This window comes from Clostridium sp. AF32-7AC (genome assembly GCF_003477925.1).
Taxonomy (GTDB): domain Bacteria; phylum Bacillota; class Clostridia; order Lachnospirales; family Lachnospiraceae; genus Otoolea; species Otoolea fessa.
Genome location: NZ_QUEG01000003.1, coordinates 1 through 57,671, shown reverse-complemented (window position 1 = coordinate 57,671; position 57,671 = coordinate 1). Strand labels below are relative to the sequence as shown.

The 57,671-nt window shown below is 44.7% G+C and carries 45 protein-coding genes, 1 pseudogene and 1 riboswitch (1 of these 47 running past the window's edge); of the genes and pseudogenes, 13 read left to right on the top strand and 33 right to left on the bottom strand.

Annotated features, from left to right (window positions below):
• Positions 1-600 carry the final stretch of a DUF6273 domain-containing protein gene (locus tag DWZ45_RS05895; protein ID WP_147353102.1) on the top strand. The gene continues 630 nt to the left of window position 1, outside the view, so only the last 600 of its 1,230 coding nucleotides appear in the window; the start codon falls outside the window, past its left edge; the stop codon is at positions 598-600.
• A 297-nt stretch (positions 601-897) separates the two neighbouring features.
• Here the strand turns inward: DWZ45_RS05895 and DWZ45_RS05890 are convergent, their stop codons facing one another.
• The 4 genes from DWZ45_RS05890 to DWZ45_RS05870 all read right to left on the bottom strand — a co-directional run bounded on the left by DWZ45_RS05890 (position 898) and on the right by DWZ45_RS05870 (position 3,420).
• Positions 898-2,088, bottom strand: coding sequence for a site-specific integrase (locus DWZ45_RS05890; RefSeq protein ID WP_003062094.1), 1,191 nt, complete (start codon positions 2,086-2,088; stop codon positions 898-900).
• A gap of 77 nt (positions 2,089-2,165) precedes the next feature.
• Positions 2,166-2,369, bottom strand: coding sequence for an excisionase (locus tag DWZ45_RS05885; protein ID WP_002322728.1), 204 nt, complete (start codon positions 2,367-2,369; stop codon positions 2,166-2,168).
• Between the two features lie 373 nt (positions 2,370-2,742).
• Positions 2,743-2,997 (bottom strand): helix-turn-helix domain-containing protein, encoded by a 255-nt coding sequence (locus DWZ45_RS05875; RefSeq protein ID WP_002322727.1) that lies wholly within the window; start codon positions 2,995-2,997, stop codon positions 2,743-2,745.
• 3 nt (positions 2,998-3,000) lie between these two features.
• A complete protein-coding gene (locus DWZ45_RS05870) occupies positions 3,001-3,420 on the bottom strand; it encodes a sigma-70 family RNA polymerase sigma factor (protein ID WP_003061815.1) in 420 nt (139 codons plus the stop codon).
• 360 nt (positions 3,421-3,780) lie between these two features.
• On the opposite strand from DWZ45_RS05870, the gene DWZ45_RS05865 reads away from it, so the two are divergent.
• A complete protein-coding gene (locus DWZ45_RS05865; RefSeq protein WP_118468120.1) occupies positions 3,781-5,358 on the top strand; it encodes an IS1182 family transposase in 1,578 nt (525 codons plus the stop codon).
• A 127-nt stretch (positions 5,359-5,485) separates the two neighbouring features.
• Here the strand turns inward: DWZ45_RS05865 and DWZ45_RS05860 are convergent.
• From DWZ45_RS05860 to DWZ45_RS05715, 27 genes and pseudogenes are all read right to left on the bottom strand, one after another.
• Positions 5,486-5,746: pseudogene (locus DWZ45_RS05860) on the bottom strand (topoisomerase DNA-binding C4 zinc finger domain-containing protein); the annotation flags it as partial.
• A 169-nt stretch (positions 5,747-5,915) separates the two neighbouring features.
• A complete protein-coding gene (erm(B), locus tag DWZ45_RS05850) occupies positions 5,916-6,653 on the bottom strand; it encodes a 23S rRNA (adenine(2058)-N(6))-methyltransferase Erm(B) (protein WP_001038796.1) in 738 nt (245 codons plus the stop codon).
• Positions 6,654-6,777: 124 nt separating this feature from the next.
• The gene (locus DWZ45_RS05845) at positions 6,778-6,861 is read right to left on the bottom strand and encodes a 23S rRNA methyltransferase attenuation leader peptide (protein WP_001814874.1); all 84 of its coding nucleotides are present in this window, start codon (positions 6,859-6,861) and stop codon (positions 6,778-6,780) included.
• Between the two features lie 20 nt (positions 6,862-6,881).
• A complete protein-coding gene (locus tag DWZ45_RS05840) occupies positions 6,882-7,724 on the bottom strand; it encodes an ABC transporter permease (RefSeq protein ID WP_003060411.1) in 843 nt (280 codons plus the stop codon).
• The gene (locus DWZ45_RS05835) at positions 7,714-8,484 is read right to left on the bottom strand and encodes an ABC transporter ATP-binding protein (protein WP_003061398.1); all 771 of its coding nucleotides are present in this window, start codon (positions 8,482-8,484) and stop codon (positions 7,714-7,716) included. The genes DWZ45_RS05840 and DWZ45_RS05835 overlap by 11 nt, the downstream gene beginning before the upstream one ends.
• Positions 8,485-8,650: 166 nt before the next feature.
• Positions 8,651-8,881, bottom strand: a complete 231-nt coding sequence (locus DWZ45_RS05825; protein WP_003060191.1) for a hypothetical protein — start codon at positions 8,879-8,881, stop codon at positions 8,651-8,653.
• Positions 8,882-8,896: 15 nt separating this feature from the next.
• A complete protein-coding gene (locus DWZ45_RS05820; RefSeq protein WP_003061243.1) occupies positions 8,897-9,226 on the bottom strand; it encodes a DUF3784 domain-containing protein in 330 nt (109 codons plus the stop codon).
• Between the two features lie 14 nt (positions 9,227-9,240).
• Complete coding sequence (locus DWZ45_RS05815; RefSeq protein WP_007286202.1) at positions 9,241-9,450, bottom strand: helix-turn-helix transcriptional regulator; 210 nt, start codon at positions 9,448-9,450, stop codon at positions 9,241-9,243.
• 1 nt (position 9,451) lies between these two features.
• The gene (locus DWZ45_RS05810) at positions 9,452-9,766 is read right to left on the bottom strand and encodes a DUF6442 family protein (RefSeq protein ID WP_003061887.1); all 315 of its coding nucleotides are present in this window, start codon (positions 9,764-9,766) and stop codon (positions 9,452-9,454) included.
• A gap of 144 nt (positions 9,767-9,910) precedes the next feature.
• Positions 9,911-10,822 (bottom strand): conjugal transfer protein, encoded by a 912-nt coding sequence (locus DWZ45_RS05805; RefSeq protein WP_003062215.1) that lies wholly within the window; start codon positions 10,820-10,822, stop codon positions 9,911-9,913.
• Between the two features lie 16 nt (positions 10,823-10,838).
• Positions 10,839-11,846 carry a bifunctional lysozyme/C40 family peptidase gene (locus DWZ45_RS05800; protein ID WP_003059774.1) on the bottom strand — a complete coding sequence of 336 codons (1,008 nt, stop codon included), beginning with the start codon at positions 11,844-11,846 and terminating at the stop codon, positions 10,839-10,841.
• Entirely contained in the window at positions 11,843-14,053 is a 2,211-nt protein-coding gene (locus DWZ45_RS05795; RefSeq protein ID WP_003060083.1) for an MFS transporter, read from the bottom strand. Before DWZ45_RS05795 ends, DWZ45_RS05800 begins: the two co-directional genes overlap by 4 nt.
• Positions 14,053-16,503, bottom strand: coding sequence for an ATP-binding protein (locus DWZ45_RS05790; RefSeq protein WP_003060327.1), 2,451 nt, complete (start codon positions 16,501-16,503; stop codon positions 14,053-14,055). The genes DWZ45_RS05795 and DWZ45_RS05790 overlap by 1 nt, the downstream gene beginning before the upstream one ends.
• Positions 16,481-16,879: a conjugal transfer protein gene (locus tag DWZ45_RS05785; protein ID WP_003061368.1), complete on the bottom strand. Its 399-nt coding sequence runs from the start codon at positions 16,877-16,879 to the stop codon at positions 16,481-16,483. Before DWZ45_RS05785 ends, DWZ45_RS05790 begins: the two co-directional genes overlap by 23 nt.
• 107 nt (positions 16,880-16,986) lie before the next feature.
• Positions 16,987-17,490: an antirestriction protein ArdA gene (locus tag DWZ45_RS05780; protein ID WP_002323345.1), complete on the bottom strand. Its 504-nt coding sequence runs from the start codon at positions 17,488-17,490 to the stop codon at positions 16,987-16,989.
• A 17-nt stretch (positions 17,491-17,507) separates the two neighbouring features.
• Complete coding sequence (locus DWZ45_RS05775; protein WP_003062492.1) at positions 17,508-18,011, bottom strand: antirestriction protein ArdA; 504 nt, start codon at positions 18,009-18,011, stop codon at positions 17,508-17,510.
• Entirely contained in the window at positions 17,930-18,226 is a 297-nt protein-coding gene (locus tag DWZ45_RS05770; RefSeq protein ID WP_117482803.1) for a conjugal transfer protein, read from the bottom strand. The genes DWZ45_RS05775 and DWZ45_RS05770 overlap by 82 nt, the downstream gene beginning before the upstream one ends.
• An 88-nt stretch (positions 18,227-18,314) precedes the next feature.
• Complete coding sequence (locus DWZ45_RS05765) at positions 18,315-18,941, bottom strand: alpha/beta hydrolase (RefSeq protein ID WP_022620533.1); 627 nt, start codon at positions 18,939-18,941, stop codon at positions 18,315-18,317.
• Positions 18,942-19,011: 70 nt separating this feature from the next.
• Entirely contained in the window at positions 19,012-19,233 is a 222-nt protein-coding gene (locus DWZ45_RS05760) for a hypothetical protein (RefSeq protein ID WP_002323342.1), read from the bottom strand.
• Positions 19,234-19,368: a DUF3789 domain-containing protein gene (locus tag DWZ45_RS14440; protein ID WP_005340705.1), complete on the bottom strand. Its 135-nt coding sequence runs from the start codon at positions 19,366-19,368 to the stop codon at positions 19,234-19,236.
• 12 nt (positions 19,369-19,380) lie between these two features.
• Positions 19,381-20,577: a MobT family relaxase gene (gene mobT, locus DWZ45_RS05750; protein WP_025489600.1), complete on the bottom strand. Its 1,197-nt coding sequence runs from the start codon at positions 20,575-20,577 to the stop codon at positions 19,381-19,383.
• A gap of 149 nt (positions 20,578-20,726) precedes the next feature.
• Positions 20,727-21,218 (bottom strand): hypothetical protein, encoded by a 492-nt coding sequence (locus tag DWZ45_RS05745; protein WP_009905022.1) that lies wholly within the window; start codon positions 21,216-21,218, stop codon positions 20,727-20,729.
• Positions 21,211-22,602, bottom strand: a complete 1,392-nt coding sequence (locus tag DWZ45_RS05740) for an FtsK/SpoIIIE domain-containing protein (protein WP_004843351.1) — start codon at positions 22,600-22,602, stop codon at positions 21,211-21,213. Before DWZ45_RS05740 ends, DWZ45_RS05745 begins: the two co-directional genes overlap by 8 nt.
• Before the next feature lie 91 nt (positions 22,603-22,693).
• Positions 22,694-23,179, bottom strand: coding sequence for a DUF6560 family protein (locus tag DWZ45_RS05735; protein WP_004843350.1), 486 nt, complete (start codon positions 23,177-23,179; stop codon positions 22,694-22,696).
• An 86-nt stretch (positions 23,180-23,265) separates the two neighbouring features.
• Positions 23,266-23,649, bottom strand: a complete 384-nt coding sequence (locus tag DWZ45_RS05730) for a YdcP family protein (protein WP_004843349.1) — start codon at positions 23,647-23,649, stop codon at positions 23,266-23,268.
• 15 nt (positions 23,650-23,664) lie between these two features.
• On the bottom strand, positions 23,665-23,991 hold the full coding sequence (locus DWZ45_RS05725; protein WP_004843348.1) for a YdcP family protein: 327 nt from the start codon (positions 23,989-23,991) through the stop codon (positions 23,665-23,667).
• Between the two features lie 234 nt (positions 23,992-24,225).
• Entirely contained in the window at positions 24,226-27,270 is a 3,045-nt protein-coding gene (locus DWZ45_RS05715) for an SrtB-anchored collagen-binding adhesin (RefSeq protein ID WP_118468118.1), read from the bottom strand.
• A 299-nt stretch (positions 27,271-27,569) separates the two neighbouring features.
• Between DWZ45_RS05715 and DWZ45_RS05710 the strand changes: the two genes are divergently transcribed.
• From DWZ45_RS05710 to DWZ45_RS05690, 5 genes are all read left to right on the top strand, one after another.
• Positions 27,570-31,457, top strand: coding sequence for a peptidase A26 (locus tag DWZ45_RS05710; RefSeq protein WP_118468116.1), 3,888 nt, complete (start codon positions 27,570-27,572; stop codon positions 31,455-31,457).
• Between the two features lie 82 nt (positions 31,458-31,539).
• A complete protein-coding gene (locus DWZ45_RS05705) occupies positions 31,540-32,484 on the top strand; it encodes a hypothetical protein (RefSeq protein ID WP_118673144.1) in 945 nt (314 codons plus the stop codon).
• Between the two features lie 60 nt (positions 32,485-32,544).
• Positions 32,545-46,023: a SpaA isopeptide-forming pilin-related protein gene (locus tag DWZ45_RS05700; RefSeq protein ID WP_118468113.1), complete on the top strand. Its 13,479-nt coding sequence runs from the start codon at positions 32,545-32,547 to the stop codon at positions 46,021-46,023.
• Between the two features lie 142 nt (positions 46,024-46,165).
• Positions 46,166-47,149 carry a hypothetical protein gene (locus tag DWZ45_RS05695; RefSeq protein WP_118468111.1) on the top strand — a complete coding sequence of 328 codons (984 nt, stop codon included), beginning with the start codon at positions 46,166-46,168 and terminating at the stop codon, positions 47,147-47,149.
• Between the two features lie 120 nt (positions 47,150-47,269).
• Positions 47,270-47,374, top strand: a riboswitch (glycine riboswitch).
• A 149-nt stretch (positions 47,375-47,523) separates the two neighbouring features.
• Positions 47,524-48,927 carry a sodium:alanine symporter family protein gene (locus tag DWZ45_RS05690; RefSeq protein ID WP_022359445.1) on the top strand — a complete coding sequence of 468 codons (1,404 nt, stop codon included), beginning with the start codon at positions 47,524-47,526 and terminating at the stop codon, positions 48,925-48,927.
• Positions 48,928-49,071: 144 nt separating this feature from the next.
• On the opposite strand, the gene DWZ45_RS05685 is transcribed toward DWZ45_RS05690, so the two are convergent.
• Positions 49,072-50,010, bottom strand: a complete 939-nt coding sequence (locus DWZ45_RS05685; protein ID WP_118468109.1) for a DUF4392 domain-containing protein — start codon at positions 50,008-50,010, stop codon at positions 49,072-49,074.
• Between the two features lie 533 nt (positions 50,011-50,543).
• Here DWZ45_RS05685 and DWZ45_RS05680 point away from each other — a divergent pair.
• Positions 50,544-51,062, top strand: a complete 519-nt coding sequence (locus DWZ45_RS05680; RefSeq protein ID WP_207663373.1) for a MazG nucleotide pyrophosphohydrolase domain-containing protein — start codon at positions 50,544-50,546, stop codon at positions 51,060-51,062.
• A gap of 93 nt (positions 51,063-51,155) precedes the next feature.
• Here DWZ45_RS05680 and DWZ45_RS05675 read toward each other — a convergent pair whose 3' ends face one another.
• Positions 51,156-51,584, bottom strand: a complete 429-nt coding sequence (locus DWZ45_RS05675; protein WP_022359441.1) for an Rrf2 family transcriptional regulator — start codon at positions 51,582-51,584, stop codon at positions 51,156-51,158.
• A 547-nt stretch (positions 51,585-52,131) separates the two neighbouring features.
• Here DWZ45_RS05675 and DWZ45_RS05670 point away from each other — a divergent pair.
• The 5 genes from DWZ45_RS05670 (at position 52,132) to sdaAA (ending at position 57,220) form a co-directional block, all read left to right on the top strand.
• A complete protein-coding gene (locus DWZ45_RS05670) occupies positions 52,132-53,415 on the top strand; it encodes an O-acetylhomoserine aminocarboxypropyltransferase/cysteine synthase family protein (protein ID WP_118468107.1) in 1,284 nt (427 codons plus the stop codon).
• A 348-nt stretch (positions 53,416-53,763) separates the two neighbouring features.
• Complete coding sequence (locus tag DWZ45_RS05665; protein WP_022359439.1) at positions 53,764-54,636, top strand: phosphoribosylaminoimidazolesuccinocarboxamide synthase; 873 nt, start codon at positions 53,764-53,766, stop codon at positions 54,634-54,636.
• Positions 54,637-54,847: 211 nt separating this feature from the next.
• Complete coding sequence (locus DWZ45_RS05660; RefSeq protein WP_333491434.1) at positions 54,848-55,612, top strand: SDR family oxidoreductase; 765 nt, start codon at positions 54,848-54,850, stop codon at positions 55,610-55,612.
• A 21-nt stretch (positions 55,613-55,633) separates the two neighbouring features.
• Complete coding sequence (gene sdaAB, locus DWZ45_RS05655; RefSeq protein ID WP_107000463.1) at positions 55,634-56,293, top strand: L-serine ammonia-lyase, iron-sulfur-dependent subunit beta; 660 nt, start codon at positions 55,634-55,636, stop codon at positions 56,291-56,293.
• 42 nt (positions 56,294-56,335) lie between these two features.
• Entirely contained in the window at positions 56,336-57,220 is an 885-nt protein-coding gene (gene sdaAA, locus DWZ45_RS05650) for an L-serine ammonia-lyase, iron-sulfur-dependent, subunit alpha (RefSeq protein WP_118468104.1), read from the top strand.
• Positions 57,221-57,671: the final 451 nt, after the last annotated feature.

The following is a 57,671-nucleotide window of genomic DNA, read 5'->3' as shown; positions in this document are numbered from 1 at the left end:
ACCTGTATCGACGACGATTACCATGACTGGCAGAATGAACACCGGAAAGCAGCGCTGTTTCTCTGTGACCGCGTGATCCGGGCGGATGTGGACACGGCACCGGGAAAAAAGATGAAGATTTTCTCGTTTGGCAAAGACAATAATTATAAAACTTCGCAGGTGCGCGCATGGCTGCAGAAAAACAGTCAGAACAGCAGCTTCTGTCTGGAACCGATCCATACGGGAATCCAGACCGCGTACATGGGAAGCACGGCGGCTGGTGCATTTTCGCAAACGTCCGGGCGGGAACTGGCGCGTCATGATATTGGTTTTCAGCTTATGAACGACCAGCTTTTCTGCCTGTCATTGGAAGAGGCACTTGCGTACCGGGAATATCTATGGCGGTTTGATTCCGGGGATGATAACCCACAAAGTCAGGTCAGTGCCTATTCACAGGGATATTATCTGCGGACGCCTTTTTATTTGCAGGATGAAAACGGGAAATTCATTTATAATCAGCAGATTTATGGCGTTGATCTGGTAAATGGCTGTCTGCGTCCGGTGAGGACGGACAGTGAGACATATGGAGTACGTCCGGCATTTGCACTGTCACAGATGTAAAAAAGAATACTTGTTGAGCTTGGAAAGCGGGAGTGAAGCTGTTTGGCAGTTTGATTAGGAGAAAAGATTGGACAAGGGGAAATCAATCTAATGTTTGGGGAAAGAGGGGAACGTGTATGGGGAAAAACTTACTAAATTTCTGATTATCTTTTCATAAGTTGGTAAATGCCGATATATCCCGTATTTTAGGGCTTTATCGGTATTTTCTTTTTGGAAGATACCTTGCATAAGCTGGCATTTACCAGCATGAAAATGCAACCAAAAGTAGTAAATGAGTAGTAAATATAAGCTCCGATATTAACAAGCCAGTCTTTCCAGTTCTGCTTTTGCAGATTGAAATGTACCGTGTGCATAATAGCCAAGTGTCATGGTTATGTTAGCGTGTCCCATAAGATATTGCAGGGTGTTTGGGTTCATTCCTCTGTTTGCCATATTCGTACAGTAAGTATGTCGGAATGAATGTGGTGTGATGTTCGGTAACTTGTCCGTGTGATACTTGTTATACTTCTTAATTAGTCCTCGCACCATGCCCTCATAGTTTCCTGCAACTTTAGGTAAGCCCTCACGGTTCAAGAATAGGAAATTGCTATAACCACCTACAATCAACGGTTGTGCCTTTCCTCTGTTCTTTAGTATTCTTTGGATTGCTTGATAAGCCCGTTCTGTCAATGGAAGTTCTCGTTTTCCGTTTTTGGTCTTTGGCGTTTCAATATAGTAGCCGATTTCGCTGTCTTTCAATAACTGGTGGTCTATATTGAGTATTCTGTTCTGCATATCAATATGCGTCGTTAGTCCGCAAAATTCAGAAATACGAAGTCCCGTTTCCAGCAGAAGCACAACCTCATCATAATACTTGCTGTAAATCTTATCCTTTTCCATAAAGGCAAGCAGGCGTTCTTCCTGCTCTGGTGTAAGGATAACTTTCTGCTCCGTATCATCTTCCAGAACATCACTTAGCTTAAATTCAAACGGGTTCTTTCTGATACAGTCGTCTTGTATCGCCATGTAAAATGACGCTTTCAAGGAACGCTTGTAGTTATCAATCGTTTTATAGGCGTATCCTTTTTCGCTCATTCTGATAGCCCATTCTTTAGCGTCCGACTGCTTAACAGTATCAATCGCCCTCATACCCAATGGGTCATTTTTCAGAGCGTTCATAAGATACTGTCGTCCTTTTTCAGTAGCCCTCTTGATGTTCTTTCTTTGGCTGTTCTTCTTGTCGTAGAGCTGGCAGACTGTCATTTTACCGCCTGCTGTATCGATACCGTCGTTAAGGTCTTTTTTAATCTGTGTTTCTTTTTCCCTCAACGATATATCATCACGCTTTCCAGCAGGTGTCTTGTCTGTCGGTACAAGTTTCCAAGAATAGATAAATTGTGGCTTTCCGTATATATCGGTATATTTATAAACGTATCTTCCGTCTTTTCGCTGGCTCTCTCCATTACGCAAATTGCGATTTTTACTGTCTTTTCGTTTTACATTAGACATAGTGTAAAGCTCCTTTCCGTCATGGAACGAGCCGTGATACGCTATATTTATTATACCATATCTACGGCTCAATGACATTAGATTTCGTCCAATGTATCTATGATTTTTTCAAATTGTTTTCGCTTAATCTGAATACGGTTGCCGTTCACGATAACCCAGCCAGCGTCAAGATTTTCTTCGGCTAATTTACGCAATTTCTTTTCGCCAATGCGGAAGTATTTGGACGCTTCTTCAACCGTCAGCGTATATTTTTCCCAAATAGGCACATCAGTATTGTTCATAATCTATGCACCCCCCTTTACTGTGTGTCGTTTTTTACAAGCAGGCAGACGGCTTTGGAAAGCTCCATTAGTATCTCAACTATTCCCATTCTTGTGGGCAGAACCGCACCATGCGGACGTATCATTATTCTGTGAGGATAGGTCGTGGCAAAACAACTTTTCCAACAGTCGCTCTCGGATCACTGCGTGGGTCGCTCGCTTTCTTTTGAAAAGGTCGTGGCGTACAGTCCCCGTGGCTCGCCATCTCACAAACGTATCTGTCTGCTTTATTCAGTTGTCAAAGAGCTGTGGTGAAAGCGTGTTGCTTTCATATAAAAGCAGGTGGCAGAGCAGGAAAGAGGGGGATATTAAATCATGCTCCGCTAAAAACTGCTTATTCTTCTGGTTCTAAGTCCATATCTTCAATATCAAAACCTAAAATCATTTTGATAAGTGCTTCTCTGATACGTCCTTTTAATTCCATATCTACAACGATATAAACATTGCCGTATTCATCATAAAGTGAACGCAAACAGCACTTTGATATGTAAGGGTCATAAAATGCCAGTAATTTTTCAATCGCTTTTTCGTTTCCGTCCATAGCTGATGAAATCAAGTAATAAGACGGTTTCTTAAATAACTGTTTCATTTTCTAATGTTCCTCCTTGAGTATTTTTTTCATAGTTTCCAAAGCGTGATGTCGGTTTCTAAATACACCGCTTTGCGTGATTTTCTGCAAGTTGGCAATTTCACTTTCTGTCATTTCCAAGAAGTAATACATCAACAGAGTATTGCGTTTTCTTTCTGGAAGTTTCTTCAAGGCTTCTGCCAATTCATCATCAAGGACACGAATATCAATGCCACATACTGAAAAGATTGTATAATCTGTTTCGTAGTCGTCCCAAACAGCCATTTTATCAACAAGGACATCTGGCAATTCGCTGAAAGATATTTCTTTATTCTTACGACGGTTTAATTCCTTGTAATAATCTTTCACGACACTACGGACAACTTTCTTTAAACAACTTTCAAAACGACATTGAACTGTTTTCTGGAAGTCAGACGGTTTCATCAATCTCACCTCCTTTCCTTTATGATTTGAAAAGTGTTTATCCCTCTTTCCGCACCATATAAGGACAGCTAGGTGTGATTTAATGACCTCTTTTGAAAAATTTTTTAAATTTTTTCGGGTATGAAAAAAGCCCGCACAAAACATATAGTCTGTACGAGCCTTTAAAGCTAAAACATAGTAATATTGTATCATTAAGAATCACAAATCACAAGTGATTTGTGATTAATCACTTGTGATTTGTGATAAGTGATTTGTGATTAATATATAAAAGGGGCTGTGAAAAAAGAATAGTCCCGAAAAAAAAGAAAGACCAAGAGTTTATATTGAACTCAAGGTCTTTCTTTCTGTTATAATTAATTTGTGACAAAAAATAATAACATAATCTATTCTAACCCAAAACAGGCAATTTTGCCAATGCTAATTCAAGATTATCTGGACATCTGTGATCCAGTGCTGACTTTTGACAGATTTATGGGAGGAATCGAACTGGAGAAATATCTGAAAAATATTCCGCAACATTATACAGGAAGACTCAGATATGACCCGGTCAGCATGCTGAAGACAGTTTTCTTTGGATTTATGGAGAATGGCTATATATCATTACGTGAACTGGAGGATCAGTGTAAAGTCAATCTCCGCTTCATGTATCTCATGGATCATCAAACACCTTCTTATCGTACCTTCGGTTACTTCATTAACGAGGTACTTGCTGATTCCATTGAAGAGATATTTCAAGACATAAACAAAAAAATTTTCGAGACAGAACATGTGGATCTCCAACACCTATACATCGATGGATCCAAGTTTGAAGCAAATGCGAATAAATATTCCTGGGTATGGAAAAAATCAACCGAAAAATCCAGATACCGTGTCTTCGATAAAATTACTACACTTTTTGCGGAAATCAATGAAGAACTGACATGTACAGGGATAAAGCTTTGTATCAATAGTGAGTATGCGCCAGAGTATCTGAAAGAAGCTGCCGAACAGTATGCAGAAGCCTGGCAGATTGATGAAACTGCGTTTGTTCATGGCAGGGGACATCGCAAAACTACACAGCAACGGCATTATGAGAAACTCAGGGAGTATGCTGCTAAGTTAGAAGAATACGTGGAAAAAATCAAAATCTGTGGGGAGGATCGCAACAGCTACTCGAAAACAGATCATTCGGCTACTTTTATGCGAATCAAGACAGATTACATGGGAAATGACCAGCTGCTTCCGGCTTATAATGTACAGGTTGGTGTTGCAGATGAATACATTGCTGTTGTTGATGTAAATCAGTATCGCTCAGATATGGATTGTTTTGTTCCGTTGATGAACAAGTTTTATACTACATATGGCTTTTATCCGAAGTATCCAGTGGCAGATGCCGGATATGGTTCTTACAACAATTATATTTTTTGTGAGCAGCATGGAATAGAAAAGTATATGAAATTCACCATGTTCAAGAAAGAGACTACTGACATGAAGTATCATAAAGATCCATTCCGAGCAGTAAATTTTCCAATCGGGGAAGACGGAATCATGCGTTGCCCAAACGGGAAAAACTTTTATCTTCAGTATCGAAAAAACGTAAAAGGGAACAAGTATGGGCGTCAGGAAGAAGTGTATCAGTGTGAAGACTGCTCCGGCTGTCCATACGCAGAACAATGTAAAAAGACAGACAAAAACCGTACTGTTCGGATCAACCGCGAACTTACAGCGATGCATCAGGAAGTGATAGAAAATCTCGAAAGTATCCAGGGAGCGCTTCTAAGGATGAACAGATCCATTCAGGCAGAAGGTACCTTTGGTATCATGAAAAACGACCGGTGGTACAAAAGAATTGTCCGAAGAGGAATAAAATCTGTATTGCTTGAAGTATTTCTCGTTTCTATCGGACACAATCTTTATAAATATCACAACAAGCAGAAAAAAGTTGCAACTGCCGCATAGGATTCATAATGGCATTCTCATGGGGGAAGGGGGATTATACGCTTTTTTGTGAAATATAATTACTGTTGTATTTATAAGAAAAAGGACGCATGAAAAAACTTTCGTTTTTTCACACGCCCTTTTATGTTTATTTTGAAAAAGAGATAAAATCAATATATCCCTTTTCCCCAATTTTTACAACGGCATTGTAGGGCTTTTTCTCTTTGTTTTTGATTCCTTTTACCAGGGTTTCTTTTCCCTCCAGTAATTCTTTTACATTCGTTTTGGTTAGTTTTTTCTTTCTAAAATGTTCAGCTAAAGTAAACTTACATTCAGGATAATTTGAACAACCATAAAACGATTTTTTTAATACAATATTGTTGCCACACTTAGGACATTTTCCTACAAGGGGTCCCGAGCGCTTAGTGGGAATTTGTACCCCTTATCGATACAAATTCCCCGTAGGCGCTAGGGACCTCTTTAGCTTCTTGGAAGCTGTCAGTAGTATATCTAATAATTTATCTCCATTCCCTTTAGTAACGTGTAACTTTCCAAATTTAAAAAAGCGACTCATAGAATTATTTCCTCCCGTTAAATAATAGATAACTATTAAAAATAGACAATACTTGCTCATAAGTAACGGTACTTAAATTGTTTACTTTGGCGTGTTTCATTGCTTGATGAAACTGATTTTTAGTAAACAGTTGACGATATTCTCGATTGACCCATTTTGAAACAAAGTACGTATATAGCTTCCAATATTTATCTGGAACATCTGTGGTATGGCGGGTAAGTTTTATTAAGACACTGTTTACTTTTGGTTTAGGATGAAAGCATTCCGCTGGCAGCTTAAGCAATTGCTGAATCGAGACTTGAGTGTGCAAGAGCAACCCTAGTGTTCGGTGAATATCCAAGGTACGCTTGTAGAATCCTTCTTCAACAATCAGATAGATGTCAGACGCACGGCTTTCAAAAACCACTTTTTTAATAATTTGTGTGCTTAAATGGTAAGGAATATTCCCAACAATTTTATACCTCTGTTTGTTAGGGAATTGAAACTGTAGAATATCTTGGTGAATTAAAGTGACACGAGTATTCAGTTTTAATTTTTCTGACGATAAGTTGAATAGATGACTGTCTAATTCAATAGACGTTACCTGTTTACTTATTTTAGCCAGTTTCGTCGTTAAATGCCCTTTACCTGTTCCAATTTCGTAAACGGTATCGGTTTCTTTTAAATTCAATTGTTTTATTATTTGGTTGAGTACTTTTTCACTCGTTAAAAAGTTTTGAGAATATTTTATATTTTTGTTCATGTAATCACTCCTGAAGTGATTACATCTGTAAATAAATACAGAAGTTAAACGATTTGTTTGTAATTTTAGTTATCTGTTTAAAAAGTCATAAGATTAGTCACTGGTAGGAATTAATCTAACGTATTTATTTATCTGCGTAATCACTGTTTTTAGTCTGTTTCAAAACAGTAGATGTTTTATCTACATTACGCATTTGGAATACCAACATGACGAATCCCTCCTTCTTAATTACAAATTTTTAGCATCTAATTTAACTTCAATTCCTATTATACAAAATTTTAAGATAACAGTCAAGAACATATCTGCACAAGTTGTAGATATACCATAAATGCTGATAATCAACATGATTACGCTTACCATCAAATAAGTAAGTGTTTCTTGCTTATTAAAATTATCCATAGTACAACGTGAATTCCAGAGAAAAAGAGAAATCGCACCAAGAATAATACTTAAAACAAAAATGACATTTCTTTTTTTACTGTCACGGAACATTTTCTTTTCATTTTGTTTGTCAAAATAAAGAAAATCACGTATCGTCATTTTACTTATTCTTCTTAATAGATTAAGCAAAACCAAAACATAAATAGTTAAAAAATAAATTATCAATAGTCCAATAGAAACGAAATTCAAAGAAATAAAGAGAGTTTTTGGAATACCCAGTAAGTTTACAATTACTAACGACACAAACTGGCTGAATAAAAAGCCAATAGGAATAGCTAATACAAATGCTAAAATTCCCAACAGTATATTTTCAATTACAACTAAGTGGGCAATTTCTTTTTTCTTAATGCCAAGAAGCATATATGTTCCTAATTCTTTACTTCTTTTTTCAAACATAAATTTCGTTGTATAGTTGATCAAAAAGCATATCACAAAAATAATAAGAATATTTACAGCGAACAATGAATTCTTAAATGCATCCATACTGGAACATAACTTTACAATTTCATCAGAATTTGCCACCAAATTAAAAGCAAATATAAGAGAAAAGGATGCAGTAACGGTTATCAGATAAATCAAATAATCTTTAATATTTCTTTTTGTATTTCTATACGCTAACTTACCTAACATTTCCCACTTCACCTCCGAGCAAGGTTAATATATCCAGTATTTCATTGAAGAAATCTTTTCTGCTTTTTTCCCCTCTGAAAATTTCATTGAATATTTTACCGTCTTTCAAGAACAAAATACGTTCACAGAAAGACGCACTAAACGGGTCATGTGTTACCATTAAAATAGTAGCCTGCATTTTCTTGTTGATTTCAGACATTGTTTCCAGTAATAATCTGGAAGCTTTTGAGTCCAAAGCTCCCGTCGGTTCATCAGCTAAAATCAGTTTCGGTTCATTGATTAAGGCTCTAGCACAAGCACAACGCTGTTTTTGTCCGCCAGAAACTTCATAAGGAAATTTCGATAAAATATCACGAATACCCAATTTATCGGCGATAGCATGAACTCTTTTCTCAATATCAGTAGGGTTCTGTTTGTTGATAACCAATGATAAAGAAATGTTTTCTCCAATCGTTAAAGTATCTAAAAGGTTGAAATCTTGAAAAATGAACCCTAAATTTTCACGTCTGAAATCAGCAAAATCTTTATCCTTGATTTTGGTAATATCTTGATTATTGACTGTAATGTGTCCGCTGGTTACAGTATCAATCGTAGAGATACAGTTTAATAGGGTAGTCTTTCCAGAACCACTAGCTCCCATGATTGCGACAAATTCGCCCTTATCTACATACATAGAAATACCGTCTACTGCCTTTGTGATATTTCCAGAGTTACCCCCGTAGTATTTTTTTACTTGCTCTAAATTTAAAATGTGTTCCATTAAAAATCGCTCCTTTCTTCCTGCCACATTTATTTGTTTTGGAATACAATTAAATTATAGCAAGGGCAGTATTCAATTACACTTACAGTTTTGAAAGTAAACAGAGAGTAAAAGAGCCGTGATAATGCAGATCACAATTTTGTGAAGCATTTCCACGACCCTTTTATTATAATTTTGCCTTTGTCTTTTTCGTAATGATATAAATATATTCTTCTGGTGTAGGGCGTTTATTCCCAAAATACTTTTTGAAATTTGCCTGCACCTCTGGGTCGGTGCTATTCATAGCTTCATCAATCGTAGCTTCAATATCCGCCCGAACATCAGCCAATGATACACCGCCAGCTTTTGCACCAGCTTTCAATGCCTTTTTTATATCTCTTTTGTTCAGTCCTATCATATTCATACCTCAATTCTACTTTTTAAAGCTAATAAGTTTTCCATTGTATTTTACAATGATGAATATGATATAAAACACTCCTACAACAATCAAAATAAGACCTATGTAATAGCCTAATTCAGAATGAGAGATTAAATTGATAATCGGCATAACAAGAATACCAATACTAACCAGTAAAGTGCCTATTCCTATTTTTTTTGTAAACACCTTTTTATCTTTAGGGTCAAGTTGTGTATAATGATAACCATGTAATAAAGTAATATTCTCTTTTATACCTATTTGATAAGATGTAAAAAGTAAAAACAATCCTATAACTATTTCAACAATCAATTCCTCTAATTCCATAATCGTTCTCTCCTTTAATCAAAATAAAATAATTCTTCAAATTTTTTATCTAAAGCTATACAAAGCACTAATGCCAATTTTGCTGTTGGATTAAATTGTCCAGTTTCAATAGAACTAACTGTATTCCGAGAAACCCCGACTAGTTCAGCTAATTCTGTTTGTGATAATTTTTTTTCTTTTCGTACAGTTTTTAATCTGTTTCGCAAAATTAAATGTTCGTCCATTCTATAAACCTACCATTAAAAATTTATAAAAGTAATACCCCATAAATAGAAAAAAGAATAAAGCAATAACAAATTTGGATTTATTTTTTGAAATATGTGCTTCATAACCCATAGAGCCAAATGCCACAGACCCAATAATTGTCATTATGTCATAGTAAGGTTCTTTACAAACTGCTTTAATGAAAAGAATTAAAATGCAGATAAATAAAACAAACATTAAGCCAAAAGATTTCCCTTGAAGTTTAATATGTTTTTCGTATTCATCAAGATATAGATTCTCTTTTTTGTTTTGTGATAGTATTTTTTCTTTATCCATTATATAACGCTCCCTTCAAATAATACCAAGTACACTTGTCATTTATATTATAGCATTCGGTCATTACAAGTCAATATTTTTGCACAGTTTTCTTGTCGTTTTGTAAAAGCGTGCAAATCTGATAGGAAATGCACGCTATATCATTTATCCTACAATCTTCCAGTTACTATCCTTATGTAGCACAAGCTCATACTGCGATACCTGCGTCGCTTTTGTCTGATTATCAATGAATTTTACCGCAACCTTGACTTTCACATTGTCGCCGTCCTTTATAAAGATAGGGTTTACCAGTTCAGAATAAAGGTAGTCCCTGCCGATAGGTTCAATCACATTTCCCAATACATAGTAAGCAAGCTCTTTTTCCGTCGCTGTTGGGTACAGCTTAAAGAATGTTTCCAGAAAAGCGGTAGCGTCATTTACCGTATCAGCGTCCACGCTTGCGTCTGCTTCTGGTGTCTTAGGCTCATAGTCTGATTTTTCAACTGCTGGTGCAAGGGTAGGGTTTTGAACGATTACCATATCCCCGTCTGCGTCCACATAGACTTTTACAGTATAGGTTGCTTTCACATTGCTTGTCTGTTCTCCCTCTTTTATCTGCTGATCTACTTCGTAGGTAGCAGAAAAAGTGTCCGCTCCCGATTGCTCGATATGCCATACAATCACATCTGTAACCGTGGAGCTGGTCGGTATATCGGTTCTAATGGTGTCTACATTTAAGTCCTGCAATTCCTTTGTCAGATAACCGCTGATTGCCTGCGTCCTTGCTTCGATAGCTTCTTTGCTGTTATCCCATGTGTAATAGGACTTCGCAAAGTTTTTCACGAAATTTTCTATCCCGTTGGTGTCCTGCAAGCAAAGTTCAATGATTTCTTTTTCATGGGTGGTGTGCTGGTCGATAGCCGTAAAATTCTTATACACCCCAAAGCTCACGCTTGCGACAAGCACCACCCACAACGCAATCACGGTTTTCTTATGTGTGCCTACCTTGACAGTACGCACCTTTTTTTCTTTTGGTTCTTTGATAGTTTCTGTCTGTTTCTTATTCTTCTTAAACATATTTTTCAAGTCCTTTCTATTGTTTTACTCGTCCTGCACCGATTAAGTGCTGTTGCCAGTAACTACTACTTAGGTCTGCATATCCTATCGGGTCGCCTGCGTGGTACATCTGTGTCGGCGAAACAAGAATACCGACGTGTGTTACATACGAACCAGCGTTATAGGTGGAATGGAAAAACACCAAATCGCCTGCTTTTGCCTGCGAGAGTGGCAGATGTTGGGTTGCGTCATACTGTGCTTGTGCTGTTCTCGGTAAGGAGATACCAGCTTTTCCATAGCACCATTGCGTCAATCCCGAACAATCAAAGGAAGTATTCGGGTTACTGCCACCATACACATACTTCCAGCCTTGATATTTCAACGCTTCATTCATTACCTTTTGTGCCAGTTCTCCCGATACCTGCGGAACTGCTAAATACTGATTGACTACTTCCACATAGAACATATTTCCATAGCCATACCGCCAGCCCCCATTCTTAGCAACGGCTATCGGGTTGGTGTAGGTTACTTTCTTTCCACCCGATTTCTCACGGGCGAAGCTCTCTGCAAGATTAAAAGTGTGTTTTTTTCCTTTTCCTGCCACATATCCCACATAGCCACCGCCATAGTTATAAGACTGTATCGCTACATTCAAGTCGTCGATACCTTGATTTTTGCAGGAAGAAAGCAGGGACGCAAAATACTTACACCCCTGCTTGATTGAGCTTTCCGTATCTAAGGAATTAGGCGGTAAACCAAGACTTTCCGAACTCTGCATAACATCTTCTGCCGTACCGCCACTTTCTACTTGAATGATAGCAAGTAACACATTGACATACTCGGAGATACCGTTTTCTCTGGCGTATTTTTCTACCATAGGCTGATGTTTCAAGACTTCTGCGGATAGGTTCATACCCGTAATGCCAGAAGAAAAATTGCTGTTCTCGTCGTCGCTGTCCGCACTAATGAGGACGCCAAAGAAAAGCACCAGAGAAAAGAGGATAGGAAACAGACTGCCAATGATAGCGATATGTTTCAGTTTCATTTTTTCTTCTGTCCTTTCTTCGTTACAAGGTTACGGGTTTTCTCTATGGTCTGCTGGTTCTTCTGGACGCTCTGGGTCTGCTGAACCTTTATCCTGCGGTCTTTGGTGTCATTCTGGCGTGTTTCCTGCGATACCACTTTTTCTACATTCTGCCTATGTACTGTCTGTGTAGGCTGGGGTGCTTTCTTATCAGAAGCACCAGAAGATAACGGACGCTCTTTGATAACATTTGTCTTGACTGGCTCACTTGCTTTCGGAGTTGGAGCTGTGGCTGGGCGTTTGACTTCCTGCATTTTTTCAACACTCGGCTTTGGAATGGTTGAAGCTGTGACTGGTCGCTCATGGGGACGGGTAGCTCCCGTTGTCGCTGATCCGTCAGCCTTTCGCTGTACCTGCCTTGCTTCTTGTGCCTTTTGAAGCTCCATACGTTTGTCAGCGATATTTTTCTTACGCTGTTCCTGCTTTTCCAAGCGTCCCGTCTGTCTGGACTGCTGTTCCTGCACCATGCCACGCTTGAAGTCGGACACGCTGGACTTTGCCTTTTCCTTTGCGGAATACACCGCATAAGCGGTCTGTGTCGGCATATCCTTGATATTCTCTTTGACAGCGTTTGCCTTGTCTTTCACTTTATTTTTCGTATCTAAAACAGCACCGACTTTTGAACCTGCACGCTGTCCCATGCTGGAAGTGGTATTGCCCCGATTTTCTTTAGAAGCCGTATTTTTTCTTTCGGCTCTCTTGCCAGCAACGGCACTTCCAGCCACCGCACCAGCTACACCGCCCGAAATACCGCCAGCACTTACCGCCCTTGCAATACGGTGTTCCATACGCCTAGCCCGATGTCGCATAAACAGATACGGTCTGCGGAATATGCGTCGTCCCATGCTTTGACTGTCGCCAGCATTAAGTGAGAACATACTCATTAAGTCGCCCAGCTTCATGTAGATACCAGCGAAACATACTATCTGCAAGAACGCCACCATAAAGAATGGGTAGTCTGTGGAAATGTTGTAAAACATACTGGAAATACTAAATGCCACCGTTACAATGAGCGTTATTCCTGCCCGTGTCATTATGGTATTAAATACTCTCACGATTGCCTGCTTTGCCATGCTTTCATAGCTCGGTATCATGGAAAGTAAAAAACTGATAGGTAAAAACATTGCAAAGATAATAAAAAGTATCTGGCTGAACAACATCATGCCCGTAAGCAAGAATACAAATATCGTGATACCCAAGTTAAAGAACAAGAGGAAGAACACCATACCCAAACGGTTCACGACCTGCGGTATTGTCAGATTGTTATTGTCGTTGTCCTCGATTTCTGTTTTCACGACTTCCTCTCTGGTTTTCCCGTCCTCGTCCTCTGGACTTGCCGATACGAGAGCTTCTACACGGTCTGTCCCGATTTCTTCTGCGTTGCTGTTCCCGAATTGAAGCAAGAGCCACGGCTGTTCCACTTGAATAGAAAATAGGCTGTCCCGTATCAAGTCCACGCTGTCCTTACCCTCGCTGTCGGAGTTAGGGAGCATGATTTTTGTTCCCAAATCCAAAGAAGCGGTACTGATGTCTGATGAAAATTCATTTATCTTCTTGATATAGTCGGGAGCATAAGCAATAAATGAAGCGGACAGCACGAACACCACCACAAAGTTGATAACAGCGTGAAGTGCTTTGCTGGTTTCCCGTTTTATCAGTCCCGTATAAGCAACGTACATTCCCACCACTAAGATAATGAGAAGCAGGAAACCAACATAGAAGCCCGTAGAAGAAAAGCCGTTCTCGGTAACGCCTGCAAGGGTCTGTATGCTCTTTCCGATACTGTCTGCCATATCATTGATGAAGTCCAGCTTATAGGCTTCCTGCACCACATAGCCCGTTGCATTACTCAAATACAAACTGATAGTCCAGACAAAGTTGGTAATGCAGTACAGCCCGTATTGTACCGATTTTCCGATACCGTCGAGCCAGTTCCACGGAAGCCACGACCAGCTATTATCGACGAAAAAATCAAGCTGGTAGTTGGAAAGGGGATATTTTGAATAAAGATTTTCTGCGTTTATGGTATCGTCTACAAGCCCCGTCGCATGAGCCACCGTCCCCAAAAGTGAAAGCAGGATAAGGGAGAGTGCCACCACGAACAGAGCCATTTTGAGAAAGTGGAAAATCTTCTTTTTTGTGAACACACCTTTTATCCTTTCTTTCATCACTCCACCTCATTTCTCTGTACGGGCGGTCTGGTATCAAAGGCGTGTAGCAGTTCTTCAAAGACTGGGTGTATCTGCACCACACCGACACGCCCGTATAAGTCCTGCAATAAGCATTGTCCGTTCTCCAAATCACGCAAGCGTTTCTGGTTGTTCTCATCGTCCTTGTCGATACCGAAAAACTCTAAGGTCTGCTTTATCTCGTTTATATCCGTGCTTCTAAATGCAAACTTTAAGCCGATATTGTTTTTCAGACTTTCCTTTGACACGTCATAGGCAGACTGGGTAACGAAATAAACGCCTGCCTGCATAGCTCGCCCAGCACGAACCAGCTTATTTGATAAGGTTTCTCCTTGTGCCACATTTAAGAACGCCCACGCTTCGTCTAAATCGACAATCTTAAAAATGCTTCTGTCCGAATGGATAAAATCAAGGGCAAAGGTACTAATCACAATCAGCATAGACACAGACAACAATTCAATGGTCGTGTATTCTTCAAAAGTGGTATCTTTATCTGGCAGTACAAGGTCGGCTACTTGAATGATATTGAGCTGATTATCCAGACTGATAGCATTTTCTACCGTACCGTCTGAAAACAGCAGGTGTGCAAAGTCGTAGTCCGTGAAGCTGTCGATATGGTCTGCGATATTTCTTGATATGGGCGTATCTTCACGGCGTAGCTCGTCTATCACATGGAGCAAGCCCCGACTGTCGCTCTGGGTAACGGAGCGTACTGCCTTACGAAGTACGGGGAATTTTTCGCCGTCCCTTGAAGAAATACCCGTAAGGAATGTTAAGATGTCGATTGCCAGACTTTCAGCGTCTTTTACATTCTTCATAATCACAAACGGGTCAAGAAGCCCTGCATTGTCCTTATCGCTGGTAAGATTTACGATATTGATTTCATGTGCAATCTCTGGGAGCGTTTCTTTCCAGTTACCACGCTCACTTTTAGGGTCTAACAGAAGTGCTTGACCGCCAAACAGCACCGCATAATATACCAGAAGATTGTTACAGAACGATTTCCCACCGCCAAGCGAACCGACAAAAGCAGACGCTAAAGCGTTGGTAACTGTACCTTTTACACCTTGACTGGCAAGGGACGGTTGCAGGTACACATTTCTTCCCGTATCAACAGAATAGCCCATATAGATACCCGTAGTTTCTCCTAACTGCTGTGTCGCACCAAAGCCAAGCCCAGCTAAAAAATCTGATTTTACATACTGCACATAGTCATTGATATATCGCTTGCTGGCTGGTAAAAATTCAGAATGAAGCCCCAGCATATCCCCAGCAGGACGCACCAGCTTTACATTGAGGTCGTCGTAAAAGTCCTTGACTTCATCACAACGGCGTTTCAGCTCGTCAAGATCGGGTGCAGACACCCGTATGACGTAGCTTAACTTATACATACTTTCTTTTGTCTGGTCTAAATCAGTTTCCAGCTCGTCCACGCTGTCTAAAGCGTCCACCACATTTGAGCTGGTTTCACTTCCTGCTTGATAGGCGTGATTATCAAGGTCTTTCAGTTCCTTTTTCTTGTTGCGGACGGTCGTTAATGCTTTCCGATTTTCCACGATTTCTACATTCATGCTCGTATCAACGGGGAATGTGAATTGCTGTTGCTGGAAATAGAAGATTTCAGACGACGGAAAATCAAGCTCTCCTACAATCGCATTGACGGTAAAATAGGACACATAGCTTTCCTTGTCCTCATGTTCCAATCGTAAATACCGCTGGCTTTCCTCAATCACACACCTTGTCGGACGGATAAGGTCGTAGTATTTTATCAGCGTCTCTTTGTTCAATTTTTTCTTTGGTAGCTGGTACTCATAATCTTCATAAGCGATACCGTCCCTGCCGTAAAGATGTTCCATGAGATACCCAAAATCATGGATTTCCAAGCGACGCACCTTAAAGCGACGGGAGATTTTATTTTCCAGTAACTTTTCCATTTTTATGTAACGGTTGATTTCATCATTCGGCATGGAAACAAAATCATTCATCAGCGTGTGGTTCACTTCATGGAGAAATTCTGTGAACGTCAGCCACACCGATTTTTTGATGTTCTTCAGATTGAGCTGTTCTTCCGTAACCATGAGCTTAAAGCCAAGAAAAAAGCGGTAGTCCACTTGATTGTCCCCAATCATAGATACTAACGCTTCGGTCTGTTCGTCTATCTTCTGGCAGGCAACTTCCTTTAATTTTCCAGTTACCAGCTTCTTTGACTGTTCCTGCATACTGCGGATTGAGCTTTCTGTGGCAATCTGCAACGCATGAATTTTACCCTCACGGGACTGTGCGATAAGCTGTCGGAAACTGTCATGCACGATAAATTTCTGCTCTGCGGATAGAAAAGAATAGTTGTATGGTATCAGCTCATAGTAGGCGAACACCTCATTGTCCTTGTTCCAGACAAGGTTATTGTCAATATATTTTATCGGGAACATAGTTCACACTCCTTACTGCCGTGATTGTTTCATTCAATATCTGCTTATGCAGTTTTACGGCTTTTCCTGCATAAGTGATTTTTGGTCGCAGGGCATAGGTTATCTGTGATTTCAAAAAGCTGTACGGCTTCTTTCCGTCAAAGGTTTTCTGCGACATGAACCAAGTGAGAGCAACGGGAATACCAAAGTATTTGAGAAATGCTCCCTCAATCATGGAAAGTGGGGGAATATCCCCAAACAGAATGATGATAAATTCCGTAATCACAAACCATGTAATCTGTGTAAAAGTAACGGGAAAGGGTAAGTTAAAGTCATTGATTGCATACAAGACTTTTTCCACGTTCCAGATACCCGTGTAGCTTTTAATCTTTTTCAAGTTCTTTCAGCTCCTTTCAAAATAGAAAAGGACAGCCATTTTCAGACTGTCCCTTAAAGAGAAATACGCTGTCAGTAGCAACAATGCTTGTCGCTGATCTTCCAGCGTTAATATGGTATCTCGCACATACCTCGGCTTGTTTCAATAAAGCAACCGCCCATATCCAAATCTCGCCCGTAGGCTTCATAGTCAATGTAATTCTGTAAGCTGGGTGGAATGTCCCCAAGTGCCTGCAATTCGTCTATGTAGTAGTAGGCAACATCTGTCATGGTTTCACAGTCGGGATAATAGTAAATATCGTCCTTATGTTCCACGACTTCTTCCAGCGTCCCATAGTGGCTGATAAATTCGTCCAGACACTCTACAATATAGTCGGGAAGTTCCTCTATCATTTCATACATCTCATTGAGTTCTTCAATGGAAACATACTCGCCAATCGCAATGGGAAAGTTGTCGGTATCATGGATAGCGTATTCCTCATACTGTTCATTCAAGCCGATTTTTTCTTTCACATCTTCCTCGTCAATGGGGAACGTGAACCAAGCACCGACTAAATAGCCCTCATTGTATTTGCCAAGATTAGCAATATAAACCGCCATATCATCAATCATAAGCACCACCTCATTTCCTACTCTGGCAGTTCAAAGATACCGTGTTCTGTTACTAAAAATTTCCCGTGTTCCTGCAAGTGAGAAGCGTAGGCTTCAAAGTCAAAGTAGTATTCTTGACAGTCCTCGGATAAATGCTTGAACATCGGGTCGTTCATCAGCTTTTGCCTTGCAACATCTATCATGCTTTTACAGTCGGGATAAACAATAATCACGTTCCTGCAAATATAAAGTGCTTCTAAATTTTCAAACACCGTAAGTAGTGATACATATTCTTCCTGCATATCACTTGAAAGCTGGCGGTACATAAAATCTAATTCGTTGAGCTGGTACACGCTGGTGTGTTCGTGGACTTCATCAGCATAAGGCAACACCTTTTCGATAATACGATAATCCCCACTTTCTGCACCGATACCTAACTTTTCTTCAAACTCGGCAACATCTATCGGCAGGTCGAACCAGTATGATATTGTTTCTTCGCCAGTTGTTCCTCTCGTTTCCACCAGCACCCTTGTTTCCTGCATTGTTCCTCACGTCCTTTCTGTTGGTTCATCACATCTTTTAAGTTCTGGTATGAGATACCAAACACATATTTAGAAAAATCTTCTAACTGTCTTTCTTCATAGTCGGCAGGGTTCAGCCGTTTCATTTCATGCCACACCTTACGCTTGTAAGAGGGCAGGTCGGAAATGTATTCACAGCCGACTTTTGCCTGCATATCCTTAAAAATATCGTTCATTTCATCACTCCAATCTGAAATTTAGGTATGAAAAAAGCAGTCAATCCTAAGACTAACTGCTTTGTGTGTATGGATATGAAATTGTTTATCAGACATATTGTTTGAAAAATACATTTAACTTTTGCCCTAGTAGTGTTGGGTTATCTGTATTTACTTCATGTCCTGCATTTTCAATAATAGCTATTTCTGCGTTTTCTATCTGTTGTTGCAATTCTAAAGAAGCTTTTTTATTTATCTTATCCTTATCGCCACAGACAACAAGTACCGAACATGATATTTTTTTCAGTTCATGTTTAAAATTAAGTTCTGTCATAGATTTGCATAGATTGATAAAATCTGTTTTCTGAAAACCCATTTTTTCAAATGCTGAACAAGGCATAATACGGAATATCAGATTTTGCATTTTTAACAGATACTTTGGCATTTCATATTGTGTGCCTATTAACACTAATGAGTTCATTTTTTCTGGGTGTTCTATCGCATACTGCATAGCAAGAATACCACCTAAAGAAAGTCCACAAATATTTAGCGGTTCTTCAAACTGTTCACAGTATGTTTCCAATGTCCGATACAATGTATCATAACATGGTATTTTTCCAAAAAGCCAATCTGATAAATTAGGGCATAAAACTTCAAAATCATCATTGAATACTTTTACGGTATCACTCCAACTTTCAGAAGATTGTCCCAAACCGTGAAGCATTATATATTTCATTCCATCACTCCTAGATACTGTGTTTCATATCCACATTATAACATTCGCATATCAGCACCACAATAAAATTTTATGCACCGATAATCTTATTGAACAGCTCTAACAATACATCTTTCACACCGCCAGCGTTGAATACCAAACCGACAGCAATCAAGGCAACTACCAAGAAGCCGATAAGTTTTGAAAACTCACGCTTGAACCCTAAGTAGATACCGATAACCACAATCGCCATAAGCACTAAGCTCTGTGCGTTTGATAAAAACCATTGATACAAATTTTGTCCGAAATTCATTTAATTGTCCTCACTTTCTTCTAATTGTTTCATTTCATAGTCAGCTTCTTTGCCGACATTCAAAATACACATCAAGACTACGCCGATACCCATTCCCATAGATACCAGCAGGAAATCTTTTAATAATACCCACATTTTTTATCACTCCTAACTTTCCACCAAATCTTTTGCAGGGGTCGTCTGCTGTTTGATTATCATTTTATGCTTTTCTGTGAGCTTTGCCTGCTGTTCGATTGTTTCCATGTAGTCTGTACCGTTTCCTTTATCAATCTTTTTCAGCATTTTCAAGGTTGGTGCTACCTGCCTTTGTACCCAACGCAATGTGCGGTCTAAGGTGTAAGGCTCTGGCTTTGTCGTCAGCTTCAAGCTCTGTCTGTTATCGCCAATAAACCAAGCCCAGCGGTCATTGAGTTTCCATTCATTTTTTCGCTTGTCGGGTTCTTCATCAACAAACCGTACATACTGGTTGATGATAGAAAAGGCGGTCTGCTCTGCGTCATAATAGGTCAGCAAATCTCGTACTGCATAATAGGCACGTTCATTTCTAAGCCGTATCTCAAAACGGTTGATAATGTCGGCTTCTTCAAGCGGTGTCCCTAACTTGACGTACTGCTCATAGTCCTTTTCATAGATACAAAAATACACATCTGATTTCAGCGAACCAAGATAAAGGGTGCGTCCCATATATTCTCTGTCGTCCTCTCTATGCTTGATAAGCTCGCCCGACTGGTAAAACTTATAACTTCTGGACTTTCCGATATATTCCCGTTTTCTGCATTTTTCCGCAAGCTCTGGAATATCCAAAATGCCCGTATGGTCGTTGATAGCAAGGTCGATACGCTTCATCACGCCACCGTCTACGAGTGCGTCCATGAGAAAGTCATACCAGCTTCTTTGCTGTGCCAGCAGGTAACTTTCAAACTGCCTGCAACCACGCCCCTTTAACTCTAAAAGGACACCTTTTTCTTCGTCAGCCGACGTATAGATAAAGATGTCCCCTAAAGAGTAATGCTCCGTATAACTGTAATGTCCATAATCTTCATGGAGCATATAGTTGATATTCAGTTTTAATATGTCTTTGATGATATGCTGTATATCCAGCGTGGGAAAACGAATTTTCACATAATCAAACAGCATGGTAAGCGGTGCTTCTGGATTGAACCTTGCCAGTTCTTTATGCAGAGTTTCCAAAAGCTCCTTTGACGGCTTCATTTTTCCGCTTTCTATCTTATTGAGATATTCTCTTGTGATACCAGAAGCCACCGCCAGCCTGCCTTGTGAGATACCGTAAGCAATCCGTTTCTCCCGTAATTCTTTTATCCATTGTTCTTCATTCAGAACCATACCCCCAATCTGTAAAGTGTGAAGTTTTTTTAGGCGACTTCACAGCCGATTTTTGCTAGGAAACCATGCCAGAAGCCTTATGTTTCCTATGTTTTTTGTCTATTGTCTATTTGCAAACGTACCCCTCTGTTAGATACCGAGGGGTTTTATCAGCGGACGGGACAAGCCCCGTCCGCCAAGAACGGAACTTGCGGTTGAGAACCGCAAAACCCGTCCTTGTCGTCCGTGTCTGTGTCCTGCTGTGAACCTTGTATGCCCTCATAGATAACCGCAAAATCTATTCTTTCATCTGAAAGTGCTTCTTTCATTTCTTCAGACAGCCCTTTAAGAAATACATTACATTGCAGACAAGCCTTATCTAAAACTCGAAATCGAAAATAGATTATCCTGCTTTCAACGCAATGTCTACTTTCCAACCTCATTCTAAACTTATGAGGAATGTTGATTTTTTCACGAATAACATCATCAATGATTTTATCTATCCTTGAATGAAATCGCAGATTTGGATTGACAGAATAATCTAAAAAACAATCTAACATATATTTCCTGCAATCCGTTGTAAAAATATCTGTATTCAAGCACAAACAGAGGTAGTTTTTCTCTGTGGGTGCGTGATAAACATTTAATGTGTCCTTATTCAATCACATCTTCCTTTCCTTGTTGTTCTGGCATGACTTGTCTTTCTTGTGCAAGCCTGCCGATTGTTTGTAAAAAATCATGTCCTTTGGGGACTAAAGGCGTGTAAAATTCGCTTATCACGCTTGTTCCCATATCACAATAGCCACGCCCCTTGATACGCTTCTGGAAAAACTGCTTTTTCACATCTGAACCGAACAGCATACCGTAACCTAATTCGCTGATACGCCCAAGTCCCACACGGAAATTGAAGTTATCTCTGATACCGTCAGAGAAATACTTTGCGTCTGGACGCTGGCAGGCAACGATAAGGAAATAACCTGCTTGTCGTCCTAACATAACGATTTTCTTTAACTGGCTAAGCAAGCCCACGCTTTCCTTTGTCCCCAGCATTTCAAAAAATGCCACATATTCATCAAAGATAAGAAAGCAGGGTGGCAGTCCCAGATAGGCGTAGTTTTCGCCCGTCTTATAGTTCGGGTGTTGCTTCATTTCCTCACTTCGCTGTACCATTCCCTCATAAAAGGCATTGACACAATCAATCATTTCTTCTTTGGTGTGATACACATTTCCCATAACTGTCCCTAAGTCTGCAAGGTCAGCGTTCTTCGGGTCTAAGATGTAAAGGACAGCGTTGGTATGCAGTAAGGCTTCAATAAGCGTCAGCAGAAAATAAGTTTTACCGCCACCCGTTCCACCAGCAATCAGAGCGTGAGGGAGTGCGTCATATTCCCAGACAAGATTTTTCATCAGTTTCAGACAGCCGTTTTCTGCCCGTACTTCATCAATGGTAATGCGGTTCGCTATCATATCATAAAGCAGGGTATATTCAATATAGCCGTCATGCAGGGTCTTGTCGGTCAGCTCACAATATAAGCCACTTTCCAATTTATCCTCTAACCGTAAAAGCTGGTCTTGATATTTTCCCAGCGTAATTTCACAGCGGATATGAAGCAGTCCCTTTTCCATTTGATAATAAATCTTTGGAAACCAGACGATTTTTTCCCTTGATCTGCTTTGCAGGTCAGTAAAAAAACCGCTGTCTTGTACGGTATCGGCTTCATACCACTTATTTTCCAGTACCATTCTTGCCAGCTTTTGACGGTGCAGGAGCTTCTTGAAACTATCGTAACAGAAGTGGTAATACAGAAAAACGACCAATGCACAAACACCAGTCGCTATCAGTATAGTTATGAAGTTGTAAGGGGAAAGCGTCAAGCCGTTCTCTAACAAGCTGAAATGTTCCCAATCAGTACGCATGAGCTGTTTGATATTCAGTAGCAGGAGAACCGCCACGAATACAAACAGAAGCGTTCCTATGGAAAAGTGGTAGACAAGGTGCTTGTCGCTGGCTCTGATACGGTGTCCTTTGTTAAAAATCTTTTGCATAAATCAATCACTCCTTTCTGGGTATGAAAAAAGCAGTCAATCCTAAGACTAACTGCTAAAATAATATAACTGTTTATTTGGGCGAAACGTATTAGAGTAAATTTTTCTCTTTTAACATTTCAAGAAATTCTTTATATCCAACACAGTCGCAAGAAACTGTACAAATTTTTTTGTTTCCTACAAATATTTTCAATCCTATTTGCTCTTTTTCTGTGCAACGGGAAATATCATTAAATGAAATTTCTCTTGTTCTTCCAACAGCAGGAGTAATACGCAAATTATTTCCGTCAATTACTACCTTATGTCTTTTTAATGCCCACGCACAAAATTCAATCAATAGAACAAAAATAGCAAAAACAACAGAGTGTCCCACCGTATTATCAAATCCCATGAACAATCCTAAAGCTATTGCAATTCCTACCATTATCAATGAACAAATATGACATACTGTTTGATAGGCGTGTGATACAAAAACAGTATTTGTGAATTTTTCTTTTTTAGTTGCTTTTTGTGTCTTATCTAATACGAGAGATATAATAGGGACAACGAATACAGCAAATATAATAGCTCTTATCATAAACAGCACTCCTTATAATTAAATTTTTCATACCCATATTATAACAGTTTTATATATCCGCTACAACGAAAATCTATTCAGCAAGCCTATTTTTTCGGCTGTCCCTGCGGTGTATGGTTCTGTGGACTGCCTACGTTTTGATTGCCTTTATTCTTCAATACAATATCCTCTGCCTTTACATACCAGTCCACATCTGCACCCGTATAGGTCTTTCTTGATACCGTATCGGCTACTGGATTGACAAGCTCCACAACTGCATTGTACGGAAATTCTCTTAACGGTACTTCTGGCGGTACAGACACGGGGATAATTCCACCATGCAAACTGCACTTCAAATCATAGATACGCTTTTTAAGCTGGGTACTCGGTGTCCCGTCCTCATTCTGTAAGAACACATCACGCACCGCTGTAAATTTTAATTCTCCAAATGTTTTCTCTTTGTCAATAACAAACCCGTTTGATAATCTCATAAATTCTTCACTCCTTTACTTTTCTTCAACTGCTACAATATCATCAGCAACTAACACATAATCGGTATGTCCCATATCCCCGATTGCATAACCTCTGCCGTATAACTTCGGATTGACAAGTTTTACTTTCTGTTCATACTTGAACTTTTTTTCGCCAGCCTGCACGGGAATTTCTACCACAACATTTTCGCCTTTCTGTACGTCAGAATAAAGGTTATAGCTTCGTCTTGCTAAGACCCTGCGGTTATTTTTATCTCTTTCAAAGACTGGCTCACTTTCGCCTGCAAATTCAAGAGTTCCAAAAGACTGTACCATATCTGGCACGACATATTTCATTTCCATATTGTTTTACCTCGTTTCTTTCTATTTTTGATAAATTGATTGTGATTTCTTATTCTGGCGGTTTGGGAAGTACCAGCAATCCCACAGATAGTAAAGGGTAAAATCAATGCTTACGCACCCTTGACTATCCGTGTTCTTGCAGGTTGTTGGCAGACAAGCCAGAATAAGCGGAAGTCTGCCGTTTGACAACTTCGGCGGAGAGCGTGATTTTTCTTTTCTCATACCGTTACCGCCTTATGATTTTTTCATTTTACGGCGTTTGTAGAAGAAGATACCTGCCAGTCCAGCACCAGAGGTCAAAAGAAGTGCAAGCAGTCCGTAAAGGTTTGTGTTATCGCCCGTTTTGGGACTGTCGCTCGGTCTGTTTGGCTTTTCTGGTGTCGGTGGTGTTTCGGGTTTCTCTGGTTCTTTTGGCTTTTCCTTAAAGGTAATCGTCTGTCCCTTATCCTCAATATCCTTATGCTCGGTAACTTTCTTCGGATCGTCTGGATTGCTTAAATCGTACAATTCTTCAAAAGTTACAAGCTGTTTGCCGTCAAGGGAAGTAGCGTCAAGGGTAAAGGCAACTTCCACTTTCATAGTTTCGCTGTCAGCAGTAAAAGTGTAATCACTTTCCACACGTTTCCCATTGATAAGAAGCTCGGCATTTTCTTTTTTCAACATCTGCCAGCCCACCAGTTTGTACTGTGTACCGACTTCTAAGCCCTCTAAGGTTACGGTATCAATGATTGTTACCTCTTTTCCAGCTTCAAGCTCTTTGTTGCCGTCCTTATCGGTAGCAGTCGTATGAATTTTGATGATACGCTCTGTGATAAGTACGGTCTGCCCGTCGTCCTCAATGTCTTTATGCTCCGCAACTTTCACGGGTTCGTCTGGATTGCTGAAATCATACAATTCTTCAAAGGTAACAAGGTTCTTGCCACCTAAAGCAGACGCATTGAATATATAGGAAATTTCCACTTTCATTTCTTCATCATCAGCGACAAAGGTATAATCGTTTTCTACACGTTTCCCGTCAATGATAAGCTCGGCGTTTTCTTCCTTTAACATCTGCCAACCTTTCAACTGATACTTTGTGCCTTTTGTAAGCCCGTTTAATTTGACAGTATCAACGATTGTTACCTCTTTTCCTGCAAGGATAGTTTTTTCGCCGTCCTTGCTGGTCGCTGTGGTATGGATAGAGATTTCTTTTTCGTATTCATCAGTCAACGTTCCTAAATCAATCACAAGGTTATTTCTTGATACCACGATTTCAAAAGGTGGGATAAGTTCAAAGCCTTTGTTACTGTCGCAACGCATTTCTTCAATGATGTAGGTATCATAAGGTAATGCACCCTTGCTGTCGTCTGGTTCAGAAGTTCCAAACCACACACCGTCCTCGCTGGTCTTGCTTGCGTTGGTATTGTGCTTATGCGAAGCCCATTCAGAAGAAGTGGAAAACTGCCCGTTATCATCAGTTACAACTATATGATTTTCGCCCGTTGTCTTGCTTGTGATCCTAAAAGGAACATCAGCAAGACGCTTGTGTGTGCCTGCACCGATTTTTACACCCTCAATATCTCCACGCTTAATCTGATTATAGATAGAATGGGCTTCGTCGGTTAAGTCCACGATTTTTCCATTTTCTGTGATTGTAAAATCAATCGGTTTTGCACCGTCTGTCAAATATCCGTCTGGTGCTTCGCTCTCAACGATACGGAAGTTTCCATAAGGTAAAAGGTCAGCAGAAGTAGAAGCGATACCCTCAATATCGGTACGAATTGTCTTTACCACTTCATTTTTCTTATAGAGCTTGCCCTCAACCAATACTGCATTATCATTTAAGGAAATGATGTCAAAGGCAGTATCTTTTAAAGTTGCACTTCCTTGTGGTTTGGTATCGCCCGTTTCTAAATCTCGTTTCTGAATTTTCACACCGCCACGGATAACCTTATCTGATACGGAAAACTGGTTACTTCCAGATAATACGGCAAGGTCGCCGTCCTCGGTAATCTGTGTAAGGTATAAGTCTTTTATCTGTTCGGACTTATCGCCAGCCTGCATATATGCACCGTCTAACAAGTATCCGTTTGGAGCTTTTGTTTCTTCAACGGTTAGCGTTCCAAGTGGAAGAACCGCTTTACCGTCCTGCATATAGAAGCTATCGCCAGATACTTTGTATGCGTCCGCAAATTTTGTGATGTAGTGGGTTGACCCGTCGCTGTCTGTTTCAGCGATTGTCTTTGTAACCCATGTACGAGTAGCTTCGGCAGGGAGATTGTCTTTATTATAGAAGCCTGCATAATACTTCCATGTAAATTCCGCACCTGCTAGAGAAGCGTTCCCCTGCGGATTGTCTTTCTGTGTTTCCATATCAATCTTGAAAAGCTCAATCAACGTGTCCGTTACTTTTGGTGTATCAGATACTTTCAAAGTCGCTGTTTTTCCAGCTTCAACCTTTAAGGAATATATAGTTTTATCTACTTTATATCCTGCTGGTGCGGATAATTCCTTGATATAGACTGTGCCTGCTTTTACCTCTACAACATCTGTATTTCCGTTTTCATCAGTCGTAAGAGTGGCAAGCTGTTTCGTGCAGTTCTTATCAGAAAAGACACCGTATGTTGCACCAGCGATAGAGTAATTCCCGTTACCGTCTGTAATGCTGGTATTACTGGTAGCCTTTTTAAGTTTCGCATTTCCGATATTTAACTTCGCCCAGAATTGCCCCAATTCCTGCCCCTCGCCAGAGTAGATATAACCGCCACATTCATAACGTCCTTTATTTTCTTTGACAAAGGCTCTTGCACCAGAGAAAACTTCGTCCTGCGTTGCCTTTGGAATTTCATCATAAGAAGCTCTCACGTTGTCGCATTGCCAGCCAAGATGTACGCTCAATCTCTGCCAGACAACAAGCTGTCTTAAAAGGTAGGCGTGATTGTTGCTTATTCCGCTGTGGCTGTCTGTGTACTGTTTCACATATTCGATAGATAAGGCAACGTCGCTTATCTGGTCGGCACTCATACGGGTGCTTGCGTCAATTCTGGTCTTGTAGCCATTCCTAAAATCTGTGTTAATGTCGATACAGTAAGCGTCCTCGCCCTCGACGGTCAAATGTCCCTCGTTAAAAGTAGAACCAATCGAACCGTCATTCATTACTTTTTCAACGATACCGACACGCTCTTTTGACTCCGTCCAGTATTGCTTGCTTTCTGCATGAACGGGTGTCGTCGGTAAAGTAGTAACGACAGTTGCAAGAGCTAAGAAGCCAGTACACAATCGTTTTAACATCTTTTTCATAAATCTAATGCTCCTTTCATTTTGGGTAATAAAATAGCCGTCCAATAAGAACGGCTGGAAATAGAAAAGGAACGTCATGTTAGGCGTTCCATAGTCTATAAGTTATTCAATTTTTTCTTGTTTCAATACTGATGTGTTGTACCATATCTTTGCATATCTAGGAAAACTTGCGTATCAAGGCTCATTCGTTAGTAGTAAATAAGTAGTAAATTGATGTGTTTGTTTCCTTGAAAATGCTGATAGATACTGTGTTTTAGCGGATAATCAGATTTTTATTGTGTTTTTTGTAGAAAAAGAAGATGAAAAAAGTGATTCCATTTGCGGTGATGACGACGATGCTTTTGTCGGCGACGCTGCCGGCGTTTGCGGCGAGCGGGTTTGTGTTTGAGGATTGGGATTTGGGGATTGTTTCGGAAAGAAAGGAAAAGTTGGATGATACAGACGATGCCATAAAAAGGCAGAAAGAATGGCAGAAACTGGCTGCATCGTCCAGTGAGCTTATGAATGCGGATGTGAGGGCAACTCCCTCAGAATTACGTTCTTCCAAAGTCATAGAGGCAACTCCTTCACAATTAATCATGCCGCGCGTTATCGTCAGCGCCAGCCTCGGAAATCTCTGGGAAAACTGGGATGTGGCGGATTTGAGCTTTCTGGATGGAACACATGGACTTGGAACGAAACAAAAACCGTATCAGGTACGCACGAAACATCAGCTGATGGGACTTAGCTTTTTGGCGGCATTTGGCATGCAGCCGGATCACGGCGAGGTGGAAGAAGAGATCGTAGGGGATTACCGGGGCGCATGGTTTGAGCTGACGGCGAACATCGATCTGGGAGGAATGGACTGGAATCCGATCGGTTATTACCGGGATGATTCGGAATTTTCAGGGGAGGTGACGCACCCGTTTATGGCAAATCTGGATGGAAACGGTTATAAGATTTCAAATTTCCGGTTTGCAGGAGGCAGTTCGCCGAATGTTGGATTTTTTGGTGCGCTGGATGGGGCGGAGATCCGAAATCTGACTCTGGAACCAGGAAAGCCGGTCAAGGGAGTGCGTAAGGTGGGAATTTTGGCAGGAAATGCGAAGAATTCCAAGATTTTTAATTGTCAGGTAAAAGGCGATGTGGAAGGAACCGGAGCGGTCGGTGGAATGATCGGGCACATGGAAGGCAGCACGGTGGAAAACGGAATGGCACAGGTAACCGTCCGAACGACGGGACGTGCAGCCGGAGCGCAGGCGCTTGCGGGCGGAATCGCCGGGGAAGCGGCGGATGATTCTCGTATCATTGACTGCCAGGTCCGCACCGGGGATAACAGTACCTCGCGGATTCAGGGAACGGATGCGACTGTCGGCGGAATTGTGGGGCTTCAGAATGGGGCGGCTCTCTACAATACCTATGTAAATGGCACGATCGGCGGTTCTGGCAGCCAGAATGTCGGAGGACTCGTTGGAGAACGAATCAGCGGAGACTTGAAAGTGGGGCGGTTTGAGGGAATGATCGGTCAGTCGGGAACCGGGGTTGCCGGACACAGAGGAACCTTCATCGGATACCGCGCACCAGCTAATTATTTTAAATATGGGGATGACATCGCGTACCTGTTTGCGGATACGGAAGCGAAAATCGCAAACAATGTCTGTGGAAGCGGCATTTCAGATGATAACCAGTATACATACGCGGCGCACATCGGATATTCCCACGCGAAGGACAATTTCTTCACGCTGGTATCCGGCGGTGTCACGCGGGATGTGGACGAGCGATATTTTTATGAAGAACTGGAACAGGGGATTCTCTCGATTGTGGATGAAGAGCTGGGCGGGGAGATGGATGCGGAGTCGGTCGGGTATGATCTTGACCATTTTGCACCAAATGATGCGGGACGCCCGGTCCGTGGTTATCTGATTACGATTCCGCAGGTCGATACCGTCTCCAATGGAACGAATTATTACGATGTGGCAGTGCTGGAAGCGCGGGGAAATGGCGCGTATTACCGGACACTCGATAAAAAACACCGCGGTGCGGTGGCACCGGGAAAGACGGTGACGGTCAGCACCTCGGCAAAGCAGGCGGAAAAAGCACGCTTTCAGATGGAGGGAGTTCCGACGTATACGCGTGGGAAGAGCCGGAAAGATACTACTTATGTAAACGGCGGCGAGTATTGTTTTACGATGCCGGAGGAAAATACGCAGGTGTCGGCGGTTTATAAAAAGGTGGCAGTTTCGGTCGGGCTGACGCCGGGCGTGACGAAATTCCAGGTGGTGCAGGAGCGGACCGGAAACCGGAAACATCCGACGAAAGTCACACGCGTGATGGATGGAAATGGAAAATTAATTGCGACGTACATCCATGGAAATCTGCAGGCGGGAACACAGGTGCAGCCGGTGACGGTGCAGGCGATTGTGGATCGGAATAATGATGTGGCGGATGCATCGGTGCGCTGGAGTATCGATGATTCAGATTTGATTACGTTACTTCCAAATGACGATGAGGAAAATGGTTATACGAAAAAGAGCGCGTCGGTTCAGGTAAATTTAAATAGTTCGTTTATCACTGATATAGTACGGAAGCTGGAAAAAGAGCAGGCAGACCGCGGATACCAGTATGCGATCGGAAGCGACATATACGGAGCAGGGTATCAGAACGGCGGCGTAGCGGTGCTGACGGCAGAGACGAAACCGGCGGCGAGCTTTGATGGGAAGCCGTGCCGGGGAAATGCGCGGATTGAGGTTACGTTCCAGATCAAGGATCAGACCTATGTAGCCAATGAAGGTGCGGCACTAAATCAGGATCAGTTGAAATTTGAGGTGGTGCGGACATTAAACGGAAATCGGAAACATCCAGATGAAATGATCCGGGTTACGGCACCGCAGGTCTTGAGTGCGTCTTTTACACCCGATTATTTTGACCGGAAAGATATATCGTGGACTGTCGGTGACGCAGCACTGATTTCGGTGGACGGCGAGGACAAGTCGGCCGGTGTGCAGGCGAAAAAGGATGCAAAATGGATCCGGGATCTGATCGCGGCAGATCAGGGCAGACATGTGAATACACCGTATGAAATACAGACAGCTTCCGGCAGCCGCACGACGAAGGTGACAGTGATCGGCGATGATATGCTTGGAAACCGGCAGACGGCATCGTGCAGAGTACAGGTGGATTTCCGGACAGTGGACGAATCGAAGATTTGTGTGGAAGGCATCAGCCTTATACCGAAAACGCTGCAATACGAGATCAAACGCACCCGGACGGGGGCGGGTTATCGTCCGGTGGAGGCATGGACGGGAACCGGTGCGAAAAAGCTGGCAGCGTCGGTATTTCCGGCGCAGGCGTTTAACCAGAAAGTGACATATCAGGCAAGTGATGATTCGCTGTATGTATCATCGGATGGAACCGTGACGGTCAATACGACGGCTTCCTGGATACAGGAGCTTGACCGTCAATACTTAAAATCAGGCAGCCATACGGCATATGTGACCGTGAAAACCGAGGATGGTGGCTTCACGGACCGGGCGGCAGTCACAATTCAGTATGAGGCGGTCGATCAGACATACAGCGGAGGTTCCCATTCGGGCGGAGGTTCTCATTCGGGCGGCGGCTCGGGTGGAGGCTCTTCTTCTGGAAAGGGGGCAGCGGCAGGAAGCAGTGCAGCGAATGCAACCGGACCGGCATCGGGGTTCAGTGATTTGACAGGAGCGGGTATTGGAAATCTGACAGAAGGACAGGCAGGACCCGGGCAGAATGCGGATGCGGCAGCCATACCGGAATATGTAGTAGCTGGAAACTGGCGGAAGAATGCAGATGGAAGCTGGCAGTTTGAAGCGGGCGGTAGAAGCTATGCTTCTGAATGGGCGGCTGTCTACAATCCATATGCCGATCCGGCAAAGGGGCAGAGTACGTTTGACTGGTTCCGATTTGATGGAGATGGCAGGATGGTGAACGGCTGGTATACGGATGTGGATGGAAACACATATTATCTCTGGAAGGAAATGGATGGAACACAGGGACGTATGCTGACTGGCTGGAACTGGCTGCCGGGAAGCGATGGAGTGTTTCATTGTTACTATTTTCAGGAAAAATCTGATGGAATGAGGGGACGTTTGTATCGAAATACGCACACGCCCGATGGGAATTTAGTCAATGCGGATGGTTCCTGGGTGCTGGACGGAATAGTACAGACGAGAAGCTGAGAGAGGAGGAGAGAAGAAAACAGAGACAAACAGGAAAATGAAGTGGAATGACACGGAAAGAATAAAAATGGGGGTAAAAAAAATGAAACAGGATAAGAAAACAACCAATAAATCTGGATGTACAGCCGTACTGGCAGCAGCCATGATCGCAGCCGGAGGTTTCAGCGCTTATGCGGGCAATCAGGGGACGCATGGCGGTGAATGGAAGGACACAGAGAGTCTGAGATGGGAGTGGCAGAATGGAGAGATGAGTTTTTATGGAAATGGAAGTATTTTTTCAGAGCAGCACCCAGAGATCAGCGATCCGGAATATTACCTGAAAGAGGCAGTCCGTTATCCGGGGGAAGCAAATCCAGGGTGGAATACGAAGGGAGAACCGAAAGCAAATTATAGCTGGGCTTCGGTCGAAGAACTGCAGAAATTTGTCAATAGTTTTGACTGGATTCATTTGGATGAAAAAACGCGTCTTCTGTATGTGCATAACCGGATTGCAAACGGAGAGGGAGGTTTTAACCAGAATCATTACGGTTCGCCGGAGGAAGCAAAGGATTTCCCGGTTTTGGAAGGAGGCGTTGGCGTCTGCCGGGATTTCGCGGAAGAATTTCAGTTCCTATGCCAGATCGTAGGGCTGGAGTGTGTGACCTACACGCCGGAATATCTCCATGATGCGTGCCTGGTGCGGATCGGCACGCAGTGGTATGCGACGGATCCGACCTCCAGCCTGCCGCTATTTTCAAATGCGAAAACATATCCGGTTGACTTTGAGACGGAGTTTTACCGCTATGAGAATAAGGAGCGGGAGCAGAGAAGAAAGGAGTATGAAGCGGATCCAGACAGTCTTGCCAATGTGCTGGCGCTGACCTTGAGTATGCGGGGAGAAGGGACGATTTCCGAGTCTGCCTGGGAGAAAATACAGGCACCGATGGGGCAGATAGAAGAACAGTGGGGACGACAGGAAATATCAAGACAGGAGTATGAAAAGGGGATTATCTCGCTGCTGAAATCAGTTTGGGGAACTGAAAAATAAAGAAAACGAGGGACTGCCGGTGTTAAGGGGCGCGGGGCAGTAAAAACGAGGAGGAAGTTTATGGGGGAGTATCGGTACAGAGAGAATGTGAAACGGGGGATGGCGTTTGCGTTGGCAATTATATTGGGAGGAATGGCTTTTTTGCCAGGATTCCCGGTTTTTCCGGCGAAAGCGGCACCTGCGAGCGGTCAGCAGACAACACTGACGACAGCCCATGGCGATACGCTGCTGGGACACAAGCTTTATTGTATCGATAAGGGCGGTTATGCGATCTGGGGAATTGCAGAAAAAGGGGATCTCTATGAAGCACACCGTCCCTCCCAGGCATCCGTTCCGCTGAGCAGTCAGGAACAGAAATATGTATTTTGGGCGATGCTCTCGCTCAGAGCAGCGCTGGGGGATGAAAAGGCAAATACATTTATCCGGGCGATCAATGTGGCAGCAAAAGCACAGGGAAAACCGGAAATTATCAAGATGGTGTCCGAGGAAGATCTGAAAACAATCCTCTATGTTCCGGCTGTGCGGGCAAAATATCCGTGGCTGGAGGCAGCTGCGTCAAATAGTGAGGCGTACATGCAAATGGGAGGAATGCTGTCTGGCGGAGGCAGCAGAAAGGAAAATACCGGTGTCGGCGGCGGAAAGATTCCAAATGTGATAGCTTCCAGCACCTCGCTGGGAACGGCAAAACAGGTAGATGCGGCGACTCTGACGCTGTCGTTTGCGCCGGATGGCTCGGATTGGGATTTTATCCGTTCTGTACCGCTTGAATTTTCAAACAATGACGGTGTTTCATTCAGCCCGGTTCCGACCGATGGATGGACGTATACAAAAACCGACTCGCAGATTGTATTTAAAAATCCAAATCCAAAACCGTCGAAAGCCCTGATTCGTTTCCGGGTGGAAGGAACCCCATACGCTTCGGGCGGCGGGGGATATGCTTCGGCGGAGGAGGCGATTGACCAGTCGCTTCAAATCTGGGAGTGTGTGACCTGTTCGGGGACACACGGAGGCGGAACGCCTGCCAAAAGTGATCCGTGGATTCATCAGCGGATGGCATGGATGGAGCTCGGAATGGTTCCGGTCAATTATTTTGCTGCATTGGCGGGCGATCCAACCCCGGTACCGGAGCAGGGAGGCATTCAGTTTGAGGTATTTAGGCATGAAGAGGATTTTGCTTCCACCTATAATCTACAGATGTATAAATACGATCATGAGACAGGGAAAGCGCTGGAAGGGGCGCGGTTTGGCTTCTTTGAGCGCTTTGACGATAAGAACAGGGTAAATACTGAGCGGGACGGAGCTGCCGAATTGTATGAGGGCGGAGAACCATATGCCAGTCATTATCAGGATGAGCCGGTTCTCTGGGATGGTTTCAGACAAGTGGGTTCGGCGGTAACAGATGGCGATGGCTACGCCTCCCAGACAGTGGAACACGGTTATCACTATGATAAGACATTCTGTGACGGTCATCCGGCGCCGGCCTTTGTACCTGTTCCAGAGGAAGAGGAGGACGAAGAGGGAGAAGTCATCAATGAGGATGAGATTGAGGCGGCGCAGGCAGAAAATATCCGCCTGGCAAATAGCTGGCTTTTGTGCGAAGAGGAATGTGAAAGAAAGGCGGGCGGAGACTTTGAGGGCGTCCATTTCCACTGGATAATGGAGGAGGTCGATGCAGGGGAGATAGAAGGTATCGCGTCAGACGGCGGCTCCGAGGGAGAAACACCCGATGCGGGACCGATGACAGGGGCAGACGGGGAAACTTCGTATGCAAAGTCTGGCTGCCAGGAGGACTGTGGGCAGACGTATGAGAAGTTCATTTCCATGAAGTACAGTTATACCTGGAAAGAATTTAAAGCGCGGGATGGATATATTCTGCATGATAGACATGCAGATGATCTGCCGATTGAGATTATCACAACCGATGCATCTGAACATGGGGCAAATGCGTCATTTGGAGGCGGGCATTCGCGTGATGTAGCGCTGGGAACGAAGAGTGTGAGAAGGAGTCAGGGCATCGGAGATGCTTTAGAAAATCGGAATGAAGAAAGTGCGGGGAAGACAGGATTTTTTGGGAAAATTGGCTTAGACGATCAAAGTGCGCCTGGTGGGACGATTTGGGAGAATCTAACGACTTTACCAGGCGAGGAGGCGGTATTTCCAGAGTCTTTAAAAATGCGTGTTTTGCCGCAGCGGATCGTTTTGTTTACAGCATTGGATGCAGCGCTTCTGAGGGAAGCGACACCGTCGGAGGAGGAAGCAACTGCCTCGGAGCTGAAAGTATCTATTTCGGACCATCTGGTAAATCGTGTCCAGAAAGGTTTTGTGTTTATTGATGAAGCGGATGATGATTTAGAAGAAGCAGAAAAAGCGGAACGTGAAAGTATTCGGCGATATACGGCAACCGGCTCAGATTTATTGACAACCGAGGCGGATTTTTATACAAGCTGGCATTCACCTTCTTTGTTGTATCAAAATCCTCAGTTGTCACAAAGAACGGAAACATTGGCGGGGGCGGCAGAAGAGTCACTATTTTTCCCTGCCTATGAATCGGCGCTTGTCTCCGCGAGTGTGGGTTCAGCGATAGAGCCGGGAAGTGCTGGCAATTTCAGCCATTGCAATGGGGCAGACGGCGGGAAAGATGCCTGGAGGATCTACGATCACCGGACAGAGGGCGAGGTACATATCAATAAAAAGGATCTGGATCTGAAAAGGGGCGAAAATGAGTCTTACAATGCTCTTGGAGACGCACAGGGGGATGCGACGCTGGAAGGCGCAGTGTATGGCTTGTTTGCAGCAGAAGATCTGCTGCATCCGGATGGGAAAACAGGGGTAGTTTACCGGGCAAATCATCTGGTGGCGGTGGCGACGACAGACAAAAATGGCGATGCCTCGTTTCTGGCATGTACAGAGGCGCCGGGGCGAACCTATGATTATTCGAAGGGGACAATTGCGGATGCAGCGGATGGATGGCGAAAGAAAGCGCCGGGAAATCTGTATACACAAGATGCGGCGATCGATGATTATACGGCAGATAAAGCCTGGGAGCGGATTTATTATAACAATACGTCAAAGAATGGAAATGCCTGGATTGGACGCCCGCTTCTGATGGGGGAATATTATGTCAAGGAATTAAGCCGATCCGAGGGCTTTGAACTTTCGATTGGAAATAAACTTCACGCAGTTACAAACCTGGGACAGGATCTGGAGGCAGCGGCCCTGGAACCGGGAGAAGGATATGCCCATATTTCCATGCAGATGTATGGGGAAGAGCAGGCAGGCGATGGCGGCGCTGATACGAATGAAATTTTCTTTTCGGCAGAGTCGAAGAACACGAAAGATGGAGTTTATGAGATTGTGGTGTCAGGGCTGCCGGAGGGCGTGAGCTTTTATCGAAAAGACGAGGGAAAAGGAACGGTTTCGGTGGAAGCTGGGACAGGTGAGTATGAAAAAGTTTATACCGGGGAACTGGCAGTGGCAGAGAACGACTATCAGTATCCAAAGTACAATGCGGATGGCACGCCGATGAATAAAAAAGTTCCGATTGAGTATGCGGCGGGGTGGATGCGCCAGGTCCGGGTGCAGGAACTTGTGCCGGAGACAGTGGAATCAGTTCTTTTGCAGGCTGAAACGGGAATGACCGAGGAAGAAAATGCGGACAAGCTGGCAAAGATATTTGATGTGGATGACTTTTGTTATCTGAAAGGGAAAGCCGAGCGGGTACTCCGCAGACATGCGAAAATAACACCGAGGACACCGGGAGCAGGAGGAAATGCATATTCCAGTATCTATACCGGCGTATTTGACCGGGGCCTCCGGGAAGGAGAGCGGGACGTGTACGGCGTCAGCGGTGTGACGCCGGGAGAAAAGGCAGAAAAAACAGTGTATGGTTCTCCGGTTCAGACGATTGCGGTGCCGAAAACAAAAGATGGAATTTCAATGACAGTGGGAGATGTGATCACTTCCATTCTGGATTTTTATCATACCCATCCATATATCAGCTATGGCGGTCTGGACGCGGTGCAAGAGTCTTCGGATTCGTTTGAATTTACGGTATATGCAGGAATTTTAGGAATACCGGAGAATTTCATGGTACTGGGAAGTGATCCGGAGAAAGACAGCCTGATTTTTCACCGGGCAGAGTGGCTGCCGGAGAATATGGAAATGTGTCCGCGTTATGTGTATATACCATATTCAAATAATCGAGGTCGGGACGCATTTGGAACGTATACTGATTATAGGGAAACTACCGCTGGAAATCAGGTGATGGCGTCGGCACTTTTGCAGACCGATGCTGTGATTGAGGGAGATGGTACGATTGTTCCGAAGGAAAATGAGGTAAATGTCTATTACAAAACCGGGGAAATTCCGCACGATGCGGATGGGCAGCCGCTTCGGGTATTTATTTACCAGGAAAAGACAGAAACACAGCAGCGGGAGGTGACGGAGACAAAATGGGTTCATCAGGCAGCAGAGCGGAATGCAGACGGAAAATACATACTGCAGATCAACGCGAATTTTACCGACAGTTTTGGTGTAAAAAAAACAAATGCGGGTGTGCTGGAAGAGCTGGGATTTAAGGCGGTATTGAAAGAGAAGAAGGTTACACTGAACGAGGAAGAAGCCGCAATGCTGGGAAATGGTTTCTTTGCCGGCCACCAGATGAACAGTTCCAGCTATTACACGTGGGTAAAACAGGCGCGGGCAAAGGCATATATCGATTCTGGACGTTCCGGCTTGATAGGGGATGATTCCTATGTGATCCCGGTGGCACTGGCATACCCTGGGCAGGAGACTACCTATCAGGATGCCGGGACAAGAAAAGAACCGCTGGGTGTACTGGAGCGTGTGATCCGCCAAAAGATAAAAATCATCAAAGATATAGCGACGACCCCGGAGAACACCTATGCACATAACACTTATGCGGAAAGTGGACATACCGATCTGTTTACGGAAAAAGAGGGAGGGAAGGAAAATGTCGCTTCGGCACTGCCAAAATTCCGTTTTAAGCTCTATTTGAAATCCAATCTGGAACGTCTGTACCGGAATACGGATGGCGAAATCGTGTGGATGAATCGGGATGGAGAAGTTGTCTCGTTGCCGGAGGTAAAAAAGAATTTTCCGCTGCTTATAGAATCCTTTGCTCCGGTTCAGAAAATTTTCACGCAGGTAACTCATAAAAAAGATTCCCAGACGGCTGGTTCCGTCAATAACAATGTCTGGGACAGCGCAGTGACGGCAAATGATCGTCTGTACGAATATGGAAAAGACGGGCAGATCGCGGATTCGAAAGAGGTCAATCAGGGGTATACAAGACTTCTTGAGACAGTCATGCGGATCAAGGAAGATGGAGCGGGAGCGGTACGGGAAGTTCCAGGCTATCAGTATGAGAAATTTTTCGATGCGATGGCGGTGGCGAACCGGGATAAATGGCAGCGGGCAGATGCAGCAGATACATCCTTTAAGCCGTTTGCGTGGATCCGTACGGGTATTTTTGGAAGCAGCGGCGGAGAAACAAAAGATCCGGTGCATCATAACAATGCGGCGATACAGAATCAGAGCCGTACGTCAGAAGCAGCCATAGAAAATGCAAAACGGTCGGATGCTGTCCGTCAGTTTGCGATTGACTGGTATTTGAAGAATGAGGTAAAGAAGCAGAACATTCAAGCATCGGGAGAACAGGAAAGCTATCCGGATTATATCTATGATGAAGCATTATATCAGGCAATTTTAAAAGCAGAGGAATATTTGAAGCCGTTTTTCTCCTATGATTTGGACGATTTATACGCGATTGAGTGGGACAGCGCGGAAAATGGAGGTTCCGATCGGGACAAAACAACGTTGTCAGCAGAAAAATTAAAAAAATCCGAGGAAGGTTATTATTATGGCGTTTCGAAATACCTTCCTTACGGAACCTATGTGGCAGTCGAGCAGCAGCCGTATTCGGGAGCACTGGAAGATTTCAAAAACCAGCATTATCGGATCGACCAGCCGAAAGAAATAGAAGTCCCGTCGGTTTATGAGGCAGGTGGAAACCTCGTATCTCCGGAAAAAAAGTCAGCGGATTATCAATATGACGCCTCGGCATCGCCGGAAACGCTGGCGGCGAACTATCAGATCCGGATGAATGAAGAGTGGGGAGATACAAATCAGGCGGATTTGAGGAAATATGTGATCCGCGCACATGGACAGGATGGAAATTATGAGATTTATAAGTATGGTCTGGATGCGGATAAACGGCAGGGAACGATTTCCTATCCAGGCGGAAGCTATGACTACAGCGGATTTTCGCCCGCTCAGAGGGAAATGGCGCCGTACAAGGACATTTATCGGTCTGAAAATGAAAACAGCCGGTACCGTAGCAACGAGAAGGTAGAAAGCTATTACCGTTATGGTTCGATCTCAGAGCAGGCAGGGTGGGCAGATTCAGTGGAATATCCGTATGGAGAGAAGACGGATGATAACAATCCGGCGGGATTTTATCTGAAAGATCATGTCAGGACAATCACCGGGGCGCTGACCGGGTTTGACGGGCGGTATTTTCAGGGATTGGTGCCTTACAGTGTGACAGAACCAGCGGCGGAGTCAGCCTATGATGCGTTGGGATTTACCGGCTACGCGGATGGAAAATACCGGAATACGTTTTATGCTGCAAAGCTTCGGATTGAAAAACTAGATTCGGAGACGGGAGAGAATATTCTGCATGATGATGCGGTGTTCGCTATTTATGCCGCCAGCCGGGACACGTCGAAGTACAGCGAGGGGGAGGTGCAGTTTTATGAAAAAGATACACAGGTGACAGCCAGCCGGGAATTTTTGGAGGCAATGGGGGCAAAGAAAATCGCGCCGGTTGATTTGAAAACGCTAATTCCGTCAAAATACCCCTGGAAAGCACCTTATACAGGAAAATATACAGGCATAATCCCGGCAGGAACTCCGATTTGCAGTGAAACCGATCAGGTGGTGATGCAGGATGCCTTTGGGACGCGGACGGGCACATTCCGGGTTTATTCGACGCTGCAGGATTTTGGTGGTTTGGGGGAAACTCTGCCGTCCAACCAGAATACAGGATATCTGATTACGCCGCAGCCGCTGGGAGCAGGAGCCTATGTGTTGTGTGAATTATCTGCACCGGAAGGATATGTGAGAACGAAACCGATAGCGGTGGAAGTGTATTCGGATGAAGTGACGTATTATCGGGACGGAGAGCGCGGTCAGCGGGTGGCAGCTGCCGTGTATGGAGAAATGGTAACCCGGATAAGTAGCAACGGAGAAGCAGTACAGAACCCGGATGGAACGAAGCCAAATGGCAATAAGCCGCAGGACCGGGGGGATGTGGCGCGGATTTATGTAGGAAATACGCCGATCCGGCTGGAAATCGCGAAAGTAAAACAGGAGGAAACGGAGATTTTGTTTGAGTTGAGCGATCGGCGAGAGGGAACTTTGACCGAGCTTTCGAACCGTTATGGTCTTGAAAATCTGGAACTGGCGTACAATGCGTCGGGAACGTTCCTTGGGTACGGGTGGTCAAAAGGCTGGCTGGACAGTCTGAGGGCAAAACAGGAAGCCGGGGAATGGATTGACCTGATTTATGAGGATCAGGTTTTTACTGGAAAGGCGATCTGGCATCGGGTTCCAGATACAGCGCACGCATTCAACCGATATCTTCCAGGTGCATCAATGCGCCTGTATGATGCGATCGAGGTAAAGAAGAACGGGGACAGTGAGGACCGGGCGTATGCCGGTGTCAATGTGGTGCGCGATTCGTTTGGAAATGTGACCCGGATGTATGTGCAGAAAGGCTATGCGGGAAACCGGCTTCTGTATGTGAGGGATAAAGATCAAGAGGGGGAAGATAGCAAAGGAGAAAATAACAATTATACACGATATACGCAGGATGACCGGTTCAACGACCAGGGAAAAGGCAGATGGATTCTCAAGCGGATTGAACGCGAAGATACAGACATTTTATATTATGATCTCGGGGCTCTGGAGGTATTTACGACACTCCGGGGCGTGCGGTATGCCTATAACGAAAAAGGCGAACCAGTGCGTCCAAAAGACAGCGAACCGATCTATGCGATGAAAGATGGCGTTCCATTTCTGGAAATTGTAAGCCCAAGCTATGAAGAACTGGCGTACAGCCGGAAAGAAAGGCGGTTTGAATACGTTCCGTCCGGGACGAAATTCTATCATCTGGCATCAGACGGAAGCCGGGACAGCGAGGTAGAACCGTACACGGGAATGGCATATGTGACGGAGGAGAAAACCGGTAAAACATTGGTGTGGGTGATCCAGGTATCTAAGGATCACTATGGAAATGTGATTGCCAGGGATAAGGTAAAGACCGGCCGCGTGGCAACGATGTATGCTGATACGGAACAGGAGTACACGATTGGAACATATGACGGAGGTCTGCTGCAGCCCCATGTCAATCCGGTTTTGAATGAAAATGGGCTGCCGGTTTATTACCAGCGTTCCGATCAGACCTATATCAAAGGATATCCCGTTTATGATCGGGATGGCGATTATGTGCGTTACCGATACAGCGATCTTCTCAGAGCTTACAATGCCAATGCATGGGATCTGCAGTTGAAGGCAGCGCTCTATGATATTGGAAATGATCCGGAAAACCGGGAAGACGATCGACCGCTGTACCACCGTCAGGGGGAGGCGTATCTGATGGAAAACAGCTGGATAACCGGGGATGAAACGCCAAACGATCCGTTCCATACACGGATCAGAGATGGGCAGGTGGACGTTTTAAAACGCGTTCCGGTGGGAGTGTATATTTTAGAGGAGACGCGTGCCCCATCCGGCTATGCGAAACGGATGCCGACAGGTCTTACGGTAGAGGAAACCGGTGAAGTACAGGAGCTGCGCCTTACTAACCGCCCGATCACGGTGCAGATTGAAAAGATCGACGCGCCAGAACAATATCAGCAGCCAGTCCGGGACTATGATCGCATTTTGAACGAATCGGATTCTAAGACCTGGGAGGAAGGAAAAGGAGGTTATACGTTTTCAAGTGTGGAAGGAGCCGTGTTAGCGCTCTATCCAGCAAAAAGAGTTGCGAGTGGTGATTTGGAAACACATCCGTCCGGGTATTATCTGGAAAAGAAAGGGGAACTTCCGGCGAACTGGACGGTACTGGATGAGAGAAACCAGAAAAAGACAGTGACTGCCAAATGGACCGTCGGAAAGACGCCAATGGCATGGGAGGGGATTCCGGCAGGCGATTATATTCTCGGGGAGATAGAGACGCCTCCGGGATATCTGACAAATCAAATGGAGGTGGAAATCCAGGAAACTTCTAAGCTGCAGCTCATCACGATGCAGGAAGATCATATAAAAACCGCCTTTTTCAAATATGAGAAGAAGGATGGAAAAAAAGAATGTCTGCCGAATGCATATGCGGCGGAGCTGACCCTGTACGAGGCAGTGACAGATGAAAATGGAATTGTCATGGAAGCGGATGGAACACCGCGCTATGACCGGGAAAAACGGGTGAAGAGCTGGAAGACCGAAGATGCGAAAGCCTACAGCCAAGGAAGCGACAGCTTTGCAACCCGCTATCAGAAGCTGTATGCAGAATATCATACAAGGTTCAACACGGTTACATGGTGTGGATATACCGCTGAAAAACAGGAAGAAACAGCGACAGAACAGGGCGAATCAGTGCGTCAGCTCTGGAATCTGGGAAATGGTTCGCAGGTGCTTGTTCAGGTAACGAAAAATCTGCAGCCGGATGGAAAAGCAGGCTACAGCTATGATTTCCGCTGGAATTACCAGACGGAGGGGACTCTGGTCAGTTATGATACCTCCGATGGGATTCACCGGATTGATTATTTACCGCTGAATCCGACGAAAAATGATTTGGCTTCGAACAGAAAGAAAGGCTATTACGTTCTGGTGGAGACGAAAACACCAAGCGGCTATCAGAAAGCAGCACCGAAGCCGGTGATTGTCGAAGAAACTGCTGAAATTCAGCTTTACGGGCTGGAAAACAGGGCAAAGTCTGTCTATATTTCCAAGCTGGGAAGCTCAGGAGAGGCATCCGAAGAGGCAATTTATCTGGCAGGCGCAGAACTTGCTGTTTTCCGGGCGGCACAGGATGGAAGCCTGATGCAGGAAAAAGAATATTTAGTGGAACGCTGGATTTCTGGATCGGATGGAAAATTTACAGAGGAAGAAGCAGAAAAACAGGAGATTCCGGCAGGCTGGAAGGTAGGGGACTGGAAGCCGCATCGGATTTCTCCGATTGCCTATGGAGTGTATTATCTGGTGGAACTTTCGGCACCGGCAGGTTATCGCCTCATGGAACCTAAGAAATTTACGGTGGCGGCTGCTTCGGGGGAGACAATCGAAGCGGTTAATACGTTGAAACAGGGACGGGTTCGGGTTGAAAAGGTGGATGAGAGAAAGCCAGAGGAAAAACTGGCAGGTGCGGTGTTTGAAGTGAAAAACAGAGAGACGGGAGAAAAGGTTCAGATGGAGACAGACGAGAGCGGTCAGGCGGAAAGCCCATTGCTGCCAATCGGAACGATAGGGGAGAATGGAAGCTGGATTCCGTACCATTACGAAGTCCGTGAGACGATGCCGCCGGATGGATATCAACTTATTCCGCGCGTGTACGAGGTGCTGATAGAAGATCAGAAGGAATGCGAGGTGCTAACGTATGATCTGACGGTGCCGAATGAAACAACGAAAATCAAAATTTCCAAGCTGGATTTCGATACGGGTCTCTTTGTGTCAGGAGCAAAGCTGGCAGTGTATGAAGCCGGATTTTTGGATGGTGTGTACACTGAAGCGGGTGAGGCATTGGAAACCTGGATCTGCGATGGGAAAACACACGTGATAGAAGGAAAGCTGATTGCCGGGCACACGTATCTTCTGAAAGAACTGGAAGCGCCGGATGGATACACTGTGCAGAAACCGATGATTTTCACGGTGTCAGATACAGGCAGGGGGATTAACGCAGCCAGAGATGGTGCAAATGCGCTGGAGACAGAGACAGCAGACGGTTTATTTGACAGCATAACGTCTCTGCAGGTGCAGGGAAGAAAAGCGCTTCGTCTGGTGAGAACTCTGTGGGATTTGGACAGTGGGGAAGAATTTGTACTTTCGTCACTGATGGAAGCTTCTGTGCCTTATCTGGAACGAGAAAAATGTGAAAAAGAGGGGGTGGCGGAAGGACATCGTTTCGAACTGCGGGAGATCATTGAGTTCAGTGACGGCAGCCGTCGGACGATAGGAAAAAATACATTCCGTCTGAATTGGGATGAGAACGGACATTATCCGCTGACGCTTCGAACATTAAAAGGAACGAGGTATCGTCTGGAAGAATATCATCAGAAAGAGACAGATGGCAGGGAAGTGGAAAGCTGGATCCCGGAAAACAGAGATGGCCTGGGATATATCCATGAAATACGAAATCCGGAATACAGCGATCCATGTGGCATCCGCGCCGTTTCCCCGATTGGAAAAGACGGAGCAGCGGTGCTGCCGGGAAGTGTAATTGTATATGAAATTACATATCGGAACCAGTCAGATAAAAAAGAAAATATGAAGATTGGACTGGAAATTCCAGCTGGGTGTGAACTAATGACAGCGGCTTCGATGGGCGGAGCGGAACAAATAGGTGAATCCTGGTATTGGAATATAGAGAATGTGGCAGCCGGATCAGGAGGCATTTTGCGGGTGGCTGTTCTGGTTGGAGATCATATAAATGAAAACGGACAGGAAAATCATTCTGGTATGACGGTAACGGCAACGATATGGGGAAAAACGGGCAAAAGCTATGAATCCTTCCATCCAATTCTATCTCCGGGCGCAATTGCTATCGCCGGGCGGGTGACGGGAACTGCTGCGGCGTTGTTAAGGCAGGTAGATATAACATATACGTTATACTTAAAGAATGCGGAGGGAAAAGAGCTTCCAGGCTTGATTTCGTACACAGGTTCTAAATCGGGAACGCTGCGAAGTGGAGGAAGCCTGACGCTTTCTTGTGGCGAATCGGTTGTTTTGACAGGAATGCCGTGGGGAACAAACTATGAGGTTCGGGCACAAGTTCCGGCACAGACTCCGGATGGACTGCCGATCGAGTGGAAGAGTACAGGAAGCACGGGACGGACCTCCCGGCAGGGAAATACAGTGCTCTGGGAATTTCATCAGAATGATCGGTCGGTGCGCGAAGTGCTCAAACGTGGGAATAGATACCGCCTAGTTGAACTGCTGGAACTGGACGGTGGAAAAACGGAAGAGGTGGAGTCGAATCAGATGATTTTTTCTCTGGGGGACGATGCACAGATAGACGGAATTGGAATGATAGATTCCCCGACAAAGCTGGTCTTTTCAAAGACAGATCTGGTCGGAACGGAGCTTCCGGGTGCTCAGATAGAGATTCTGGATCAGTCTGGAAATGTAATCGAATCATGGATTTCTGCGGATCATCCTCATGAGATAATTGGAACGTTGACACCGGGAAAGAGTTATATAATGCGCGAGACGGGAGCGCCGGATGGATTTGCGTATGCGGAAGAGATTCCGTTTACTGTTTCCGAGGATGGAACGGTCGAGCGGATTTCCATGCAGGACAAGCCGACGCACGTGGAAATCACAAAATACAGTGTGACGGGAGAAAAGGAACTGCCGGGGGCGCGGATGGAACTCTGGGAGGAGAAGGAAGGCGGAACCTTGGTTGATTCGTGGGTATCTGATCGGGGCGCCCATGTGATAAAAGGAAAGTTAAACGCTGGAAAAAACTATGTGCTGGTAGAAAAAATAGCGCCGGATGGGTACTGGAAAGCAGAAAAAGTGACATTTACGGTATCACTGGACGGTCGAGTCGATCAGGTGAAGATGTATGACAGACCGACGGAAGTGCAGGTGGAGAAGCGGAAATGGAGGGAGCAGAAAGGAGATAGCGAATTTGTAAAAGGTGCCCTCCTGAGGATTTCCGATGAGGCTGGAAAGGTAATATTGGAATGGATTTCTGAAGAAAAGGAGAAATGTATACAGGGCATTTTAAAGGAGGGCTGCCGCTATATTCTGGAAGAGCTGGAAGCGCCGGAGGGCTACGAAAAAGCCGAACCAGTTTCATTTACGGTTTCAGAGGACGGAACGGTGACGGTTGTGCGGATGTATGACCGTTTGAAGCCGGAGAAGCCAGGGCGACCGGGACATGGTCAGCCGGAATATCCAAAGAAAGTGATAGAAGAGCTGAAAGAGGGCTATTTAACAGTTCACGTGCCAGAGTCGATCTGTGGAGAGGGGAAAATTGTTCTCGACAGCAGACAGATGAAGCCGCTTCCGAGGATGGGATATGGAGAATCAGCCACCTGGGGAGTGGAAGGCGCTTATCAGATTGAGGACGAAAAAGAACGTCTGAATGAAGTGATTTCACTGATTTGGAAGTGGAAACTGGTGATTGGACTGATATGTATGAGCGTTGGGACAGGACTGGCGCTCGCAGAGCGGCGAAGAAAGGAGGAAAATATAAAAAAGAATATGGAGAGGAATGATAAGGGCAAGGAGGAGTAAAAAAATAAGAGAAAAATGAACAGAAGAAAGATGTACTCTCGGAGTCTTTTCTGCACTTGCTTTTGCGGCTAACAAAAAACATTTCACAAAATCAAGCACAGAAAGATTTCGAGAGCACATAAAGTGGGAGAGGAGGAATTTTATGAATCAGATGGCGAAAGGGCTGCTCTTCGGAGCAGCCGTACTGAGCCAGACGGCTGCGGGATGTTTCTCCGCTGCCGCAGCATCCATCGATCGGGTCAGGATTCGGCTGGCAGCAGAAGAGCTGGATGAAATGGGAATGCCTGTTTTGGAGGCAGAAAGCCGGGACAGGGCATATAGCGTCACTGGTGTGGAACGAATCTCCGGTGATCCGGCAAGCGGACCGGCGATGGATGGGGCAGAGGTGGGAAAAAAAGAAAATGAACAATATAAAGGGAGCATACAAGCCGACTCTGAAAATATAGGTACCAAAGAAGTTTCTTTAGAAGAACGAAAGATAGAAGAAATCCATGCAGAAGAACCTGCTCCGGAAATTCTATACGAAATAGAACTGGAATCCGACGCAGATGATTCTTTTTCCGTCCTTCGCCAGGAGGACATCCAGTTTTCAGGGCTTGGCGCGGTATGCAGCAAGGCAGTTCGGAAAGATAATGGCACTACGTTGCTTTTGACGATCGAATTACAGGATGCCGGAGAGATAATAGGAACGGTGGATGCAGCAGGCTGGGCGGAAAGAGGAATTGGCAGGTGGAAGAAAGCGCCGGGGGCTTCGGCATATTTGGTGATGCTTTACCGGGATGCGAAGCGTGTCGGACATCCGCATCGGACGAGTGCTGAACAGTACGATTTTGTACCGTTGATGCAGACTGCGGGTGTATATCATTTTAAAGTGATTCCTCTGACAAAGCAGGGAAAGCGTGGTCAGGCAGCAGAATCGGCATGGAGGAAAGTGACGGAGGCAGAGGCAGCTCAAAACCGGGAAGAATGGGGAGGGAAAAAGCCGGGATGGCAGCCAGAAGGGGAAATTCCATCGTATATTTTAAAAGATGGTGCATACCCGCAGATGGATTCTCTTTTGATTGGGGAAAAGTATGAGCAGTTTAATGAAAAGGGGGAAAACGTGTCGCGAACCGTAATATTTTGAGGATTTTCGTATAATTTATAAAAATCAGTTGAAAAAGCAGAAGAAATGTGATAGCATACCTCACATAAGTTCGTTCCTGTTTACTGAACCGTCCTGACGAGTGATCGAAGGTCAGTCAGGCAGGGACACTCTGGAGAGTCTCCAAGAAGGAGCGCCGAAGGTGTAAGACGGATGCACGTCCATGGTATTCGTTGATCTCTCAGGCAAAAGGACAGGGCATACAACCAATCACAATGGAACCAGGGGATGAGTTCTATTGTATGCATATGTTCTACTCTTTGGAGAGCTGATTTGTATCAGCTCTTATTTTATTACTCGATCCCGGATTTATAAAAGAGCCGGAATCGTAACGAAAACATAGAGGAGGATAAAAAATGGACACGATTTTGACACTGGTAAACAAAGGCAATGATTTTCTGTGGAGTTTTCTTCTGCTGATTCTGCTGTGTGGAACGGGCATCTATTACACGATTCGTCTCAAATTCATTCAGGTAAGAAAATTTGGAGAGGGCTGCAAGCATGTGTTTGGACATTTCAGCCTGAACGGAGAAAAACATGAAAAAGGGGAAATGAGCCCGTTTCAGTCGATCATGACGGCGATCGCAGCACAGGTTGGTACTGGTAACCTGGCAGGTGCGGCGACAGCGCTGTTTGGCGGCGGTCCGGGGGCAATCTTCTGGATGTGGCTGAGCGCGTTCTTCGGAATGGCGACCATCTACTCCGAGGCGGTTCTGGCACAGACCTACAAGACAGAGGTAAATGGTGAGGTGACAGGCGGACCTGTCTACTACATCAAGGCGGCATTTAAAGGTAATTTTGGAAAGGTATTATCCACTCTGTTTGCTATCTTTATTGTTTTAGCACTTGGGTTTATGGGCAATATGGTACAGTCCAACTCGATCGGTGCTGCGTTTACAGAGGTATTTCAGGTATATGGAATCAATATTCCGCCGATCACGATCGGTCTTGTGCTGGCAGTACTGGCAGGATTCATTTTCATTGGTGGAACCAAACGTCTGGCAGCTGTGGTAGAGAAGGTTGTGCCAGTTATGGCAGGCGTTTACATTGTAGGAAGCCTGATTCTGATTGGTCTTCATATCAATCACGTGCCGACAGCATTTATGATGATCATCAAGGGCGCGTTTGATCCGAAAGCGGTAATGGGCGCTGGTGCTGGTATCACCGTCCGCGAAGCAATCCGTTTTGGTGTAGCGAGAGGACTTTTCTCCAATGAGGCAGGTATGGGTTCCACACCGCATGCTCACGCACGTGCGAAAGCAGAAAGCCCGCATCATCAGGGGCTTTGTGCGATGATCAGTGTCTTTATTGATACATTTGTTATTTTAAATCTGACCGTATTTGCAGTCCTGACAACGGATGCGATGAGCTCCGGCAAGGATGGTACAGCGCTGACGCAGGCGGCATTCATGCAGAGTTTTGGAAACTTTGGTTCTATTTTTATTGCGATCTGCCTGCTGTTCTTCGCATTTTCGACGATTCTGGGATGGCATTTCTTTGGCCTGACGAATGCGAAATATCTGTTCGGCGAGGGGGCGGCAAAGGTTTATTCCTTCATCGTAGTGATTTGTATTGTCATTGGTTCTATGTTAAAGGTAAATTTAGTATGGGCTCTGGCAGATTTCTTCAACGCGCTGATGGTTATTCCGAACGTTTTGGCATTACTTGCATTGAGTCATGTGGTTGTGGCGGCTGATCGGAAAGCGGAAGCGATCACGAAAAATGTGACACAGGCATATCGGGCTGCAGAAGAAAAGTAAGAGCAAATAAAGAGAAGATAAAAGGTAACTGTAAGCGTAAAAAGCAAGCATTAAACAATCATTCAAAAAAGACCTGCTTATGTAGTGAAATACATAAGCAGGTCTTTTTTATGAAAATGAAAACAAATAAAAAACCAAAAATCCCTAAATAGCTGCCATTACCTTCCGCTCTCTGTAAAAATAAGGAGTTTCTCTCTTTGCTGTCTGCTTTTTAAGTGTTTCATCGGTCAATTTGCGGACAGACTGCAAAATCCTCAGATGCGTCTCCAGAGGGAGTGCATCAACGGTCAGTTCCGCTTTTTTCGTGCATCCATCCACACCGCCTGCTGCCACAACCCGGCGGAGCAATTCTGTCTCGGTGCGGTCAGAGGGGAGAAGATTCCGTCCTAATTCCAGGGAGAGCAGGGAGGCAATGCCCCAGCCCCACCAGTTGGAAACGCCGCTTGCCAGCGTCAGGTCTGCTGCTTCTGCGGTGCAGATAAGTTCGCCGTGTGGAACACCTGCGAGAATTTCACGGCGGAAGGTCCCCATTCCCATCTCGTTGCCGCCATCTCCGATGGAAATGACCGTGGCACCAGCTTCTCTGGCAGCAGACAGGAAAAGAGCCGAATCCGTGATCATGTCGTCGAGCTGTTCACCGCGCATGCTGTGATAATGTCCGTTTTCAGCTTTACCTGGGCGCTCCAGGCTGATCAGATGGGTCGGTTTTGCATCACGGATAAAGGTGCGGATAAAGTTATCCGTATTCTGTTCCGGCAGACGGATCAAGGTTGCCTGCGGAGCGCGGAAGCGGAGAGCCGCTTCCAGATGCGGATAAGAAGACCAGTCGGTTACGACTGACACGCCGCAGCCAGCTGCCGTCAGCGCTGCTGCGAGGTTGGCAGTTCCGGAAGGTCCATCCGTCTCGCCGGTAATAGAACCGTCTGGCATTCGAACCGGGAAACCGGTCAGAAGAACGGCTCTTTTCGCATGGGCGAGAGAAGCAGACACAGCCGCAAGTGGGGAAGCAGGCAGAGATGCTAAAAGTCCGCGACCGCCAAAATCCTGTTTCATAATTAAATCTAAAGTTTCATAAAAAGTCATGGTATCAATCCTCCAGGTATACTGCATTGTGCAGAAATTGACAGGGGATTTTCTATCTGGATGATCCGAGCGCTTATTTACTGGATAATTTCCAAATCAAAAAAGATTGGAAGCAGTCCGGTATGGTAGCTGTATCGGAATCATGTGCAATAAAAAAAGACCCACGTATCCTGTAAGATTCATGGCTCTTATTTACGAAGGGAGCATCCGGGCAGGAGTCCCGATAAATAAAAGAATCTGTTTTGTTATAATTATATTGTAAATGAAAAATATCAGACTGTCAATTCCAAATTTATTTTACGGCTGACAGAAAGCAAAATTTGGAATATAATAAAAAATGGGGTAACTGTTCAGTAGGTCAGCGCATTTACTGCGCTGACCGTACGAAAATATGGGTCAGCAGGCAAAAATCCCATTGCCGTAGGCAATTTTTAATGGATTTTTGCTTGTGGCTGTGAAGGTACTGAACAGCTACAAAATAGGCATATAAACAAGCTCAGAAATAAAAGCAGACAAGAAAATGGATAGAGAGAATGAAACGAGAATCAAATGAGATAAAAAAAGAAAATGACCGCGCCGCATCGTTCATGCGCTTCTGCGAGGTAGTCCGCCATCTCCGTGCCGAGGACGGCTGTCCGTGGGATCGGGCGCAGACGCATACATCGCTGAAACCGTACTGCATTGAAGAAGCGGCAGAGGTGATTGGCGGTATCAATATCTGGGAGGTGACCGGCGATGCGGAGAACCTGAAAGAAGAACTGGGGGATTTAATGCTGCAGATTCTTCTTCACGCGCAGATCGCGGAGGAAGAAGGACTGTTTACGATACGGGAGGTCATGGATGGCGCCAGCGAAAAGATGATCCGCCGCCATCCGCACGTGTTTGGTAAGCCTATGCTGTCCGAACAGGGGGAACCGATCACAGATTGGGATGCAATCAAGAAGCAGGAAAAAGCCGGAAAAGAGTGGACGGAAGCGTATCTTCCAGGAGCTCTGGAAGAGGCGGAGAAACTGCTCGAGCGGGCAGAGGAGCGGAAAGGCATCAAAAAATAACGTTTGAGATGCTTCAATACTGAAATAAATAGAAAAATCTATATATAAAAAGGCATTCGGTCAAAATGGAATGCCTTCGTTCATTTATAAATGCTAATTCGTACTTTTCGGCAAAGACTGACTTTCCTTTACCAGATCTTCTAAAGTAATATTATAGAAGAAATTGTGTACAACCTGATCAAAGCGTTTCCACATCGGCAGGGTCACACAGCTTGTCTGACGTTCGCACGGCGGCGCATCCGGTGCAAGGCAGGCAACGGAAGAGAGAGAGCCTTCGGTCAGTTCCAGAATCTCTCCGGCGGTATATTCATTAATCGGACGGGTCAGACGGTAACCGCCGCCTTTGCCGCGCTGTCCTTCCAGTAATTTATTTTTGACCAGAACCTTCAAGATGATTTCCAGATACTTTTCAGAAATCTGCTGACGGGTGGCAATTTCATTCAGTGGTATATATCCAGCAGAATTTTGTTCCGCCAGATCGATCATAACGCGCAGAGCGTATCTTCCTTTTGTCGATATCATTCGGTAACCTCCTTACTATTAACCAATTATAACGCAAGGTAATAGGACTTTCAAGGAGAAAAGCGTGGAAAACATAGAAAAAAGTTTTTTTCTAATACCTATTGACAAAGTTGGTTTATAAGAGTATCATTAAGCCATCGAGTTCAGAAAGAACATGAAAATAAAAAGGAGGCAGATACAATGGCAAGACAGAATATTATATGGAACGGAAATCTGATGTGTTGTTGTCGAATGTGTAATTCCCGGGCATTTTATATGGTCAGGTAAATTTGCATATCTGCCATTTAAGAGAATGACAACGATTTAAGATGCAAGCCATTTGCCCGGGAGCTTAAAGAAAATTAAGCGGTCCGGCTTTTTGTTTACCCAAAAAGCTAAATATACATTTGCATAAGCAAATATAATATTGCGGAAAAAGCAATTATTTTATATAAAACTTGAAAATAAATGGAAAAACGCTTGCTCAAATAAAAAATGAATATAAAATAAAAACAAATTTACATACTAGGAAATAAACTTTCAGAAATAGAAAGAGAGGTATTTTGAGATGGGAAACTATAGATTTGAGACTCTTCAGTTACACGTAGGTCAGGAGCAGCCGGATCCGGCAACCGATTCCAGAGCCGTTCCGATTTATCAGACCACTTCTTATGTATTTAAAAATTCAGCACATGCGGCAGCACGTTTTGGTCTGGCAGATGCCGGTAACATTTACGGACGTCTGACCAACTCCACACAGGATGTTTTTGAGAAGAGGATCGCAGCACTGGAGGGCGGCGTTGCAGCACTGGCAACCGCATCCGGCGCAGCTGCTATTACATATACAATCGAGGCACTGGCAGCGGACGGCGGTCACATTGTAGCACAGAAGACCATCTACGGCGGCAGCTACAACCTTTTAGAGCATACACTTTCCCATTTCGGTGTATCTACAACTTTCGTAGACGCTCATAATCTTGAAGCGGTAGAAAGTGCAATTCAGGAAAATACCCGTGCTATCTATCTGGAGACTCTCGGAAATCCGAATAGTGATATCCCGGACATCGACGCGATTGCTGAGATTGCACACAAACACGGACTTCCGTTAGTCATTGACAATACATTCGGTACACCGTACCTGATTCGCCCGATCGAGCATGGCGCAGACATTGTCGTACATTCCGCTACCAAGTTCATCGGCGGACACGGAACCACTCTGGGCGGCATCATCGTAGATTCCGGTAAATTTGACTGGAAAGCAAGCGGCAAATATCCGGCAATCGCAGATCCGAATCCGAGCTACCACGGCGTATCTTTCGTAGAGGCAGCAGGTCCGGCAGCATTCGTTACCTACATCCGTGCGATCCTTCTGCGTGATATGGGCGCTACGATTTCCCCGTTCAACGCATTCCTGCTTCTTCAGGGAACTGAGACATTGTCTCTGCGTATCGACCGTCATGTAGAAAATACCAAGAAGGTTGTTGAGTACCTGTCCAAACATCCGTTAGTAGAGCATGTAAATCATCCGTCTCTGCCGAATCATCCGGATCATGCACTGTATGAGAAATATTTCCCGAACGGCGGCGCTTCTATATTCACCTTTGAGATCAAGGGCGGACAGGCAGAAGCTCATAAGTTCATCGACAATCTGCAGCTCTTCTCCCTGTTAGCAAACGTAGCAGATGTAAAGAGCCTGGTTATCCATCCAGCAACAACAACCCACTCCCAGCTGACTGACGAGGAGCTGGCAGATCAGGGCATTAAGCAGAACACCATCCGTCTTTCCATCGGTACTGAGCATATCGACGATATCATCGAGGATCTGGAGCGTGGATTTGCAGCTCTGAAATAAGTAAGAGTGTGTCGGTCTGAGAATCCGAAGCATATACATAATAAATGGTAAATTGATAAAATGCGGTGTCATCTGCCAACTCTTCTTTAAGCAGGGAAGAACGGCAGATAACGCTGCATTTTTACTATTCCATTTTGGAAGAAAACGGCGTAGAAAAATTCATACCAAACCGCCTTTTACAGGGTAAAATGCTGAATTGTTGGGATTTAAGGAGGAAACGGGGAGGCGAGTCTTGACAATAAGGGCGGGTAAGTGGTAATTTATCAGATAGAAGGATACAGAGCTGTACATTTGTGATATAGGGGGGCTCTGGATTCCACCATAAAATTTAAGAATGAGGTGCAAAAAATGCAGGAGATGAAACCGATTAAAGAAGGAAAAGTCCGTGAAATTTATGACAATGGAGACAGCCTGATTATGGTTGCAACGGATCGTATCAGTTGCTTTGATGTTATATTACATAATGAAGTGACAAACAAAGGCAAAGTACTGACACAGATGTCCAAGTTCTGGTTTGACCTGACGAAAGACATTATCCCGAATCACATGATTTCCGTAGATGTAAAAGACATGCCGGAATTCTTCCAGCAGGAGAAATTCGAAGGAAAGAGCATGATGTGCCGTAAGCTTGAGATGCTTCCGATTGAGTGCATCGTCCGCGGTTATATCACAGGAAGCGGCTGGGCAAGCTACCAGAAGACCGGAAAGGTTTGTGGAATTGAACTGCCGGAAGGCTTAAAAGAGTCTGACAAACTGCCGGAGCCGATCTACACACCGTCCACTAAGGCAGAGATTGGCGATCATGATGAAAACATCTCCTATGAGCAGAGCGTAGATCATCTGGAAAAATACTTCCCGGGCAAGGGAAAAGAGTATGCAGATAAGCTGCGTGAATACACGATTGCACTTTACAAAAAATGTGCGGAGTACGCACTGGAAAAAGGTATCATTATCGCAGATACCAAGTTTGAGTTCGGTCTGGATGAGAATGGCAACATCGTTCTTGGTGATGAGATGCTGACTCCGGACAGCTCCCGTTTCTGGCCGGCACAGGGCTACGAGGCAGGACATTCCCAGCCGTCCTTCGACAAGCAGTTTGCACGCGATTGGCTGACCGCTCATCCGGGCAATGACTGGACACTCCCGCAGGAGATTGTGGACAAGACCATTGAAAAATATCTTCAGAGTTATGAGATGCTGACCGGCGAAAAGTTGGCATAAGCGGATTACTCGATGCAGCCAGTCAGGCAGCGGAAGAAAATGCATTGAATAAAAGTCAAAAAGCTGCTGTGAAAAGAATGAAATTCTTGTTTCGCGGCAGCTTTTATATATGGAAATAAAAAACAAATATATCGCTAGTTCGTAATCTGCAGCAGAGGGGCTGTTTACAGATGTGTGCTTTTGAAAGGGAAAATAAAAGATGCGCGATTTCATGGATTTATTTAGCTTAAAGGGGAAAAAAGCGATCGTCACGGGCGGAACCAGAGGACTCGGCTATGGCATGGCAGAGGGACTGTGCAGAGCTGGGGCGGAGGTTGCTATTTTGGGAACAAGTGAGAAGGTGCGGGAGAGCGCTGATGCGCTTGCACGGACAACCGGTGTGGTGGTTCACGGAATAGTGGGAGATCTGGTAAGAGAAGAGGAGGTTCCGAATATCTATAAGCGTCTGGTGGAAAGCCTTGATGGTCAGGCGGATATACTGGTAAACTGTGCGGGAGTTCAGCACCGGTGCGTGGCAGAAGATTTTCCGATGGAAGAGTGGAATCGGATTCTGCGAGTAAATTTAGGTGCTATGTTCCAGATGTCTCAGCTGGCGGCGCGGGATATGCTGCAGCATGGATACGGCAGAATTATTAATGTGGCATCGATGACCTCCTTCTTCGGAAGTGTGATGATACCGGCATACGCGGCAAGTAAGGGCGGTGTGGCGCAGCTCACGAAAGCCTGCTCCAATGAATGGTCATCGCGTGGTGTGACCGTCAATGCGATCGCACCTGGTTATATGGAGACAAAGCTCACATCGGATATGAAAGCCAAAAATCCGGATCAGTATGAAGAGGTAACGGCGCGGATCCCGATGTACCGCTGGGGGAAGGCGGAGGATCTGGCAGGAATTACCGTGTTTTTAGCGAGTGACGCGGCAGAATATATAACGGGAGCGGTAATCCCGGTGGATGGCGGCTACCTGGCGAAGTAAACGAGAGAAAAGGAAAGAAATATGAATCTATTTGATATAGTAGGTCCGGTGATGGTCGGACCGTCCAGTTCCCACACAGCGGGCGCGGTTCGGATTGGATTTGTGGCGCAGAAGCTTCTTGGGGAACCGGTTAAGCGGGCAAGGATTGGTCTGTACGGCTCATTTCTGGCAACGGGAACCGGACACGGAACCCAGAAAGCGCTGATTGCGGGACTTTTAGGAATGGTGCCGGACGACATGCGGATTCCGGACAGCTTTCACCTGGCAGAGGAGAAAGGGATTGAGTTTTCCTTTGAGGAAGCTAATTTAAAAGAGGCGCATCCAAATTCGGCGGAACTGGAGCTTGAGGGTATTTCTGGACGCAGTCTGACGGTAGTAGGTGAATCACTGGGCGGTTCCCGGATCAATATTGCGAAGGTCGATGGGATTGAAGCCAATTTTTCCGGCAGTTATCCAACCTTGGTTGTCCACAACGACGATCAGCCGGGACATGTGGCGGATGTGACGGCGATGCTGGCGCACAAATCGATCAATATTGCGACGATGCAGCTCTACCGTGCGGCGCGCGGCGGCATGGCAGTGATGGTTATTGAGTGCGATCAAGAGATTCCGGAAGAAGGGCTTGTGTGGCTGCGCCGTCAGGAGGGTATCCGAAAGGTAACATATTTAAGTCTTCGATAGGAAAGGTTCATATAAGAAAAGGAATGGAACGGGAAAATGGAAATGTTATATCATTCAGTGAGTGATCTGGTCCGCTTAGCGAACGAACATCAAATTCCGCTCTGGAAGGTGGTTCTTCTGGCAGATGTGCAGGAACGCCAGGTGACGGTGGAAGAATCGTTTGAAACAATGCGGCAGATGTATCAGGCGATGCGCCAGGCAGATCAGGAATACGACGGCTCGATCGTCTCGGCAAGTGGAATGGCGGGCGGCGACGGAGAAAAACTGCACGCATACAATGCCTCCGGTCGCAGCCTGGCGGGCGGATACATGGGGCTTGTGATGGAAAAAGCGGTGAAAATGGGAGAGTCCAACGCCTGTATGAAACGAATCGTGGCGGCTCCGACGGCGGGCGCATGCGGGGTGATTCCGGCGGTATTTTTGTCGTATGAGGAATATTGTAAGGAAACGGAGAACCGGATGGTCGAGGCACTCTTTGTCAGTGCAGGAATCGGTGCGGTTATTGCAGAAAATGCGAGCATCGCCGGTGCATCGGGTGGATGCCAGGCGGAGATTGGTTCAGCAAGTGCGATGGCAGCAGGGGGGCTGGCATATCTGCAGGGCGGCGATGCGGAGTGTATCGCGAATGCAGCGGCATTTGCCCTCAAAAATATGTTGGGACTAACCTGTGATCCGGTCTGTGGTCTGGTTGAAGTTCCGTGTATCAAGCGGAATTCCGCCGGCGCCGTCAATGCGGCGGTCAGCGCGCAGATGGCAATGGCGGGAATCAAGAGCGCGATCCCGGCAGACGAGGTCGTCGATTCCATGCGCCGGATCGGCAATGCGCTTCCGGCTGCTTTACGCGAGACGAGTGAAGGCGGTCTGGCAGTGACCGAGAGCGCCAGAAAGATAGCAGAACGGATGGGAAAGAAGGAAAACATTGCGTAGAAAACCCGGGAAGGCAATGAAAATCAATAGAACCAGACAGCACGCGATTGCAGAACCTGTCAGAACTGTTCCAGCTGCTGATTAGAAAATAAAATTGTAGAAGAAAGAACAGCAATATAGAAATAGCTCTGTTTAAATGATGCCAGAATATTCTTGAAAATCACAAAAAAACATATAAAATAGCAAATTTAGAAAAATGCTTGACTTTCCGGGAATGCTCTGGTATCATAACATACGTCCTCGAGACAAGGACAAAAACAAAACACGAAACGAAAGAAATGATTTGAAGATTCTTGATGAACTCAGAAAAATTTCAAAAAAACGTGGATTTGTAAAAAAATAAAAAAGTGTTGACAAAAGCAAAAACTTTTGATAAACTATAAAAGTTGCTGCTGAGGCAACAACAAAGAACCTTGAAAACTGAACAGTATGTAAAACCCTGAAAATTCTA

Coding starts and splice junctions, on each gene's coding strand:
- DWZ45_RS05890 (WP_003062094.1), bottom strand. CDS start 2,088: ATGTCTAATGTAAAACGAAAAGACAGTAAAAATCGCAATTTGCGTAAT.
- DWZ45_RS05885 (WP_002322728.1), bottom strand. CDS start 2,369: ATGAACAATACTGATGTGCCTATTTGGGAAAAATATACGCTGACGGTT.
- DWZ45_RS05875 (WP_002322727.1), bottom strand. CDS start 2,997: ATGAAACAGTTATTTAAGAAACCGTCTTATTACTTGATTTCATCAGCT.
- DWZ45_RS05870 (WP_003061815.1), bottom strand. CDS start 3,420: ATGAAACCGTCTGACTTCCAGAAAACAGTTCAATGTCGTTTTGAAAGT.
- DWZ45_RS05845 (WP_001814874.1), bottom strand. CDS start 6,861: ATGTTGGTATTCCAAATGCGTAATGTAGATAAAACATCTACTGTTTTG.
- DWZ45_RS05840 (WP_003060411.1), bottom strand. CDS start 7,724: ATGTTAGGTAAGTTAGCGTATAGAAATACAAAAAGAAATATTAAAGAT.
- DWZ45_RS05835 (WP_003061398.1), bottom strand. CDS start 8,484: ATGGAACACATTTTAAATTTAGAGCAAGTAAAAAAATACTACGGGGGT.
- DWZ45_RS05825 (WP_003060191.1), bottom strand. CDS start 8,881: ATGATAGGACTGAACAAAAGAGATATAAAAAAGGCATTGAAAGCTGGT.
- DWZ45_RS05820 (WP_003061243.1), bottom strand. CDS start 9,226: ATGGAATTAGAGGAATTGATTGTTGAAATAGTTATAGGATTGTTTTTA.
- DWZ45_RS05815 (WP_007286202.1), bottom strand. CDS start 9,450: ATGGACGAACATTTAATTTTGCGAAACAGATTAAAAACTGTACGAAAA.
- DWZ45_RS05810 (WP_003061887.1), bottom strand. CDS start 9,766: ATGGATAAAGAAAAAATACTATCACAAAACAAAAAAGAGAATCTATAT.
- DWZ45_RS05805 (WP_003062215.1), bottom strand. CDS start 10,822: ATGTTTAAGAAGAATAAGAAACAGACAGAAACTATCAAAGAACCAAAA.
- DWZ45_RS05800 (WP_003059774.1), bottom strand. CDS start 11,846: ATGAAACTGAAACATATCGCTATCATTGGCAGTCTGTTTCCTATCCTC.
- DWZ45_RS05795 (WP_003060083.1), bottom strand. CDS start 14,053: ATGAAAGAAAGGATAAAAGGTGTGTTCACAAAAAAGAAGATTTTCCAC.
- DWZ45_RS05790 (WP_003060327.1), bottom strand. CDS start 16,503: ATGTTCCCGATAAAATATATTGACAATAACCTTGTCTGGAACAAGGAC.
- DWZ45_RS05780 (WP_002323345.1), bottom strand. CDS start 17,490: ATGATTGATGATATGGCGGTTTATATTGCTAATCTTGGCAAATACAAT.
- DWZ45_RS05775 (WP_003062492.1), bottom strand. CDS start 18,011: ATGCAGGAAACAAGGGTGCTGGTGGAAACGAGAGGAACAACTGGCGAA.
- DWZ45_RS05770 (WP_117482803.1), bottom strand. CDS start 18,226: ATGAACGATATTTTTAAGGATATGCAGGCAAAAGTCGGCTGTGAATAC.
- DWZ45_RS05765 (WP_022620533.1), bottom strand. CDS start 18,941: ATGAAATATATAATGCTTCACGGTTTGGGACAATCTTCTGAAAGTTGG.
- DWZ45_RS05760 (WP_002323342.1), bottom strand. CDS start 19,233: ATGAATTTCGGACAAAATTTGTATCAATGGTTTTTATCAAACGCACAG.
- DWZ45_RS14440 (WP_005340705.1), bottom strand. CDS start 19,368: ATGTGGGTATTATTAAAAGATTTCCTGCTGGTATCTATGGGAATGGGT.
- mobT (WP_025489600.1), bottom strand. CDS start 20,577: ATGGTTCTGAATGAAGAACAATGGATAAAAGAATTACGGGAGAAACGG.
- DWZ45_RS05740 (WP_004843351.1), bottom strand. CDS start 22,602: ATGCAAAAGATTTTTAACAAAGGACACCGTATCAGAGCCAGCGACAAG.
- DWZ45_RS05735 (WP_004843350.1), bottom strand. CDS start 23,179: ATGATAAGAGCTATTATATTTGCTGTATTCGTTGTCCCTATTATATCT.
- DWZ45_RS05730 (WP_004843349.1), bottom strand. CDS start 23,649: ATGAGATTATCAAACGGGTTTGTTATTGACAAAGAGAAAACATTTGGA.
- DWZ45_RS05725 (WP_004843348.1), bottom strand. CDS start 23,991: ATGGAAATGAAATATGTCGTGCCAGATATGGTACAGTCTTTTGGAACT.
- DWZ45_RS05715 (WP_118468118.1), bottom strand. CDS start 27,270: ATGAAAAAGATGTTAAAACGATTGTGTACTGGCTTCTTAGCTCTTGCA.
- DWZ45_RS05710 (WP_118468116.1), top strand. CDS start 27,570: ATGAAAAAAGTGATTCCATTTGCGGTGATGACGACGATGCTTTTGTCG.
- DWZ45_RS05705 (WP_118673144.1), top strand. CDS start 31,540: ATGAAACAGGATAAGAAAACAACCAATAAATCTGGATGTACAGCCGTA.
- DWZ45_RS05700 (WP_118468113.1), top strand. CDS start 32,545: ATGGGGGAGTATCGGTACAGAGAGAATGTGAAACGGGGGATGGCGTTT.
- DWZ45_RS05695 (WP_118468111.1), top strand. CDS start 46,166: ATGAATCAGATGGCGAAAGGGCTGCTCTTCGGAGCAGCCGTACTGAGC.
- DWZ45_RS05690 (WP_022359445.1), top strand. CDS start 47,524: ATGGACACGATTTTGACACTGGTAAACAAAGGCAATGATTTTCTGTGG.
- DWZ45_RS05685 (WP_118468109.1), bottom strand. CDS start 50,010: ATGACTTTTTATGAAACTTTAGATTTAATTATGAAACAGGATTTTGGC.
- DWZ45_RS05680 (WP_207663373.1), top strand. CDS start 50,544: ATGAAACGAGAATCAAATGAGATAAAAAAAGAAAATGACCGCGCCGCA.
- DWZ45_RS05675 (WP_022359441.1), bottom strand. CDS start 51,584: ATGATATCGACAAAAGGAAGATACGCTCTGCGCGTTATGATCGATCTG.
- DWZ45_RS05670 (WP_118468107.1), top strand. CDS start 52,132: ATGGGAAACTATAGATTTGAGACTCTTCAGTTACACGTAGGTCAGGAG.
- DWZ45_RS05665 (WP_022359439.1), top strand. CDS start 53,764: ATGCAGGAGATGAAACCGATTAAAGAAGGAAAAGTCCGTGAAATTTAT.
- DWZ45_RS05660 (WP_333491434.1), top strand. CDS start 54,848: ATGGATTTATTTAGCTTAAAGGGGAAAAAAGCGATCGTCACGGGCGGA.
- sdaAB (WP_107000463.1), top strand. CDS start 55,634: ATGAATCTATTTGATATAGTAGGTCCGGTGATGGTCGGACCGTCCAGT.
- sdaAA (WP_118468104.1), top strand. CDS start 56,336: ATGTTATATCATTCAGTGAGTGATCTGGTCCGCTTAGCGAACGAACAT.